Origin of the sequence: Mesonia profundi, assembly GCF_031085155.1 — a bacterium.
GTDB lineage: Bacteria > Bacteroidota > Bacteroidia > Flavobacteriales > Flavobacteriaceae > Mesonia > Mesonia profundi.
This window is the reverse complement of sequence record NZ_JAVHUL010000012.1, coordinates 1-57,671: the sequence shown is the minus strand read 5'-3', so window position 1 is coordinate 57,671 and position 57,671 is coordinate 1. Positions and strand designations below refer to the sequence as shown.

Below are 57,671 nucleotides of genomic sequence, written 5' to 3'. Positions count from 1 at the left end.
TCCGCTAGAAGCAGCATCTACCGCGATGGAGTAAAAATTGACTTCTTCGGTTATTTTTTGCTGCTGTTGGGCAGAGGTTTTGTTTTTATCTCTTTTGGGCGTGATAAAATCCGCGTAAGCGCCATTAAATGCTTTTTTTGCTTCTGCTTGGGTGGCAAAAGACTTGAATTGCGCACCTTGATAGCCTTGAATGGCAACTTTACAATCTGCCCATGACTTATAAATACCTTCTTTATGGCCTTTCCAGACCACGTAAAACTTTTTTTTCTTTTTACTCATGGGTAAGGAGTCCTTCAATGACTTTTACAAAATGCTCGTGTTCTAATGTATGGATTCTTTTTTGTAAAGAAGCGATGGTTTCATTTGCGTTAAGCGCAATCTTTTCTTGGGCTATGATTTCACCTTCGTCATATTTTTCATTCACATAATGAAAGCTGATGCCGGTTTCTTTTTCTTTATTCTCTAAAACCGCTTGGTGAACCTTGGCTCCGTACATTCCTTTTCCGCCATATTTAGGTAAAAGAGCAGGATGTAGGTTAATAATTTTATCGGGGAACTTTTCGATGATGTTGGAAGGCATCATCCATAAAAATCCGGCCAAAACAATAAGGTCTGGATCAATATCTTTTAATAAATTTAAGACTTCATTGGTTTGATAAAACGCATCTCTATCAAAATGTAAGGCATTTACTTCTAATTCGTGTGCCGTTTTTAAAACGGGTGCTTTTATGTTGTTGGAAAAAACATGAGTCACTTTTACTTGTTGGGAATTAGAGAAATACTCGATAATTCGCTTAGCATTAGAGCCTTGCCCAGAAGCAAAGATGACTATTTTCTTGATATGGGGGTTGTTATTTAATTCTAAAACCATAATTTTCACAAAATATTAAAAGGTAAAAATAGCTATTAGCGTAAAAATACGTAAATTGACACCACATTTTTGGCATTAAAACTTGTTTTAATATAAAGTTTTTTATTTTTGCCACTTAATTAAATTTAAAAATATAAGATTATGTCAGACATTGCATCAAGAGTAAAAGCAATTATCGTTGATAAATTAGGCGTTGACGAGAACGAAGTAGTAAACGAAGCTAGCTTTACTAACGATTTAGGTGCGGATTCATTAGATACCGTAGAATTAATTATGGAATTCGAAAAAGAATTTGATATCCAAATTCCAGACGACCAAGCAGAAAACATCGCTACTGTTGGTCAAGCTGTTTCTTACATCGAAGAAGCAAAAAAATAAGAAAGCTATAGTATGGAGTTGAAGCGAGTAGTAGTTACGGGTTTAGGTGCATTAACCCCAATTGGTAACAATATTGAAGAATATTGGGATGGGTTGGTTCATGGTAAGAGCGGGGGTGCCCCGATTACCTATTTTGATACTGAAAAATTTAAAACTAAGTTCGCTTGTGAAATAAAAAACTTCGACTTTGATGCGTATTTTGATCGTAAAGAGAAAAGAAGATTAGATAGGTTTGCTCAGTATGCTATGGTAGCATCAGATGAAGCTATCCAAGATTCTTCTATCGATTTAAATACCGTTAATAAACACCGTGTTGGTGTTATTTGGGGAGCCGGAATTGGTGGATTGGAAACCTTTCAAGAAGAGGTGAAAAATTTCGCTAATGGCGATGGAACTCCGCGTTTTAACCCATTTTTTATTCCGAAAATGATAGCCGATATTGCCCCTGGTAATATTTCTATCAAACACGGATTTATGGGGCCAAACTACACAACTGTTTCGGCATGTGCATCTTCCGCAAATGCGATGATAGATGCCTTGACCTATATCCGCTTAGGTTATAGTGACGTGATTGTAACAGGAGGTAGTGAAGCAGCGGTAACACAAGCAGGGATGGGTGGTTTTAATGCCATGCATGCCCTTTCTACTAGAAATGAAAATCCACAAACAGCTTCAAGGCCTTTTGACGCTACCAGGGATGGTTTTGTCTTAGGAGAAGGAGCGGGAGCTTTAGTTTTAGAAGAGTACGAGCACGCAAAAGCAAGAGGAGCAAAAATCTATGCGGAAGTAATAGGAGGCGGAATGTCTTCTGATGCTTACCATATGACTGCTCCACACCCAGAAGGAACAGGAGTTGTAGCCGTGATGGAAAACTGTTTACAAAATGCAGGTTTAAAACCTGAAGATGTAGACGCGATTAATACGCACGGTACTTCAACCCCCTTAGGAGATGTTGCAGAGTTAAAAGCAATCACCAAGGTTTTTGGAGAACACGCTAAAGACATCAATATCAATTCTACCAAGTCCATGACTGGTCATTTGCTGGGAGCTGCTGGCGCCATAGAAGCAATTGCTTCTATTTTGGCTATGAAGCACAGTTTGGTGCCACCAACCATCAATCATGAAACGGCAGATGAAAATATTGATTCTTCTCTTAACCTTACGCTTAACAAAGCACAAAAGAGAGAAGTGAATGTCGCCATGAGTAACACCTTTGGTTTTGGAGGGCATAATGCTTGCGTACTATTTAAAAAGTTAACTGAATAATTTCATTCTATGAGTGTTATTCGAAATATATGGGGTTCCCGTTCTGAAAAGGACGGGAATTTTTTTTCTGAAGTCCAAAAGATCATCGGCTTTAAGCCTAAATCTCTTGAGGTTTATCAGAGAGCATTTACCCATAGATCTCTTCATAAAAAAGATAAGGAAGGAAATCCAGTGAGCTATGAGCGGCTCGAATTCTTAGGGGATGCGATGTTAAGCGCCGTCATTGCTGCGCATTTATTTAACGAAGTTCCGCACGGAGACGAAGGTTACCTTACCAAAATGAGGTCTAAAATAGTAAGTAGAAAACACTTGAATCAACTGGGAGAAGACCTTAACCTAATTCAATTTGTGAAAACCAACATCCCTACCAGTCAATTTGGGGCTAATATTCACGGGAATCTTTTTGAAGCTATCGTAGGAGCCATCTACCTAGATAAGGGCTATAAAAAGTGTGAAAAATTTATCTATAATGAGGTAATTGATCCTTATGTAGATATTCATCTTCTAGAAGGAAGAGTCATCAGTTATAAAAGCTTGCTCATAGAATGGTGCCAAAAGAATAAAACAAAATTTCATTATGAAATTTATGAGGACACGGGAAAGGATGAGCAACGACATTTTGCGGTGAAACTTCACTTAGATGGTAAAGTGATTGCCAAAGCAAGGGCTACTTCTAAGAAAAAAGCAGAAGAAAAAGCCTCTAAACGCGCTTACTTTGCAAATCAAGACAAAATAAATACTCGAGAGTAAGTCATAATCTTGATGATTTCTTAACTTGTATCTCTCAAATTGTTGACGAAAATTCTTATCTTTATCTTTGCGTTTAAGATGAGTAAATTATGGCCAACAAATTAATGCTTGATAGCTTTATAGAGGAAGATTTTGACCTTATCGCTATTCATTGCTCTTTAGAAGCCTACCATTTATCTTTTTTACTGAATAAAAATTTAAATTTTAGACTGAAACGGGAATTGCTAGATGTAGACTTTGCCTATAAAAAGGGAACCGCATATTATCAGTTATTCAGCTATTGCGACGATTACCAGCAATGCACTTACTATTTAGTAGAGAATAAGCATTCGATTAAAGCTTCTAATCTATATAGCGAAGGTTCTTTGTTTAAATCAGAAGATACCTATTCTACCCAATTGATTCCAGAATACAAAAAGGTAGATTATTTTTTGAAAATTGAAAATGAAGGACTGCCCGCTAATACCAAAGAATTAATTGCTGAATTACAAAAAATCACCTCAATCATAACAGCCTATAAAGTAGATTTTGATACTTTAAAATCTGTAGAAAATTTAACTTTCAATTGATGAACAAAATAAAAAAAACAAAAATTGTAGCCACTTTAGGGCCAGCAACAACTTCTAAAGCGATTCTTAAATCTATGCTAGAAAAAGGCGTAAATATTTTTAGAATCAACTTCTCTCATGCCAATTATGAAGATGTTAGAGAGCGTATTAAAACCATTCGAGAATTGAATGAAAAGTACGGTTTTAACGCTGGGATTCTAGGTGATTTACAAGGACCAAAGCTCCGTGTAGGGATTATGAAGGAAGAAGTAGTGGTTCATAAAGACGATATAATTGTTTTTGCGACAGGAAAAGAATTTAAGGGTACAAAGAAGCGTGTTTATATGAACTATGACAGCTTTCCACAAGATGTGAAGCCTAAAGAAAGAATTCTTTTAGATGATGGGAAGTTGATTTTTGAAGTTGTGAGTACCAATCAAAAAGATGAAGTAGAAGCCAAGGTGATTCAAGGTGGACCTTTACGTTCTAGAAAGGGCGTTAACCTACCAAATACAGACATTTCACTTCCGGCTTTGACCGAAAAAGACGTGGAAGATGCCAAATTTGCCATCGAGCAACAAGTAGATTGGATGGCTTTATCTTTTGTAAGAAACGCAGAAGATTTACAAGTGCTTCAAAAAATTATCGATAAGCATAGTGATCATAAAATCCCAATCGTTGCTAAAATTGAAAAACCAGAAGGCGTTAAAAATATTGATAGAATTGTTGCCCATTGTGACGGTTTAATGGTGGCTCGTGGAGATTTAGGGGTAGAGGTTCCTGCACACGAAGTTCCCTTAATTCAAAAAGAATTGGTATTAAAAGCCAAGCAAGCAAGAATTCCGGTCATTATCGCCACTCAAATGATGGAAACCATGATCACTAGTCTTACTCCAACACGAGCAGAGGTGAACGATGTCGCCAACTCGGTGATGGATGGTGCCGATGCTGTGATGTTGAGTGGAGAAACCTCTGTAGGGAAATATCCCGTTCAGGTGATTGAGAAGATGGCTCAGATTATCGGAAGTGTGGAGAATTCAGACCTTATTAAGGTACCTCATCAACCACCGCATATTCGTACCAATCGTTACATCACCAAATCTGTTTGCTATCACGCGGCTACGATGGCGAATGAAATAGACGCAAAAGTGATTTGTACGCTTACGAATAGTGGGTACACCGCCTTTCAAATCTCGGCCTGGAGGCCTACAGCCAATATTTTGGCATTTACCTCTAATAAAAGAATCCTTACGCAATTGAGTTTGCTATGGGGAGTGAAAGCTTTTTATTACGATAAATTTGTAAGTACTGACGAAACGGTAGAAGACGTAAACAAAATTGCCAAAGACAAGAAATTTGTAAAAAAGAAGGATTTTGTCATTAATCTTGCCGCTATGCCTATAGGAAGTAAAGGAATGGTGAATACCTTAAGAGTTTCAGAAATAGAATAAAAATAATCCTAACTCACTAAGAAAATCGCTTTCGGTCCTTCTCATTTGGTTAGAAAGCGATTTTCTCTATTCGTTTTTATTTGGGCGTTCCCCACGTGAAAAACGTGGGTCGGGTCTGCCTGGCGGTAGACAGGCTTTCACTACTCGCTTTTTTAGCTTTTTACAAAATTAAAAAGAGCTCAAGCACACCGCTCTATCCCTAACACGCTAAGGTTAAAATCACATTATTTTTATTGTTTTTATCTTTTTGCTTCAGATTTAACTTAAAGTGGTTGCGTTCTAAGAGTGCCAATGACTTAGCATTTTCTTTATGGGTATACGCTTCTATTTTTTGTAAATTAAGTTCATGAAAAGCATAATCAATAAGTTTTTTCAAGGCTTCATCCATAATTCCCTTGCCTTGAACATTGGTCGCCAAATCATAACCTACTTCTGCCGTAGTACCGTCTTTAGAAAAGTGCCATAGACAAATACTACCCAGCATTTTAGGATCGTCTTTAAAGCAAATACTCCAATATAATATCTCCCGGTTCCGTATTCCTTTTTGAATTTTATAGATAAAAGCCAAGGCTTCTTTTTTATTTTTGGCAGAAGACCTAGAAACATATTGATTCATTAAAGCATCGCTTCTTAAATAAGAAATCTCTTCCCAATCACGGGTTTCGAGAGATCTTAGTTGAAGTCGGGGAGTAGATAAAGACGTGAAATTTTTCATAAAAGAAAGTTACGTAAAATTTAAAAATTAGTCGTGTCCGACTAAGATATAAGACCCAGCCTTTGCCAGCTGGCAGACGCTTCCCGCCAGAATGAATTCTTTCGGGCTGGTGCTATAAGATAATAGACGTAAGATTTAATGTGTAAAATACTAATTATCGGATTTTTAAAATTATCAATGTATAGTAAATTTTAAAATAAAACTCAGCATAAAAGCAAGTGGCTGCAACCCAAAAAATAGGGCTCTTTATTATTTGCTAGAATTGACTTCAACAGATTCGAAAATATTTTAATTGGGCACTACTGTTTAAAAATCAAATTTCATCTGAACATAAACTTCTTCGGGTTCTTCGGATTGTTTTTTTGTTCTATCCTCTGTATTCAGGTTGGAAAGGGAAATTCCTAGCAATCTCACCGAATTTTTCATTTTCTCTTGGTACAAGAGTTCTTTAGCGGTTTCTAAAATAAGCTCTTTGGAAGCGATATAATAACTCAGGGTTTTGCTACGTGTTTGTAGACTAAAGTCACTGTATTTTATCTTTAGGGTAATGGTTTTGCCCGCTACTTGGCTCTTTTTTAAACGTCTTTCAATTTCTTCGGCGATATGTTCTAGACGCTCTAGCATAAAGATTTCGGAAGAAATATTTTCTAAAAAGGTACGCTCGGCACCAAGCGATTTCCGAATCCGGTTGGGTTTCACTTCACTCAGGTGAATTCCACGAACGGTGTTGTAATAATACGGTCCGCTTTTTCCAAAATTTTCTTGTAAAAACGCTAAAGATTTTCCTTTTAAATCTGCTCCAGTAAAGATTCCTAAGCTGTACATTTTGGTAGCAGTTACTTTTCCTACCCCGTGAAATTTTCTAATTTCTAAGGCCTGTATAAAATCTTCCACCTCTTCGGGATGCACCGTTTTTTGTCCGTTAGGCTTGTTGTAATCACTGGCAATCTTCGCTACAAACTTATTGATAGATATTCCTGCGGAAGCGTTTAAACCCGTTTTCTCTTTAATCTTCTCCCTTATTTCTTTGGCGATGAGCGTAGCACTGGGGTTACCTTTCTTATTTTCGGTAACATCGAGGTAAGCTTCGTCTAGTGATAGAGGCTCTACCAAATCTGTATATTCAAAAAAAATCTTACGAATGCGCTGAGAGATTTCTCGGTATCTATCAAAATTTGTTTTAACAAAAATTAGCTGCGGACAAAGTTTATGAGCTAAAGCGCCGCTCATGGCACTTTTTACACCAAACTTTCGCGCTTCATAACTGGCAGCAGCTACAACGCCTCGTTTAGAACCTCCCCCAACGGCAATTGCTTTTCCGCGTAATTCGGGATCGTCCAATTGCTCTACAGAAGCATAAAATGCGTCCATATCTACGTGAATAATTTTGCGGAGTTTCATCTTTTATACCAATTTTACCTTAAAATAAGCTATATAATTGAATGCATTTTACCAACTACTTCGTTAAAAATACTCGGCATAGCTATGGCTATGACTGCGTTTTTTGCCTTGTACTTGAAAAAATACATTTTCAAATCCAATGGCTCATTTTAAAATAGAATTGGTATTACAAAGTTAAAACATGTTTTAAGATTTGTGTGATATCCTCTAATGTTTCCTTTATCTTTATGTGATGCAGAAGAAAAAAACAGCCCTAATTCTTGGTGCCACGGGATTAACAGGAAGTACCTTACTCCAAGAGCTTCTAGTAGATGATCGTTACGCAAAGGTTAAAGTCTTCACCAGAAGAAGCTTAGGTTTTACACACCCTAAATTGGTGGAATATAAAGTGGATTTATTTCGGTTAACCGAAGAAAAAGAAAACTTTACAGGAGATGAGGTCTTTTGTTGCATAGGAAGTACGAAAAAGAAAACTCCTAATGATGAAGTGTATGAGAAAGTAGATGTAGGGATTCCATCAGTCGCAGCAAAATTATCTAAAGAAAATGGTATCGACACCTTTATAGTTATTTCAGCACTTGGGGCAGATGCCAAGAGTCGGTTTTTCTACAATCAAATGAAAGGAAAGATGGAAGCTCATGTGCTTCAGCAAAAAATAGAACATACGTACATCTTACGTCCGTCGCTAATTTCCGGGAAACGGAAAGAAAAGAGAGTTTTCGAGTCGCTTTGGAACCAACTTATGAAAGTCGCTAATGGCTTAATGATGGGCCCTTTAAAAAAATTCAGGTCTATTTCGGCACAGAGTATTGTGAAAACTATGATTGTTTTAGCGAATTCACCCCAAAACGAACCCATTATAGAATCTGAAGAGATTCATAGAATATGGAATAAAACTTAATCTAAATAACTGAAGGCATTGGTTTTAGGTTTTAGACAAGCGACTTGTTAATTTTTTTGTAACTTAAAAATTCATTCTTACGCTTTTTTATGGCTCATCATTACGCTTCTAAAACTTATTTGTATTCTTTTTTTGTGCTGTTATTTTTGATCTTAGCTGGTTGTAAAAATGAAGCAACACTTGGAACCTCTTTGAACGAAAGTATCTTGAGTGAACCGCAAATAGAACACGACTTAGAAGAAATTAAAGCAGATGGGAAGCTTAGCGTGATAACGATTTATAACTCTACCGGTTACTTTATTTATCGTGGAAAACCTATGGGGTTTGAATATGAGTTGGTAGAACGCCTCGCAAAAAGTCTGGATTTAGAATTGGAGATAAAAGTCGCCAAAGATATAGATCAACTCTTTAATATGCTTAATCGTGGGGAAGGAGACTTAATCGCTTATGGTTTATCCATCACAGAGGCGCGAAAAAAAGTAATAGCCTTTACCAACCCGCTTTACCTTACGCATCAAGTTTTAGTACAACGAAAGCCTAGCAATTGGCGAAAATTACCAGGCTATAAAGTAAAACAGCAGTTAATTGAAGATCCTGTAGATTTAATTGGAAAAAAGGTGCACGTAAGAAAAAATTCCTCCTATTATGAGCGTCTTCATAACCTAGAAGAAGAGATTGGGGGAGATATTAATATAATCACCTTGCCAGGAGAAAAAACTACCGATGAAATCATTAAAATGGTCGTTGACGATAGTATAGACTTTACGATTTCTGATGATAATGTAGCTTCTATAAATCAGACGTATTATCCTATTTTAGATATAGAAACTCAGGTGAGTTTTTCGCAACGCATAGCTTGGGGGGTGCGAAGTAATTCTCCAAATCTCTTAAAGAAAGTAAATGATTGGGTAGAACGTAGTAAGAAACAAGATTTTTATTATGTGATTTACGATAAGTATTTCAAAAATAAAAAATCTTATAGTCGTAGAATTAAAAGTGAGTTTTACAGTAAAAACGATGGTAAAATAAGTGAGTACGATTCTATTATAAAAACCAATGCAGAGAGAATAGGGTGGGATTGGCGTTTGCTGAGTTCTTTGGTGTATCAAGAATCTCGTTTTAAACCTACAGAGAAATCATGGGCTGGGGCAGGAGGATTAATGCAAGTTATGCCAGCTACTGCCAAAGACTTGGGTATTGATGACATCCATAACCCAAGTGAAAATTTAAAAGCAGGAGTGCTTTATTTAGAGCAAATGCGGGATAAATTTAATAAAGTTACAGATAGTGTTCAGAAAATAAAGTTTACCATGGCTGCTTACAATTCTGGACTCGGGCACGTTCGTGATGCGCAACGTCTTACCAAAGCAGCGGGGGAAAATCATTTGGTTTGGGATGATCATGTAGAGGATTTTATGCTAAAGTTGAGTTCGCGAGAATTTTATACCAAACCCCAAGTGAAGTATGGTTTTGTACGTGGTAGAGAACCATTTCTATATGTAAAAGAAACCTTCTTACGTTACGATCATTATCGCGGACTTATACCTTTACACAGTCCGGAAACATCATTATAGCAAGATACTATGCAAGAAATAGAAAGAAAATTTTTACTAAAAAATAATTCCTTTAAAGAGGAAGCCTATGCTTCTTATAGTATTCAACAGGCTTATCTTAATTCGCATAAGGAAAGGACGACACGCATTCGCATTACGGGAGAGGAAGCTTTTATCACTGTAAAAGGGAAATCTTCTAAAAGTGGCTTGTCTAGGTTTGAGTGGGAGAAAAATATTCCTGTCGCTGAAGCGGAAGAATTACTGCAACTCTGCGAACCCGGAAAAATCGAGAAAACACGATATTTGATAAAAGTGGGCAAACATACTTTTGAAGTAGACGAATTTTATAAAGATAATGAAGGCTTAACTGTCGCCGAAGTAGAACTATCCTCAGAAACCGAACAGGTGAAATTACCCGATTGGCTTGGGGAAGAAGTCACTGGAGATAAAAGATACTATAATTCTTATTTGGTTCAAAACCCTTATAAAAGCTGGAAGGAATAAGCGATTTTAGATTGAATCAGATAAAAAAAGCTAAGGAATTGTAAATCACAATTCTTTAGCTTAAAAATTTTAAGGAGTCAGCAAGAAGTGACTTCTATAGAGTTATAATCTAAAAATACCGCCAAACATGATGCTAGGCTGAAAGTAGAAAAAATCTTGTGAAGCCTTGTCAGATCTAGAGTGTGTAGTTCTAATATTGGGCATATTGATATAACCTTCTTTAGCTTCTACCTGAACGAAAAAGTATTTAAAGAACGTGAAATTTATTCCTTGTTTTAAAGAAAGTCCAAATCCTGCTAAATGAAATTGATCGTAACGCTCCCGATCTAAAATGGTAGCATTGGTTTTTGGCACCAAAGCACCAATTCCAACTCCTTCGGTAATATTAATTTGAAAAATATCGGTATTCCATTCAAATCCTAATAGCTTTCCGAGATCATCGTAACGTGAAAATTCAAAATTTACGTAGTTAAGTCCGTCGGTATGTTCTAAATGTACAAAGTTGTCATCAATTTGAGTTGGCGTGTTGTCATATACCCCATTATATTCATCTCCTACAGGAGAAGAGACATCAATATAACCGCTCACATTAGCAGTTTGATAAGACATCACATATTTCATATGATCTATTCCTGCAGAGATATTGTAATGATCAGAAATAAAATACCCGATTCTAAAATTGGTCTGCGGAATAGTTACACGGTCTGGCTGAAGATAATTCTTAAACGAGATAGGCTTAGGTTTATCGTGCGCCTTAGCATCTTTTATGGTAAAATCGTAATCACTTCCTGTAAAATGAATATCAGATTTAGTATAGTAACCTCGGTTCCATCCCCAATATACAAAGATTTTACCTTTGTTGTGGGAGGTATATAAATCTGTTGCGCTCGTTGCAGTCTGAGCTTTTAATGATTTTCCGAAAAGCATTACACTTAAAACGAGTAAGCCTAATATTAACTTTTTCATTTGATAAAATATGGGTAAATAAAACCGCTCAGCACTTTTTTTAAGAGGTACAGAGCGGTTAAATGTACTTGTTATAATTTATTTCCAGCCTCCACCTAAAGCTTCATATAAATTCACCATAGAATTTAACTGGCTATATTTAGCACTAATTAGGTCTAAACGAGAATTTAGAGCATTTTCTCTAGCGGTTAACACCTCTAAGTAATTGGCTAAACCATTATTTAATAATTCTTCAGAATATTGAGTAGCTAAATCATAAGCTTCAAATTCTTTTTGCTTCACCTCTATCTTATCTGTAGATGATTCATAATTATATAATGCGTCTGAAACTTCTTTACTAGCAATTAAAAAGGCTTGTCTAAATTGTAGACGAGCTTGTTCTTGCTGTGATTGAGCAACTTCGTATTGCGTTCTAATTTGCCTTTTATTAAAAATAGGTTGCGTAAGACCTCCTATAATATTAGCAAATAAAGAATTGGTATCAAAAAGACTATCAAAACTTAAAGCTTGTAAACCTCCTGTTGCATTCAACGTAAGCGATGGATAAAAATTAGCACGGGCTACATTGGTTAGCTCAAAAGCGTTTCTTAAACTGTATTCTGCAGCCATTAAATCGGGTCTGTTTTTTAACAATTGGGCAGGAACTCCCGTTTTTAACTCGGTTTCAATTTCTTGGTTTTCTAAATCTGTTCTTGCAATAGCGGTAGCTTCTTTTCCTAATAAAATAGACATGGTATTTTCCAATAGCCTAATTTGATTATTGATATCTATTAAAATGGCTTTTGCAGTGTACAGTTGAGCTTCGGTTTGCTTTACGCCAACTTCGGTAATGTTCCCTGCGTCTTTTAAAGCTTTATTGGTTTCTAAGCTTTTTTCACGATTTTCAATAGTAATTTCCGTTACTTTTTTCTTTTCATCTAAAGAAAGTAATTGATAATACGTAGAAGCGATATTAGAAACCAATGCCGTTTTAACCGCTTGATGAGCCGCTACACTTTGTAGGTAGCCTGCTTCATAAGCTCTTTTATTACTTCTTATTTTTCCCCAAATATCAGCTTCCCAAGAAAGGTTGGCACTAAGCTCATATTGGTCTAACGAAGAATTAAGTCCTCCAAACTGACTGTTGGAAGATACTTCTTGATGAGTTAGACTCGCATTTCCGCTAAGGCTAGGAAAATAACCCGCTTTCCCTTGCTTAAGATAAGCCTCTGCAGCTATAATTTGCTGCAGGGCTACCCTAATATCAATATTATTTTGTAAACCTTCATCTATATGCTGTTGCAAAACAGCATCTGTAAACAAATCTTTCCAAGAAACATCAGCCATAGTGATGCTATCTTGTGGAAGTGAATCTGTTCTAAAGTTCTCGTCTTTTATGATCTCTGGTTGTTCATAATCTTTTGCTGCAAAACACGATACCAATAAAAATGGTAGCGCTCCTGCAAGTAAAAAGGTATATATTCTATTCTTTTTCATTATGCATTTGTTTCTTGTAGTTCATTAGATTCTTCTTCACTCTCTAAATTAGTTCTGCCAAAGAACTTTTCTTGTAACCATTGAAAGAAGATATATAAAATAGGAATAATAAAAACGCCTAAGATGGTTCCAATTAGCAAACCGCCAACAGCTCCTGTACCAATAGACCTATTCCCTTCTGCACCAGTACCTGTAGCAAAAACAAGCGGCATTAACCCAACAATAAATGCTAAAGAAGTCATTAAAATAGGTCTTAATCTTACTTTAGCACCATCAAACGCAGCTTCTACAATGCTCATTCCTTCTCGTCTACGTTGCATCGCAAACTCCACAATAAGAATGGCATTTTTGGCCAACAGCCCCACCAACATAATCAATGCAATTTGAAAATAAATGTTGGCTTGTAAGCCCATAAAATAAGTGACTAAATAAGCGCCCATTACACCCACTGGAAGTGAGAATAACACCGCAAATGGAATTAAAAAGCTTTCATATTGAGCAGACAGAATAAAGTACACAAAAAGAATACTTAATAAGAAAATATAAAAAGCTTGAGATCCTGCACTTACTTCCTCACGAGTCAACCCAGAATAACCAATACTAAAATCGCTAGATAGTTTTGAAGCTTCTTCTTGTAAAGCCGCAATAGCGTCCCCAGAAGAGAATCCTGGTGCAGATGCTCCACTAATACTAGCCGAATTAAATAAGTTAAAACGGGTTACAGATTGAGGTCCATAAACTCTTTTTAGATTAATATATTCTGTAATGGGAGACATTTCTCCTTGGTCATTACGTACGTACAAAGAATTTAGATCTTCTACCGTTGCTCTATCTTCTGGCAAACCTTGAATATAAACTCGGTATTGTTTACCATACCTAGAGAAATCGGCTGCAAAGATACTACCAATATAACCCTGAAGCGTTCCAAAAATGGTCGATACAGAAACGCCGCTATCCTTTGTTTTTGCAATATCTATATCCAATTCATATTGAGGATAGTTCGTATTAAAAGAACTTTGGGCATATAAAATTTCTGGACGTTGTGATAAGGTTCCCAATAATTGTTGAGCTTGATCGTCTAAGTTATCAAAACTACCTCCTGAACGATCCAAAAGTTTAAATTCAAAACCTGCAGAAACTCCAAATCCAGGAACACTGGGAGGTGTAAAGAAAATCATCTCTGCTCCAGGAATTTGTGCTCCTACTCCAAAGAGTTGACCTGTAATCGACTCTGATGAAAGTTCATCCGTTTCTCGTTCTCCCCAAGGTGCTAATCGTATAAAAGCAATAGCAAAGTTACTTCCTTGTCCACTAATTAAACTAAAACCATTTACTACAGTTACCCCAGTTACCCCATCAATTTGATTGGCTTTGGTTTTTAGTTGGTTCGTAATGGCCACGGTTCTATCTAAAGAAGCTCCGGGTGGCAACTCAACATTTGCAAATAATACCCCTCTGTCTTCATTAGGTACAAATCCTGTTGGTGTTTTTTCTACCCCAATATAAATTCCTGCTACGGCCAATACCAATATTAATGGAGTGATCCACTTATATTTAAATAAAAACGATAAACTATTTACGTAACGCGTTGTAGTCGCATCAAAAGCGACATTAAATTTATGATAGAATTTTTGTAACCAATTTTTATCATTATACTTCTTATCGTGATCAGGAGTTTTTAAGAATAAAGCACATAGCGCCGGACTTAAGGTCAAAGCGTTTACTGCAGAAATAACAATGGCTACAATAAGTGTAATACCAAATTGCTCATAAAATACTCCCGTAGGTCCTGTAATAAAGGTAACCGGAATAAATACAGCCGCCATCACTAAGGTAATCGAAATAATAGCTCCTGTAATTTCATCCATGGCTTTTCGAGTTGCTGTAAGAGCCGACTTGGAGCCTTCTTCTAGTTTGGCATGGACGGCCTCGACGACGACAATGGCATCATCTACCACAATACCAATAGCCAGTACAAGTGCAAATAAAGTTAAGAGGTTAATCGAATAACCAAATAAATTAAGAAAGAAGAACGTACCAATAATAGAAACCGGTACCGCAATCGCTGGTATTAAGGTAGAACGTACATCTTGTAAGAAGATAAACACTACAATAAATACTAAAATAAAAGCCTCAATTAGAGTAGTAATTACTTTACTGATGGAAGCTTCTAAAAACTCGTTAGAATCTAAGTTGATATAGACTTCCATTCCTTCTGGGAAATCTTTCTCAAACTCATCTAGATTTTTGTGTATTTCAGCAATAATTTCTTGAGCATTAGAACCCGGAGTTTGATAAACCGCCATGTTTACAGCAGGATGTCCATTAGTAGTGGCTTGCACACTATATCCCTGTGCATCCAATTCTATCTCTGCCACATCGCCCAAGGTTAAATACTGCCCATTTTCTAATGCTTTGATTACAATACCTTCATATTGCTCTTCGGTTTTAAATCTACCGCTATATCTAATCACATACTCAAAAGCTTCTGCATTATTTTGTCCAACACTACCTGCTGCTGCCTCTTGGCTTTGCTCATTTATAGCCGCGGTTATATCAGCAGGAATTAAGTTGTAGGCCGCCAACTTTTCAGGTTGCAACCAAATTCGCATCGCATAGTCTCGGCTACCAAAAACACTTACATCTCCAACACCATCAATACGTTTTAATTCAGGAAGCACGTTAATATTTAAATAGTTTTGAATATAAGTAGCATCGTATTCCTCATTCTTAGAAAGAACAGCAAGGAACATCAAAGCACTGGTTTGCTGCTTCTGAGTAATTACACCTCCTTGTACTACCTCACGAGGCAATAATGAGCTTGCTCTGGCTACCCTATTTTGAACATTTACCGAAGCAATATCTGCATCATAACCTTGCTCAAAGAAAACTTGAATTTGTGCTCTACCGCTATTACTCGCAGTAGAAGTAATGTAATCCATTCCTTCTACTCCGTTAATTTGTTCTTCTATAGGAATAATTACACTCTCCAACACCGTCTGTGCGTTAGCTCCAGGGAAGTTGGCATTCACCTGTACTGTAGGCGGTGCAATATCTGGATATTGGGAAACAGGAAGAGAAACAATTCCTAAGATTCCCAGAATAACGATAAGGACGGAAACCACCGTTGAAAGAACGGGTCTTTCTATAAATTTCTTTAACATATTTTCTGTTCTTTATTATTTGAATACAGTTTCAATAGGTTTCGCAACACTATCAAAAGGCATGGGTTGAGGTTTAATAGGGGTGTTGGTTCTTAATTGTCCAACGCCTTGAGCAACAAATGGCTCTCCTTCCTTAATTCCAGATTTAACCACAATAAAATTATCTACTCTAGCTTGTACTTCAATAGGTTGGTTGACCGCCAGCGTGTCTCCTTGTACTGTATATACGTAAACTCTACCTTGACGTTCAAAGCTGGATGATTCTGGAATTACTACAGCGTCTTCATAAGTTTCGGGAATAAGTACTCTACCACTATTTCCGTCACTCAATAATCGGTTGGGATTTGGAAATTGTGCTCTAAAACTAACCGCTCCCGTTTGTCTATTAATTTGTCCAGATACGGTTTCAATGATTCCATCTTCAGCATAAATAGTATTGTTAGCCAACCTTAATTTCACCTTAGGGAAATTTTTAATTTTGGCTTCAATATCTTTTCCTTCAGAATCGGTTAAAAAGTTGAGGTATTGTTTTTCATTCATGCTAAAAAAAGCATAAACATTGTCTGTTTGTGAAACGGTGGTTAGTACACTTGTAGGGCTAACCAATGCACCAGTCCTAAAATTAATAGACCCCACATATCCTTCTACAGAACTTTTAACGGTGGCATATCCAATATTAGCGGTGACACTGTTGTAACCTGCTTTAGCTTGCGCTAACTTTGCTTTGGCGGTTTCTAATTGAACAGCACTAATAATTTCTTTATCTACTAAAGGCTTTAGTTTATCAACCTCTACTTGAGCGGCATTTACATTAGCTTGAGCAGCAGCCGCATCCTGAGTTAAACTTTCTGTTTCAAGCTTAAATAAAACGGTACCTTTCTTTACTTTTTGTCCTGCGTCAACAAGTACTTCGGTGACATAACCAGATACTTTTGGTCTTACTTCACTATTAATCACCCCTTCAATACTTGCGGGATAAGAATCATAACCTGTAAGCGTTTTTTTAACGGCTTTGCTTACGGGAAATGGCTTGGGACCTTGGGCTTGCTGTTGGCCTTGGGCATCATCGCCACACGAGGTTAATACAATGACAGAAAGCATTAATATGCTAAGGATAATACTATTTTTCTTCATGATTTTATTTATTGCGTACGTTGTATTTCTAAAATTTTTTCAATTGTCTTCTTTAAATTATTTTGCTGATTGTTCAAGTATTCTTTATAAAGCAACCTAACCTGATGTTTGTGTTCTAATTCTTTTTCTGAAACCTTATTAAATTGATCGATTAAATCTATGATTTCGAGATCTGCTTTTACTTTGTTCAACGTGTCTTTTAGAGCAATTTCTAAATGATTTTTGCTCGCCCTAAAATAACGTTTCCTATCGCCAGGTTTGGTAAAATACTCAATGCTTCTAAGCTGCAAAAGCAAGTTAATGTTGGTAGAGATAGAACTTTTACTCGCACAGGTTATTTTGGTGACATCATCAAAGGTTAAATCTTCTGATGGAGATAAAATCAACAATCCCAAAATACGAGCTGCTAGTGGCGTGATCCCCATTTCTTTTTCAAAATGGATTCCAATACGCTCTACCAGTTTTTGCTTTTTTTCAGAACAAGATTGCATAATTACTTTGTTTTGGTTTGCAAAAGTACAGTTAGTTCGGTGTAATCCGAACTTAAAAAAACCTAAAAATTTGTTAAATAAACTAAGAGGATTCTACCTTACTTCAGACTAAGCTCTGCTCGAAAGGTTTAATCTTAAGTATGATTTATTTTGAATTGATCTCAATTTCTATGGGTTGAGAAAGACTATTCCCTTCTTGATCTACCACCGTTAGTGTATGTATTCCTGGTTCTGGAAGCGTAGATATTTCATGAAAAGTGGTCGTGCTGGTAAGGTAAGTTGCGTCTAAATACCAATACACAGTAGTTTCGGGGTTGCGATGCGCCAGCTTAAAAATAATGGGATTGGTTTCTTCTTTAAAGTTTTTTGGAAGTAAAATTACCTCTTTTTTCTTCGGAAAAATAAATTGCATCAAGTCCTCTCCGTCTTTCAAACATCCATTTTTATACGGAGGCAAACTCTGGTATTCAGGATGCTTAACCGCATAATAATATTCCATTATAGGGGGAAGCACAAACCAATTCTCACTCTGGATTTCTGCTAAAGGATAACAAGAAGAATTGACTTGAAACTGCTCTGATTGATCTAAAAAAACCGGTTGATGGTAGGGACAGACGGGAGTTCTTGTGCCGTTTTTAGGAATCCATTCTTGTTGAGTTTTGGGACAAAAAACACTTGCTAAATGTCCGCTTCTTTTACAAACCTCTGCTTCAACAAGTGCATCATAGGGAGTTTGAAAAGGTGCTGCTTTAGGTAATTTATCAAAAACTTCAAATAAAATGGGAGCTGCAGCTTGCAACCCAGTTAACCCCGGTCTTCCTTCTCCGCTGGCATTTCCTGCCCAAACTCCTACCGCATACTTAGAAGTGACCCCAACCGCCCAAGCATCTTTAAACCCATAACTGGTTCCTGTTTTCCAAGAAATAGGTTGGGAATCACTAAAGAAACTCCAATTTTCTTCTCCGTTAGGTCGATTCACTTCTTCTATGGTTTTTAACGTATGATAGACGGCGCCCGCTCCAAAGACTTCCGGAGAAAATTTTTGGGCTCCAAATTCGGGCTGCTTTCCTAATTCATAAATAGGGTTTACAAACTCATTTTTTCGGTATTCACTGGAAGAAGTATTGAAAAAATTTAGGGTAGAAGCCATTCCTGCATAAGCTTTGGTAATATCCCAAAGCGAACTTTCTGCACCTCCTAAAATGATGGGAAGTCCATAGTAATCTGCGGAATTTTCCATATTTTTCTGCTGAAGTTTTTCTAACTGATGGTAAAATTTATGCAATCCATATTTCCGAAGCATTCTAACTGCGGGAACATTTAATGATCTCGCTAAAGCAAGGCTAGCAGGAACGGCGCCGTTAAACTCTTTGTCAAAATTCTGCGGACTGTACCCGTTCACGGAAGTAGGCACATCGGCTACCAAAGTATTTGGGAGAATAGTGCCTTCATCCAGCATTGCGGCATATAAAAAAGGTTTTAAAATACTTCCTGTACTTCTGGAAGCCTGAATGAGGTCCACATAATGATCATGCGCTGCTGTTGTGGGGGAGTTCCCCACATAAGCTCTCACTTCGCGCGTTTCAATATCGAGCACTAAAATGCTAAGATTATGAATTTCATTTTGACGCAAAAGATCGTAATTTTCTTTAGCAATGGCATTCAATTGTCGCTGAAGCGGAAATTTAATCGTTGAGTTAAGCTGCGCCCCTGGATGATCCCTTCTCAATTTTTCGGTAAGGTGAGGTGCCATTTCGGGCAAGGCCAAAGGTTTGCTAGGAAGTTTTTCTGCAACCGCCAATTCATACGTGGTGGGGTCAATCACCGAATGATCTAAAAGCTTCTTTAATAATCGGTTGCGTTTTTGCTTTAAAATAAGCTCGTTTTTTCCAGGAAAAATAAGTGATGGCGCGTTGGGTAAGACCGCAAGCGCTGCCGATTGTCCCCAGCTAAGATCTTGAGAAGGAATTCCGAAATAACGCCAAGAAGCCGTTTCTAATCCTACCACATTTCCGCCGAAAGGCGCATAAGTAGCATATAAATTTAGAATTTCTTTTTTAGGCTCCCGAAGTTCCAATCTAGTGGCTTGAAAAATTTCAATCAGCTTTTCAAAATAAGTTCGTTTCTGATTTTTTCGCGACAACCGAATCACCTGCTGGGTAATGGTACTTCCGCCACGTCTTTCTTTGGTGGTGATATTTCCCCAAAGTGCTTTGGTAATAGAGATGGGATTAAAGCCGGGATGTGAATAAAAATACTCGTCTTCAAAATTTAAAATACATTGCTCAAATCGGTACGGGACACTGTCTTGTTCTGGAAAGCGCCACTGCCCGTCTTTAGCAATACGCGCGCCCAACATCATTCCCTCTCTACTTTTTAAGACGGTAGACGTAGGAGCGTTAAACAGATTTTTGGGCAAGCAAAAAATCCAAATCAACCCCACAATTAACACTACACCTAATTTGACGGGATGTTTTTTGAGGAATTGTAGAAAGGGGGTTTTACTTTTTTTCATGTGGAGTTTACTGCTAAACGATTTCACTTCGCCAAGCTCAATTTCACTTCGACAAGCTCAGTGTGACACCAGGATTGGCTTTTGCGTGAGAGGACATTTTTTAGAACTACTTCGCCAAGCTCAATGTGACAAAGAGCCTGTCGAAGGCAAAACTTTCTACTGAACCACTTTCACCCAGCTGCCTCGAGTTCTAGCAAAATAAGTCGCATCATACATGGCTTCGGCTTGAGTTCCTGGTAAATAGTAGGTTCCCAAATAAGAAGCGTTCAGTTTTACGGTAAAGACCTTGGTTTTCTTAGCGTCTACACTAAAGTAAAAATTCACTCGGTCATCCCGAATATCCTTATAATCGGCATCCCCATCGGCGCCACCTTCTAAGGCTGTAAAACTGGTGTTCACCACTTCCCATCCGCTAGGGAATATTTGTGACAAGGCCACATTATCGATGGCATCCATAGAAGTATTTGTAACCACCACTTTGGCTATAATTTGAGTTCCTTGTCTTAAGCTAGAAACATCGATTGCATTTTCTGCGCCATCTAAAAACTGAGTTTTTACAGTAAGATTGCTTTGTTCTGTCAACTCTTCGCCTAAAGGAAGCTTTCCGGTTTGGGAAATCGAAACATACAAAATATTGTCTTTTTGGTTCTCTATCTTCAGTGTGTTGGTTCCTTTTTTAATGCCTAGCTTTCTTTCGGCTAAAGCTTTTGTTGTTTTGATGCTGGAAGATTTTCCGTTAAGGCTATAACTAATCTCCACCGCTTTTCCTCCGTTTTTATTGGCCATTTTTGCTAAGGCTAGTAAGGCATAAGAGGTTTCTTGGGTACTGTACCAACGCTGCGAGGATAAGTTTTTCGCTAACGAAATCGCCAATTCTCGCTGCTGGTCATCGCCAAGAATCACCATAGTTTCTAAAGCCATAGCTTTATTTCTAAACGGAGATCCATACGTGTAATAATTATACTTTTTAGATTTAAAATCTATGTTTGCTGTGGCGGTAATTTGTTTCGCCACTTGGTCTTTTCCTGCCAATGCGTAGGCGGCAGCAAGTCTCCATTTGGCATCGTTGCTCATTTCACTAGATTCTCGCAATCGGTTCATCGCGGCTAACTCAGGTTGTCCTGCTAGAGCTAACGTATAAAGACGATACGCTTGCGTTAAACTCGAGTTATAACGGGTATAAGAATTTCGCCATTGTCTAGCCTGATTTTGTTGGTATTTCATCCAGTTACTTAAAAACGTAATGGGAAGGGCGTAGCCTTTTTTCTTTGCCTCTAGCATAAAATGGCCGGCATAATTGGTACTCCAATCGTCCACATCTGTATTTCCTGGCCAATAACCTAGGCCGCCATTGCTCGTTTGAAAAAGATTCATGCGGTTAATGGCTTGTTTTACATTTTCTTCTATTTCTTTTTTCTTAGAGAATGAAAGATCAAAAATATCAGTTATAAATAACTGCGGAAATGCACCCGAGGTCGTTTGCTCCAAACATCCATGGGGATAGCGAATAAGGTAATCCATGCGCTTGTTATAATCCATTGGCGGAAGCGTAGAAAATTCTATAGAAGCTGTATTGCTACCTTCCACTCCAAAAGTTTCCAGTTCTATTTCTTGAACTCCCTTATTTTCTAAGGTGTAGGTTCTGGAAGTTTGAGAAATAGGATTCGGATTTTCTACATCAATCTCAATAAGCGTTTTCGATTTTTCTCCGTTTCCGGAAGCATAAACTTGAAAGCTTTGAGGTTGGTTTGCAGCATTCACTTCAAACTCAAAATTTACAATTTGTTCGCCTACTTCCGTAAAGGAAATATTTTTAGAGGTATTCCCAATAGGGGTAAAAGCTTCACTCTCCTTAATGCTCACCGATACGTTTTTCACCTTTTTCTCCATGGCAAAAACGGTTACGGGAAGCGTCACTTTTTCTCCTGGAGATAATTTTCTAGGCAAAGAAGCTATCACCATTAGAGGCTTTCTTACGGGAACTGTCTTTTCGGCATTTCCATAGGCCGCTTTTTGATGATCGCCTGCAATGAGCATCGCTCTCACCGAGCCTACATAATTAGGCATGTATAAACTATGCGTTTTGGTTTGTCCTGCTTTTAAATGAAATGGCCCTAAATAAGTGACCACCGGTTTAAAACGGTCGGCTTTTTTATTTTTAGCTCCTGCAGCGGCATCACCACCACCAATTTCATAAATATGATCTACGCTGCCCGAAAAAGCACCAATCACATCGTCAAAAATATCGTAGGTTTTTACGCCTAATGCTTCCCGAGCGTAAAAAGCACCGTGAATATTTGGAGTTATAAATCTAGTGAGGTCCAATAAACCTTCATCGACCACCGCTAACGTATAGGTCATTTCTTTCCCGTTCTCTTCAGAAACTTTTAGGCTATAATCCTGCTCAGGTTTTAACACCTCGGGCATATTAATCTCTGGATGTAATTTGGTATCTGGATTTTCTACCATCAACGGAATAATTCCGTAAAGCCGAATGGGTAAATCGTTTTTGGTTTGTTCGTGAGGCTGTAATAACGAAATGTTTACAAATACATTAGGTGCCATTTCTTTGGTAAGCGGAATAGAAACTTGCGTCTCGCCTTTTTGGGTTTCTACCCATTGCTTAGAAAGTACTTCGGTTCCATTTTCAATACTGATTAAAGCGTTTCCTTTGCTCCCCGAAGGAAAGGTAATCACGGCATCTTCGCCTACTTTATATTGATCCTTATCTGAAGAGAACACAAGCATTTTGGCGCTTTCTGCATCTCCGTTGGTAGGTCTTCTGGACCAATTTCGGTAAAAGTAAACCGTTTTTCCTGTGGCGTGGCCAGAGGCTTTATCAATAACTCTCACCAAGTAACGTCCACTTTGTCGCTCGGGAATATTCACCGTAAATTGTCCTTTTCCTTTGTTGTTGGTGGTCACTTTAACTTCTTTTACGGGAGTGTAAGTGCTGGTATTATCGTAGCGAGAAAGATTATCTCTACCACGGCTCCACCACCAACGCCATTCAATTTCAAAAACTTTTACTTCCAGTTCGCGATTGCCAGCAATTTCTCCTTGCGCATTAAGGCTTATCACATCAAATTCGGTATCCTCATCGGTATAATAAGCACCATATTTATGAGGATCTGGCGCAAGAAGGCCTGCAAAATAGTCGTAAGGAGCTAGATTTTTAGAAAACACATCGATAGAAAAGTCTCCTCCGCCTTCAAACACTTTAGTAAGAAAAGTAGCTTTAAGCATTCCCGGAGCTTTTTTGTTGAGGTCTATTTTTTTACTGAAATTGGTTTCGCCATCTGCAGAAAGTTTTGTTTCTAATAGCGGCATTTCAATCTTATCAAAACTTCTTACAGGATCGGTGAACTCGTATTGCGGAAATTTTTCAAAAGCATTGCCCATAGAAGTCAGGGTAACTTCCATTTGGGTCTTAAGATTTCTGGCAGGAGAACCGTGTAGCCAAGTAGAACTTAATTTTCCCGAAATAGGTTTGCTGGCATCTAATATTTTATCGTCAAAATCTAATTTAATTTTAAGTCGATTAGGCTTTACCGTCGCTACGCGAAGTGTTTTGGTAAAGTGAGCACCACCCACATAAATGTTGGCGTTCCAGTTTCCGGTAGGGGAGGTGGTTTGGGTGATGATGGGGAAATAAAAGAAACCGTTTTTAGCTTGTTGGGGATCTGTTTCTTCACTCAACACTTCTTGCAGAACTAATTTCCCGCGGGCATCAGTTACTTGAAGTTTCACAGGATGATTTTTAGGCAGCGGATTGGCTTTATCATTCAGCGCAAAAGTTAAATGAATCGTATCTCCAGGACGGTGAACGCCTCTTTCGGTATACATCAATCCTTTTAATCCTTTTTCTAGGATTTTTCCTGATACATCAAACTTACTTAAGGAAAGCGCATTTCCATCTTCCAATTTTGCGTACGCATAATTTTCTCCTTTATGGGCGATGGCAAAAGCTGCTTTTTTAGCGTTATCATTTAGCGCAAAACCTTTTTGATTGGTGGTTATAGAAGAAATGAGTTGCTGCTGGTAGTTGTAAAGATCTACGGTAACGCCTTTTTCTGGTTGAGCGGTAATTAAATTGGTGGTTGCAAAATGATAGGAGCGATTGTTGCTTTCTTTAACGATAAGTCCTAAATCTGATCCTAACACATTGGTGCTTACAAAACGATCATCGTTAAAATAAGAAAGACTGCAAGGATTGTCGCGTTCTTCCCAATTGTAGGGCGTATTTCGCCAATCATAAATCTCATTGTCCCAATATTGTTCTTCGCGTTCTTCTTCGGAAGAAGCGCTGTTATCATATTCGTATACTTCTTCGTCGCCAGCCTTACTGATTTCATTTCCGCAATTAAACGTACTATACTCTTTTTTAAAGCTCAACTGAATCTGATACATTGCTCCTGGATCTGCCTTAATAAAATCTGAAATATTGATGGCGTGCGCTTTCCAAGAACTCGATTCAAATTCATTTTTGGAAGTAAGCGAAATCGTTTTTTTGGCTACTCTTCTTCCTACGCGGCGAATGTTATACGAGTTTTGATCGTTTAAATTACCAAACTGCAGGTGTTGAAGCATATTGTCTTGAAAAATCTTAATCACGCGCACATCTACGGCCGAGAGGTTGACGCTTTCAAAATAGATGGGCGTTGAAGCCGAACTGGGTAAGATAACACCTTTAGAAATTAAGCGTACCGCGGGTTTTAGTTGCTCAAAAGAAATGGTTTCAGCGAAATCTCTTTTTAAAGGAAAGCCATAGGTGTTTTTAATTCCTTTAAATACATTAACGTTGACTTGTCCCGTAATCCGCTCTGAAGGGTATACGGTTAACACGTTGCCATCTACTTCAAAACGTAAATTGTTTTGATCTTTGATGCTCACCAAACCTTTAAAATTTTGATTTTCGTTAAGCGGATCTGAAAAATTGATAGAAAGTGAGCTTTGTTCTGCCAAAGAGGTTTTAAAATCGATGATGGTAAAGTTATTTTGGCCGGGAATAGCAAAGCTGTTTTCCCCTTTATTTTCGGCTTTGATAGCTTTCCCATCCCAAGAAATTTCGATTTGAGAATCGTCTATTTCTCGCTGAATGCTGTCGATAGTAAAACTAAAATAATTAGCATCTTTCGCTTCTTCCTGCCATTTAATAGATAGATTTTTTCCGTTTTGAGAAGCTTCAACTAGTTGCTTTGCCTTTTGAAGTTGGATGACATCTGAAGCCTCTAAAGTTCCCGTTACATACTGCCATTCTTTAGAATAGGATTGCAGATTGCCTAAATTTACTTTAAAATTAGGTTGCAGAGTTTTAAAGCTAAAGCTGAATTCTTTATACTCTTTATCTAAGTCATCGTAGAGCTCGTCTAGCTTTAAGGTCACTTGATACTCGGTATCGGGTTCTAAGTGGGTTTCGGGTTTAAAGACTAGAGAGGTGTTGTTTTCTATAAATAATTTCCCTTTGATGCTGGGAGATATCGTTAGGTATTTGGCTGGAATTTCTTGCGTAAGCTCATATTGCTCCAAAGGCTGAGCAAGATTAATTCTAATAGGCTCTGCAATAGAAACTCGTCCTTGCGTATGAAATGAAATGTATTCTTTGAATTTGAATAGATTATCGGTTTCAGGCGGAGTTTTATCTTTACAAGCACTAGAAACTAAAAATAGACTTATGAATAGAAGGCGGAAGAAGATTTTCATAGAGGGAAATTTATGTTGCCAAAGTTAAAAGAAATCGTGGCGGTAAGCAAGGCTATTATTTCTTCGCAAAAATAACGCTTATAGATGTATTTCTTGCATAAAAGTCTTAGCTAATTGTTTTGTAAAAAAGCTAAGACTTCATTTTTATAAGACCTGCTAATAGGAATCGCTTTATGATTAATTTCTATCAACTCGTGGGTGTAGGCTTCAATATGTTGAATATTCACTAAAAAAGAACGGTGGGTTCTTAAAAATGGAGGCTGAGGTAATTTTTCTTCATAGGTAGAAAGCGAATCTCTTGTCACCCAAACTTTATCTAGGGTATGAAATTTTAGATAATCGCCGGTGCTTTCCACGTGAGTAACTTCGGCTAAATTAATTTTCACCATTTTTCTGTCGGCTCTAATATAGATGGAAGAAACCTCCTTGAGAGTAAGGTTTTCTGAAGCGTTTTTCTCTACGACCACATCCATATATTTTTGAATGGCCTTTAAAAAGCGTTCAAAAGAAATAGGTTTTAAAAGATAATCTAAAGCTTGAACTTCAAAACCCTCCAAAGCATATTCTCGGTAAGCGGTAGTGAAAATTACTTGCGTTTTTTGATCTAAAGCTTTGGCTAGTGATAATCCCGAGAGCTCTGGCATATTAATGTCTAGAAAAATAAGATCTACTTCTTCTTGTTGTAATTCCTGAAAGGCTTCCATTCCATTTTTACAGGTTCCTACCAAGTCTAACGCATCTATTTTTTGCAGGTAATTGCAAATGATCTCTCTTGCCATAGGTTCATCATCTACCACTAAACAGCGAATCTTTTTGCTCATTTCTAGGACTAATTTATAAATGCTTCGTTTCTCACTTCCTCATTAAGAAGGTTATCACTTTAAAAATTTTAACCGGGCATTACTATTTTTAAATCTACTATAAACCGATTTTCTTCTTGCTTTATTTCTAAAACATGTTTCTCTGGGTAAAGCAAATTTAGGCGTTCTTGAATATTTTTAATGCCTATGCCTTCGGTATTTACAACCGAATCATCACAAGTGTTTTCTATATAAAAATGTAGTTTTTTGGCATTTTCTTTAATAAATATCTTTACGATTAATTGTCCGTTGATAATTTTTCCATGCTTAAAACTATTTTCTACAAAAGGTAAAAATAACATCGGACTCAGTTGTCGGTTGGGGTTTTCTATTTGCTTATCTAAGTTAACCTCCAAGGTATCTTGAAAACGCAATTTTTCCAAAGCAATATAATCTTCCACATGCTTCAGTTCTTCTTCTAAACTTACCTTTTCTTTTTGAGTTTGGTACAGAATATAGTCCAGTAAGTTAGACAATTTTAAAACCATTTCTGGCGCTTCATCTCTTTTAGAAAGAGTAAATCCGTAAATCGTATTTAATGAATTAAACAAAAAATGAGGATGAATTTGCATTTTCAGTGTTTCTAATTGCTGCTTTTTAAAGGCTAGCTCGGTTGTGAGGAATTTTCGTTCTAGCTGTTCTTTCTCTGCGGAAGAAGAATAGAGGTATTGAATAACCTGTAGGACGATTACCAGGAGAACCACCATTAAAATGCCCAATAAAATAAAAGGTAAACTTTTGGTGATGGGTGTTATTTCTCCTGTTTGGAAATCTTGTAAGAAAATGAGCGCATATAAAATAGATTGAATACTGACGTATGACGCAATAATAAATGCGTAAACGGTGTATAGGCTAAACCACACATATTTCTTTTGAATCAAATACCTAGGAATCAAATAATGCGAAAAGATGTACGCCGTAATCATGGTTACTGGCATCAGAAATAGGGTAAAGCGGTTGATGTATGTTGTATTTGTGCTCCCATAGCCTAGAAAATAAGTGAAGAAAAAATAAATACCAACCCAAAAAACAAGGTGCACGAGTGCTTCTACTATTCTATAAGGGATGTTTTTTTTTGGTTTCATACGCTACGCAATTTCAGTATTTTAAGCGAAAAACCGACTATAATGCGATGAATAACCGCTATTTTTAGCTCGATAACCTAAAAAACACCTGATGTGGGAAATCTGCTCTAAACAAGTTAAAAACAAGAAAAAACTGGTTATTAGTCGATAAAAAATAAAACAAAGGGATTTAGCTTTTAGTTTTGAATTGTGTTTAACTTTAAAACTGAACTTATGAAAAGCTTAATGATTAATGCCATGCAACAAAGAATCTTTCTTTCCATCTCAGACCGCTTTCAAGAAGGTGGACCTGTATTTATGTACACCACTTTATTAATTTTACTGGCCATAGGGGCTCTTTTTATTTTTGAATTGATCAAGGGGAAAAACCTTAGTAAAAGCATAAGCTTGCTGAGTTCACTGAGTCTTTTTGCTTTAGTTTGGGGATTCTTTGGACAATTACTTGGTCTTATTCAAGTATTTGATACGATTGAAAGTTTAGACAACATAGCTCCTGCAATTATTGCCGGAGGAATCAAAATTACCGTCTTATCTCCTTTGTTCGGGATGTTTACATTCTTAATAGGAAGAGTTTTTATTATGGTGCTTACGATCTTGAAGAAAGAGAAAGATTAAGTGGTGCTGCGCAATGCCATATCTCGGCTCTCACCCAATACAAGCTCTTCCCATTAAAAAAAGGGGTTCTAGCCAGATCGCGTTCGCAAGCTTTATCTTTTCAAGGTAAAATGTCCGGTGTAGCGTTTCCCATTTTTGCGTTCCATCAAAAACCAATAGTCATTGCTCGGCATGGCCTTGCCGTGATAAGTGCCATCCCAACCTCGGCTGCGTGGGTTAATTTTTGTCAGTAATTTGCCAAAGCGGTCGAAGATATATATATTCAATTCTGGTTCTCTATGAGAATTGAAAATTTGCCAGGTATCGTTTATTCCATCGTGGTTTGGAGTCAAGAACTTCGGATAGTAAAGCAGATAAACCGCCTGAGTTGCAATGCCACAACCATTTTTGTCTTTCACATAAACGGTATAATCTTTAGAATACTCCAGGTTAAAAAATTGATTGCTTTCTTGGTATTGGACATCATCCAGAGAATAGAGATAATCGCCTTCCCCATTTACTTCTACTGTTATAGAATTATTTTGTGCCGTCCAATCTTGGATTTCTATGGTAATGATTTCCGCTTTTCCAGAAACAGAAACATGAACCGTTTTGGAAGTTTCACAAATGAAATCGTCATAGTTAGTTGTTGCCGTCACCTCATAATCCCCAGTTTCGGAAACCATTATGGTCTGGCTGGTTTCACCTGTGGACCACACATAAGAATCATAACCAGGATCTGCTGTTAATTCTATGGGCGTGTCATTACATATAAAAGCCGAACTTGGCAAAGTCAACTCTGGGTTTTCTCTGACAATAAGGTGAAGGGTGGTTTCTGCAAAACACGCTGGATGTTGTGGGTTTTTGATGAGAACAATCAAGGTTTGGCTTTCGGAAACAAACGGATTAGGCAATGACGATAAGGTATCGCCATCGGCATTCAGGTAAGAAAGACTAAATCCGGTTTGTCCATTTAAGATTTCGTTTTCTAAATTAGACGTGTCAAATTCTGCGCTGCCATCTCCTAAACCGCAAGCTTGCAAAGTAATATCAGGAGACGCTATGGGAGATTCGAAGACTTCCAACTCAAAAGACGTTTGTTTCATGCAATTGGTGTTTTCACTATTTTCAATGCTGACGTAAATCGTTTGTGGCGAAGTCGTGTTTTCATAATTTCCGGGAGAACCGATTTCATCTGATAAAGCGGCATCTGTATAGTAATGAAAGATAAAACTGGTTGGGGATTGCCCATCGAGCAGATTTTCTTCTTCCCCCGTCAGATCAAATTCTGCAAAAAAGTCATTTTGTGTGGAAATGGAAGGATCGCTACAAGTCGTCAACCTTGGCGGATTGGGATTGACAATCGGAGTTTCAAAAACTTCAATAGAAAATGACGAACTGGCTTCACAATCTGTATTCAGGCTGTTTTTTACTTTTACAAATATTGTTTGTGTGGTGAAAGCAGTATCGTTTTGAAAATTTACAGGAGTGACAATCGGGATACCGCTATCAAAATTTTCTTGTGAGCTGTAATATTCAACGCTAAAAATGTTTGGGTCTTGACCATTTAAAATAACAGGAGTTTGGGTGGTCAAATCAAAGTTGTAGAAGCCGTCATTATCGTCGTCGCAGGCTAACATGTCATCCACAGGATTGGCTTCGGGCTGTTCATAAATTGTTGCCGAATTTGAATAGCTTGTCGTATTGCCGTTGATGGTAATTTCAACCACAACGTTATAAATCCCTGGTGCGGAAAATACATGGGTTGGATTTTCTTCTGCTGAAGTATTATTGACTCCAGAAGCAGGGTCGTCAAAATTCCAATTGATGCTTTCAACATCGCTTAGTTCATCAGCTAAGGAGAACGAAGTGGCCTGGCCAAAACAGGTATTTATGTAAGTAAATGTATTAATTTCAAAAAAGGATTGCACAAAATTAGGCAAGCCAATACCGGAAAACCGCCCTTGCAAATCGACCGCATTCTCTTGAAAATCGCAATCTATCCCGACATTGTTTGGAGAATTAATAACATTTAAATGAGTCCCCGAGTTGATATAGATTTTTCCATTGGACGCTAGTTGCATCCCCAAGCTAACGAAATAGGGAATTTCCTGCTTTGAGTTTATGATATCCTGGGCCGTACCGGCTTCAAGATTATATTGTAATATAGCTAATGAAACCACCCCAAAATAAAGCACCTTACTGTTGGGCGAAAACTCAAAGCCATAAGACATCTCATCATTATCCTCATTAGAAATATCCCACAAGATTATTGCATTGGACACTATTCCCGTGTTGGCATCAAAATCGAATAACAGCTGTTGTCTTAGGTTTGCGAGTGCAATTTTTTTCCCATTGGGCGAAAACTTCATATAACCTCCACCATAATTGTTATCTGAGCCAGTAAATATAGGGCCTACGGTGCTGGTTACTGGCGTGGTTGCGATTCCTTGAGCAGTGACTTCAAAGGCATAGAATTTATTATTTTCCATGGCATGTGTCATTACCCAAAAGCTATTTGTATTGACATTTTTTACAGCAGTCAGTTTTTCAGAAATTGGTGTTTGCAACATGACATTTTTAAACGAAGTAATCCCTCCCAAACCTCCGTCCAAATCCATATCGACTTCAGAATACTGCAAACCATCGGGGCCGCCCACATCATCTGCTGTAAAAATGTAATACATAGAATTACTTCCGGGTTTTGGCACAATCACAGCTGCCTGCGTTGTTGACGCATCACCATTTAACCCCGTGCCATTAAGCATCACTTCGTTGTTTTTATTATACACTGTTGAGCCGTCGGTATAAAACAACAGCTCACCCGTATCTGGTGTGGAAATAGCTGCACAGCCTTCTTGGGTACTTAAGGCTCCATTTAATAAGACTTCTGGTTCACCTTCATTAAAATGGACTCCAGCTTCCTGCCCGAAAAACCAATAATCGCCTTCGTGCTGGCCAAAAGCAATAGTCGTAAAGAAAAATGCTAAAAAAACAATTGAAACTCTCATTATGAACTAAAGATATAAAGTTCTAGTCTTATTTATGTGGGAAATACAGAAAATCTCTTTTATGATAAATGACTAAATGACTAAATGACGTAAGACATAAGATGAAATTTATAAAAAAGAATGATAGCAATATTTTTCAATATCTCAAATCAGTACTGTCCTAATTAAATTTAGAATAGAATTTATATTTAAAGATTCTGATATAGTTTTTTCTTTTTTGCATTGCCCAAAAAAGAAACAAAAAAGTCTAGGCTGACGAAACTTTATCTAAATTTATCACTCAATCCCTAAATTTTAGGAACTCGCCAATAAACTTTAGATTAACCTAAAAAAAAGTTGTTGGGCTCAAACAGCCTAAAATTTTACGGAATTTTCATCTCAAATTTCACGATAAATTTTCGATATGCCAAAAACAACATACCGTTAAAAATAATCCCTTTCAATATAAAAAGCCTTTGGCACGCAACTATAATAAGACTTTACACGGCATTACTAATATTGTTTAAAACGCTATTCACCTCAAATAGTAAAAAAATATTACGTCTTTCAGTCCTAAGTCGGTTATCCTTTAAATTAAAAAATAAAATTCTAGACCCAACCTTCGTGGTAGAAGCAAAAAAGGAAGGAGCTTTTTTTTAGTTTGTCGAAAAAAATTGGGATATGGCTTCGATATAATTTTCGATCGAGAATCACTCAGCCACCGGATATAGGTTCATTTCAATTCTAAGAGAATTATTCTTTTTGATACATTTTAATGTCTAATTCATCGTTTAAATAACTGGCTCTAAACATTCCCGGAGTATTAAATTCCATCGCAATATTACCCAAATGATCGATGGCGATAATGCCACCTTCGCCACCTAGTTGAGGTTGTTTCTTATAGATTACTTTTTTTACAGCTTCTTGTATGCTGAGTCCTTTATATTCCATTAAGGCAGAAATATCATAAGCTACGACACCACGAATGTAATATTCTCCCCAACCTGTCCCCGAAACAGCGCAAGTCGCATTGTTGGCGTAAGTTCCCGCGCCAATAATAGGAGAATCACCAATGCGTCCCCACTTTTTATTGGTCATCCCTCCGGTAGAAGTCCCGGCGGCAAGGTTTCCGTTTTTGTCTAAAGCCACACAACCTACGGTGCCAAATTTGCTTCCGTTGAGGTCTGGATTATAGAAAGACGCCTGTTTGTTGTTTTCTTTTTGTTTGATGCGACGAACATTTTGAAGTTGCTTTTTAGTAATAAAATAAGAAGGGTCTACTAAAGTGAGCTTTCTGGTTTTCGCAAAAGCTTCGGCGCCTTTTCCAGATAAAAATACATGCTCTGAGTTTTCCATTACTTCATAGGCCAAATTAATAGGATTTTTGACGGTAGAAACACCGCTAACTCCGCCAGCATTTAAGGTTTTTCCATCCATAATGGAAGCGTCCAGTTCGGGTTGTTCTTCGTGGGTGAGTACAGCGCCTTTCCCCGAATTAAACAAAGGAGAATCTTCCAAGATATTGATACTTTGTTTTACGGCTTCTACGGCAGAACCTCCGTTTTTTAAGATGTCGTTGCCTTTAGAAATAGCTTCGGAAAGTTTTTCATGGTATACTTTTTCTAAGCTGTCGCTAAGGTTTTCTTTGATGATTTTTCCTGCGCCACCGTGGATGACAATGCCAAAAGGGGCGTTTGGTTTTTTTTGAATTGTATCTAGCGTAGTTTGCTTTTGAGTAGGATCAACAGAAGATTTATTGGTTTGCTGGCAACTGATGCTTAAGCATAAGACACCCCAGAGAAGTAGAATATTTTTCATAGTGTTAAAAATTAGGAATTAGCCGTGTCCAACTAAGAGATAAGACCTGCCCGTATCGAAACAATACGTTCGGGCGGGCCGCTGCGCTGAAAGACATAAGATATGAGAAATGATTGTTAACAACCTGATAATTACAATAAATCAGTAAAAATTTTTATTAATCTTTAAATTATCAATGATAAAGTCACTAGCAAGCAGTAATTAACCTAAAAACCTCAGAATGCCTATTATGTCTGAATCCGCAGAACTCTGTAAAATTTTAAACGGACACTAATAATTGAAAATAAAAGATACTCATTTTTTGCGACAGCGATAGTAGTGAAAATCCCGGATTGTGCCTTAGCACAAACGGAATTGTAACGAATAGCGCGGTTTTGCCCCTTTTTTAGGGCAAAAGTTGCCCAAAGTAGCAGAATGATGACAAAGGTTTAAAAAGCTTTTAGTAAATTTATAAAATTCAAAAAAACAAAACTATGGCGATTCAAAAACCTTTTAATTTAACGAAGTGGGTTGAAGAAAATAGAGACTCTTTAAAACCTCCCGTGGGCAATAAGAATTTATACAAAGATGCGGGGGATTATATTGTGATGATCGTAGCGGGACCCAATGCTAGGAAGGATTATCATTACAATGAAACCGAAGAATTGTTCTATCAGTTGGAAGGGAATATTGAGGTGCACATTCAAGAAGATGGTGAAAAGAAAACCATGAAATTAGGGCCTGGAGATATGTATTTACATCCTGGTAAAGTGCCGCATTCTCCTGCGCGAGGAGAAAATTCTATAGGTTTGGTGGTAGAAAGAAAACGAAAAGATTTATCTGGCGAGGATGGTTTGCTGTGGTTTTGCGATAATTGCAACCATAAATTGTACGAGGTGTATTTCCCGTTAAATGACATTGAAGTCGATTTTTTGAAACATTTTAAACATTTCTATGCTAGTAAAGAATTGCGTACCTGCGATAATTGCGGAACGGTGATGGATGTGGATAAACGATTTGTGGCGGAGTAGTACCCATATCCGAATTCATTATTGAAAAACACTAGTGTCCAATAAAAATATTACAGATTTCTGTTATTACAAGTATAATAAGGTTTTTAAACTTTTTAAGGATGTTACAGCTTGCTATGATGTTGCGCATTGAAATTTAAAAAATAAATACCTATTCTTAATTTAATTAATTTGGTTATTAAGCTATTATGAATCAAGTCTTTTATCTTACGTCTTTCAGCGAAGCGATCTTGTATCTTAGTCGGACACAACTAATTTAAAATTATGCTTAGATTTTATTCGCTTTAGCCTTTATAAACCTGCATTTAGGAAATTAACAGGAACTTAAAATTATTTACAAGGTATTTAGAAGATAATTTTTTATTTTCGGCATTGGTTGAAAATCCGCTACCAATTAGAGGATTAAATCAGCTTTTTTACCAATAATTTAAAATATATCAATTACATGAGTCAAATTGCAAAAGAATTTGGAATCGATAAGGCCTTAAAAGAATTAGGCTTAAAGGATATAAACAACGGTACTTCTACTGGAAAAGACTTTTTTAGTAATGGTGAAATCATCGAATCTTATTCTCCCGTAGACGGAGCTTTAATAGGAAAGGTGAAAGCGACCACTAAGGAAGATTTTGAAAAAGTGATTTCTACCGCATCTGAAGGTTTTAAAGAATGGAGAACACTTCCTGCACCACAGCGTGGAGAAGTAGTGAGAAAATTTAATGATGAACTGCGTCGTTTAAAAGAACCATTAGGAAAATTGGTTTCTTACGAAATGGGGAAATCGTATCAAGAAGGATTGGGAGAAGTACAGGAAATGATAGACATCTGTGATTTTGCAGTAGGTCTATCTCGCCAGTTGCACGGGTTAACCATGCATTCTGAGCGCCCTGGTCATAGAATGTACGAACAATACCACCCATTGGGCGTAGTAGGCGTAATTTCTGCGTTTAACTTCCCAGTAGCGGTTTGGTCTTGGAACACGGCCTTAGCTTGGGTTTGTGGAGATGCTTGTATCTGGAAAGGATCTGAGAAGACTCCGCTTACTTCTGTAGCGTGTCAAAATATTGCAGCGCGTGTATTTTCTGAAAACGGAGTTCCAGAAGGAATTTCTTGTTTAATTACAGGAGACCATACGGTTGGAGAGATGATGACTAAAGATGAGCGTGTGCCATTAATTTCAGCTACAGGTTCTACCCGAATGGGGAAAATCGTAGCGAAGGAAGTAGCAGGACGTCTAGGAAAAACTTTACTGGAGCTTGGTGGAAACAATGCGATTATTGTAACGCCAGATGCGAACATTAAAAATACGGTAATTGGAGCTGTATTTGGAGCGGTTGGTACTTGCGGGCAGCGTTGTACGTCTACGCGTCGCTTAATTGTACACGAAGATATCTATGATAAAGTAAAAGATGCCGTGGTTAAAGCTTACGGACAGTTGCGTATTGGGAATCCATTGGATGAAAACAATCACGTAGGGCCGTTAATCGATAAAGATTCTGTAAAGAATTACCTAAATGCCTTGAAAAAAGTAGAGGAAGAAGGCGGTAAAGTTTTAGTTGAAGGTGGTGTTTTAGAAGGCGAAGGTTACGAAAGCGGATGCTACGTAAAACCTGCTATCGCGGAAGCGGAAAACCATTTTGAAATTGTACAACACGAAACTTTTGCTCCTGTATTATATATCATGAAGTATAAAGGAGATGTAACCGATGCGTTGAAATTGCAAAACGGAGTTCGTCAAGGACTTTCTTCGGCAATTATGACCAACAATCTGCGTGAAGCAGAGCGTTTTCTTTCTGTAGAAGGATCTGACTGCGGAATCTCTAACGTAAATATTGGTACTTCTGGTGCTGAGATTGGTGGAGCTTTTGGTGGTGAAAAAGATACCGGAGGCGGAAGAGAATCTGGTTCTGATGCTTGGAAAGTGTATATGCGTCGTCAAACCAACACGATTAATTATACCACGGAACTTCCTTTAGCACAAGGAATCAAATTTGATTTATAGAAAACGAAATGTCAGGTCGAGCGGAGTCGAGACCTAGTTGAAGAACTAAAATTTCTCGATTACCACCTGCTTAGAAAACTTAGGAAATCAAGATTTCTTGTTTTCTAAAGTATCCCACTCGAAGTGAAAATTTCGTATAACATAGAAAACCCCCTCGCTTTTTTAAAGTGAGGGGGTTTTTGTTTATACCAATTTAAATGTTATCTGTTTAATTAGTATTAAGCATTCAAACAACATTTCTTGTATTTTTTGCCGCTTCCACAAGGACAAGGGTCGTTTCTTCTCGGCTCTTTTGGTTTTATTGAAGGCTCGCTGTCTTGATTGTTTAAGATTAACCTCTGGAAAGCTTCTTCGTCAAAGCTAACATCATCATCATCATCAAAATCATCATCCTCAAGAAAGTCTTCTTCTTCTTCAAAATCTATATCTTCAAATTCTTTTTCAAGGTAGCTTTCATAACCTACTTTCCATAAGTGGTATTTTTCAAAAAAATTGGATTTATGGAATTCTTTTTTCAAATAATTTAATTCTGTTTCCTGAATATTTTTCTCTATTTCTTCTAGATCACCACAGACATCTTCAGCCACTAAGTTGAGTTTATAAAGCTTTGTAATCTCTGGAAGCAATTCTTTAAAACCAGCCGAAACCACATCTGAAATAATTAAACCGTAGGTAAGTTCATTTGTATAATCTTCATCTTCTTGTTTCTCGATAAAAAAGTCAAGGATATGTTTATAATCACTTAAAAATTGTTGGCGAAGTGCTGGTTTCTCTCTTAAGAGGTAAATAAATCCTTCAGAAACATAGGATTTGGAAAAAGTATATAAATTAGGAAGTTTTAAGAATTCAAAAAATTGTTTATAATGTTCTTCTCCGAAAGTAAACACTATAGAATTGACAATATCATTAATAAAATCGCCAAACCAAGTTTCATAAATTTCCTCGTCTTGCTGAAGAACCTCTAGAATTGTAGGAATTGCCTCTGTAGCTTTAAGTTCACAAATTATAAATAGGGCGTGAATAGGGAACATGGTAAACTCTTCATTTTCGGGATCATTTAAAAAATACTCGAAACGTAAAATACTGTCATTCAGCACCTTTTGAAGATCTTTTATTAGCGGCTCCCGTTCTAACGCAAGAATTTTTTGCAATTTATTTTCTGGGAAATCGTAATCTTCCTCATAAAGCCACTGCATTTGTAGCGGGAAATTAAATTTTGGAGCTTCAAGTGTTTGTAAATGGGAATGTCTATCTGCCCCTGTCTTATAAGGTTCGGGTGGTATTTCATGATCTATATCCTGCTCTAATTCTAATTCAGTTTTATAGTCTTCAATCCTCCATTCTAAATCTAGAACCTTGGGGTTATCCTTATCTAATTCTTGAATCATTTCTAAACGAATTTCGGCTTGCTCCAAATCGCCTGTATATAAGTAATAGAGTCCGCTTATTTGATAGAAAGAAATAAATTCGGCAATATGAAAAGTATCTCGGTTAGGATATAAGTCTTGCAATTCCATTTCCTCTCCCAAAACTTCAGGAATCTTGTCATATTCTTGTGAAGTAAGATATTCTGCAGCAAGATTTACTTTTCCGAAGAAATAATCGGGATGTTCTTTATGCAATCGCTTGTTGAGTTGGATCGCTTTTTCCATTTCCCCGCGTTGTTTATAAACTACAGTTAAAAAGTTTTTAAAAATGGGAACTTGTGGATATTTGGTAATCAATTTTTGTAGTTTTTGAATCATATACTTCCTGCCCTTTTCCACATCGGGATGTATATCTTCAATAATTTCCTGAATAAACGGAGTTACACAATTCTGCTTGTTTAAAATTTCGGGATCATTGGTTATTTTATAATTTCTTTGCTCGTATCTAGAATCTTCCATCTTCTTTAATTTTTAATAATGACAACTTCACTATCGGGATACCATCCTTTAAGCGATGAATTGTAAAATTAACGCATGGAAATCTAAATCTTATTGAAAGTTTTAAAAAATGGAGAGGGTTTTATTTTTTATTGGTGGAGCTTTTGGTGGAGGAAAAGATACCGGAGGCGGAAGAGAATCTGGTAGTGATGCTTGGAAAGTGTATATGCGTCGTCAAACCAACACGATTAATTATACCACGGAACTTCCTTTAGCACAAGGAATTAAATTTGATTTGTAGAAAATCAAATGTCAGGTCGAGCGGAGTCGAGACCTAGTTGAAGAACTAAAACTTCTCGATTACCACCTGCTTAGAAAACTTAGGAAATCAAGATTTCTTGTTTTCTAAAGCATCCCACTCGAAGTGACAATTTCGTATAACATAGAAAACCCCCTCGCTTTTTTAAAGTGAGGGGGTTTTTGTTATCTTCATCTTTCAAAGAAAAAACTGTGGAAGATCAATTTTTAACGTGTCAACCAGCGCCAGCACTAGCTCCCTATATTGCATATTATTACGTGCACCAGTCTTTTTCTTCCCACTTTCACAAGACGTTTACCTATTATCCTCACTTTAAACATGCGCTTACCGCTTACCAACAGAGCTCGCATTGTTTACTTGATGAGGTGACAGCAAAAGTTCTACCGGATGTTGATGCTTCTCCCATAGTCTATTCTAAACTTCAAACAAGAATAGGTACGGTGCATTTACATGGGGTTTTTCAAAAAGTAGGCATTGTTTTTCAACCTTTGGGAATACATCATTTTATTCACGGAAATTATACCGACCTATTTCCTAATCATGTGAATTATGTAAGTTGCTTCGGAAGAAATTTTGAGAAAGTTCTTGATCTCGTTTTTACTGCGGAAGAGATTGAGGAAAAATCAACTTTATTGAACAGCTACTTTCTTGAGCGTCAAACGGAGTTTCCAGAAGTGAGACTGAAAAAAGCTTTGCAGCGTATCATTGAAAGCGAAGGAATGATTGCGGTGCAAGATCTTGCTGAAGAGTTGGAAGTGAGTAGAAAAACGCTTTTACGCTTGTTTCAGAAACATTTGGATTGTTCGGTTGAAGGGTATAAAAAATTGATTAAATTTAGATTGGCACTAAAAAAAATACAAGAGCAAAAAGACGTTAATCTCACGCAGATTTCTTCGGAAAACTATTTTGATCAATCCGATTTTATCAAGCAATTTAAGAAACTAACGCAGCTTCCGCCGAAAAAATTCTTGGCTGCTGTTACCAAAATGGGGTCAGAAGATACAATTTGGAATTTTAAAGACTAAACTGGTACAATGTCCCAATTCTACAATTTTGTGAATTCTTTTGAAGTTAGTTTTGTAAAAAAACAAATAGAACCAACAATAAAAAATAAGTTTTTTATTGTTGGTAGCATTCTAAAAATTTATAAATGGCAGACTTAGTAATCAGAAGAAAAAAAGAATTCACATTTGGTTTAATTGGTGTAAATATTTATTTAGATAATAAAAAAATTGGACGTATTGATAGGGGAGAAATAAAAAAATGGAATATTGAAGAAGGAAAGCACACCTTGTTCGCTAAAGGCGGATTAGTTCTCAAAAGCCAGAAAATAACGTTTGAAGCAAAACACAATGAGGTATTTGTTATTGAAATTGAAAGTTTTGGCAATGGATATGTAAAGTCGTTTTTACAGATTAAAAAGTTAGAAATCATAAATAAATAGTTATAAAAACAGCTATTATTTCAACTAAACTATGAAAAAATCCATGTTCATTTTATTACTGGCTTTTGCGGCAAATTGTTACGCCCAAGATTACGATAAGAAATTTTACGTAGCAGACAGTTTGGTTTATGCTAAAACCGATACGATTGCCAATGCCCGAAAAGGCTATGAGATGTATCGGGAATTGTATGTGGAGGTTCCAGAAAAAGTGAGTTTTTGGCATCTATATGATATGGCCTACGCCGCCAATAAATTTAAGGATCCCGAAACAGGATTTTATTGGCTCAATAAAATCCTAGAAGAGAAATATAAGGAGCAGAATTTAAGAATGATTTTTAAGTACGCTAAAAGCGATTTTTATCACCTACAAGAATCTCCGAAATGGGAAGCTTTTCAAGAAAAAGTGGAGCGTAAAATTGAAACCTATCAGAACAAACTAAAAGCACAACAACAAAAGTGGATGCAACAAGGCTTAGGTGGTGCCACTTATTCAGCGCTGAACGACGGGAAAGAGTTGTATCAAGCGATTCGGGATTTTGAAGACTATCCAAGCATTCCTTCAGAGGTTTTTGGGTTTATAAAAGTGAACGATACTTTGGACAACAATTTCTTTGTCCGTCTTTCCAAATCGTATAACCCAAAGCAACCTAACAAATTGCTATTCTTTTTAAACGGAGCCGTGCGTCACCAACAAATTCCGGCTTATCCCAACACTTCATTAGAGGAAGGTTGGCAACGTTTTTACAAGCACTATGCAGAAGAAAACAATGTGATTATGGTGTATCCCAATTCGAATAAAGAATTTAACTGGATGCTGGGAGATCAAGGTTTTGCCATGGTCACCGATATTTTAAAAACACTCAAGCAGTTTATTAATATAGATGATGATGCGGTTTTTGCGACCGGTCATTCTAACGGAGCTACAGGTTCTTTTAATCTTTTGGTTAAAAATCCCAGTGCTTTTGCAGGATTCTACGGAATGAATACTCAGCCTAAAGTTTATACGGGCGGAACTTTTCTCAAAAACATGAACCAACGCTCGTTTTATAATATTTCAACCGATGAGGATTATTATTTTCCACCCAAAGCCAACGATAGCTTGGTGAAATTAGCTAGGAAGCTAGGTTTAAATTATAATGACCATCGCTATAATGGCTTTCCTCATTGGTTTCCTCAGTTTCCAGCATCTGAAGAACCTATCAAAGACAGCTTTGAAGATTTGAAATCACAGCAAAGAAACTCGTTTCCAAATGAATTATACTGGGAAACGGATGATGTAAAAAATGGCAAGATAGATTGGTTAGAGATAAAGCAGCTCGACACCATGCAACCCAAAAAGCAGTGGCATCAAGAAGTAAATTTCACCATCTACGAGAAGAAATATTATGATGATCAGGATTCGTTACGCACTAAAAAAGTGAATGAGAAAGCTTTTGATTTTCCACGAAAATCTGCTGCGGTAAAAGCCAATTATAAAGACAATGTCTTTCGCATAAAAACTTCCCGGGTAAGGGAACTCAGCGTTTTTATTTCTCCCGAAATGGTAACTATGAAGCAAGCCATTTCTATTTATGTGAATGGAGAACTCCGTTACCAAAAGAAACCGACTTACGACCGAGATTTTATTTTAAAGAATTTCAAGAAAACCTACGATCGCAAAGCGGTTTGGGTGGAGGAAGTGAAGTTGAGGTTATAGTTTATATTGGTTTAAAAAAATCGCGATTTTCAATTAAAAACCCAACTGGTTAAAGTTGGGTTTTTGTGTGTTTTCATTATTAAAATAAAATTTAACTCGGATTCAATATTGTTTATTAAGCGTCATAAATTCTGGAAATATTTGCTCTGCTAAGCCTGTTTGACAAGATTGTGTTTTTTCTCCTCTAAGCGAAAAACCCAAGTTCATTTGTAAGCCGTTATTTATAACTGCTATACCTAATATAGCCATTTTGACCACAAATATAATTTTCTCCCATGTAATATAGATGATAGGTTTCTCCATTTTCATTTAGATAATCTCCCTCAATTACTAACAAATCATCATCAGGTAAGTTGGTAGTATCTATAATGATATTTCCGTTATTATCTGTTATTTTATATTTAATTATAAGTTCATCTACACTAATGCCTAAAAAGCTTTTATTAATTTTAGATATAACGAACTCATAGCTTTTGTTATTATAATTTCCAGTCCAGACGCCAATATATGTATCAAATAAGTTATTTTTATTAAGTTTCGCTATTATTTGACTTTTTTCTGCTATTATTAAAACTTACTTTAATTATTGCTTGGTTAAAATCATTTTTTGATTTATAGGAAATATCTGAGGGGCTTGTTCCGTCTGAGAACAACGTCTTTCAGAATCTGGAATCATTATTAAATTCATTTGCGTACCAGCATTGAATGTTGCCATAAATAAATTTCCAGCATGAGTACATTCATAACCAACATAATTGACTTGATAGGTTTCCTCGTTAGAAAGAAAATAGTTACCATTAAGTGTTAATGTATCATCATTAGAAAAGTTTAAAGTATTAATTAATATATTATTTTGTGCATCTGTTATTTTGTACTTTATTGATAGTTTATCAATTTTTAAAGGTCGAATAGACGAAATATAAGTATATCTTTCTATTTGTATTTCATAAGCTTTATTGTCGTAATTGCCAATCCATGTACCCTCAAAAGAAGTTAACTTATCATTGACATCTTTAAAATAACTATTGTCGTAAATTTCAATTTCGTTTTCTAAGTAGTTAATATGTTTTTCAACAGGAATGATATTTTCGATTATTATTATTCCATTAGTTTTTTGAGCTCTACAATTATAGCTTAAAACGATTATTGTTATGGCTAGTATTATTTTCATTATTTTCATTTTTAACAGTTTTGAGTTTTAACTTATTCATAGATACTTTAGAATTTTAATCACAGCCTAAATCAGAGATAGGAGCATTACCTAAAAGAACATCCTTTACGTCATTCCAATTTGGCCTGTATTTACTTTGAGGAGCAACATTGGCTATACCATAATTAACATCATCATTGCAAAGGTTTTATCCATAGATTACTTAAATAATTATAAAAACTAGCACTATTTTTCTGCCAACCACTTTTTATTAGCAAAAACTAGAATTATAGCTAAGGAAGAATAGATTATAAAATCTTCTATTAATCCATAGTTAAATCGCTCTCCTGTCAGAAAGTATGTTCTTTCTAATGGAAATTCAAATTCATGAATTATTAGGACAAACAAGAAAATCAAGATACTTAAGAATGATATAATAATCCAACTTTTTAATTTTCTAAACCATTTTGTTCTGGAGAGAGAGTAAAATGCTATAACTGCAAGTATATATACCCAAAAGCTATAAACAAATTGCCAAATAAATGTATATTTTGCTGCTTTAAATTCTCCCCGAATATAAGCTCTGGGTTTAATCGGGATTATATTGGTAAACTCGATAAATGCTTGAATCGCGTGCTTACATAAAAATAGTATTAATGCAATTCCAAGAACTTTTAAGATGATTCGAACGTACTTCGTAGTTTAAAAATAGTTATTATCTATTGCTTGGTTAATAACATCTGACTATTGGTAGGGAATTCTTGCTCTGCAAAGCCATTGGGGCAATCATCTTCATTATACGGGGACTCTCCTAAGTATAAATACAATTTCATTTGTGTATTGTCATTAAAAGTTTTAATAAATAGAGTACCTGACTGTCCACAATCGTATTCATACCCAGCATAATCTAATTGATATGCTCCTGAAGGATTTACATATTGTCCCATGGCTACATAATCGTTATCATCTGGTAATGGTAGCGTATTTAATAAAATAGTTCCATTTGCATCCGTGATTTTATAGCGTAAGTGCAACTGATCATAAGTGAGCGAAGTTCTAATTTGAGATTGATAAACAACCTCTTCGACTACAATTTCATAGTTTTTATTATCATAACTTCCAAGCCATGTACCTGTAAATTTATTTAATACATTATTTATGTCTTTAATATAGGTTCCGTCTGGTATTTCGTTTTGGTAATCAAAAAAGTCTTCTACAGGTATAATGTTTTGTGCTTTGCAGCTTAAAGCTGCGAAAACAAACAAACAGATTAAGAGTGTGTTTTTCATAATGTATGATTATAAGTTTATTTTTCAGCAAGTTTCGCTATCAACATTCTCGTTATTATTAATTCTATCTTTGTAGAACTCTCAAAGCTAGCATCGGCTTTAAATCTGGCTCATTCTAAATTATTTTGTTTGAGTTATTGCTAAGAAACTTTTATGTAGTCTTTAAAATACAAAAACCCAAATCTAATGAGTTGGTTTTTTGTATTTTAATTATTAAAGTAAAATCTAACTTGGATTCATTATTGTTTATTAAGAGTCATAAATTCTGGAAATATTTGCTCTGCTGGGCCTGTTTGGCAAGACTGCGTCATTTCTCCCTCTACAGACAAACCAAAGTTTAACTGTGTTCCGTTATTTACAACTGCCATAGTAATATAACCATTTTGACCACATTTATAATTTTCCCCAATATAATATAAGTGATATGTTTCTCCATTCTCATCTAGATAATCTCCCTCAATTACTAACAAATCATCATCGGGTAAATTTGTTGTATTAACCAGAATATTTCCGTTATTATCTGTTATTTTATATTTAATTATAAGTTCATCTACAGTAATGCCTAAAAAGCTTTTATTAATTTTAGATATAACGAACTCATAGCTTTTGTTATTATAGTTTCCAGTCCAGACTCCAATATATTTATCAAATAAGTTATTAATATCTTTATAGTAAGTATTATCTGGAACCTCTATTTCATTATTCCGATTTATAATTTGCTGTTCAACAGGAATGATGTTTTGTGGTGATGGTAATGTTTGTGCTTTACAGCTTACAACTGCAATTATCAAAAAAAGTAGCATTAATCTCATATTTAAAGATATAAAAAAAATCCGCGTAAAGCGGATTTTATATAATCATAAACAACCTAAGTCCTAAAACCTATACCCCACACTAAAACCTCCGTGAAATTCAATCGCAGAGAAGCGATCTTTTACTTCGTCGCTAAAGTTACGCGCAATAGAAACATAAGGGCCTAAAACAAATTTGTCGCCAAAATTCCATTTATATCCTGCTCCTAATCCAACCATAAAGGCATTCATATCGGTGGTGGTGCTTACTTTAGTTCCTTCAATTTCTATGTCTTGTTCAAAATCTCCAAAACGGTATTTTATAAACGGATTAGCATAAATACCAGATCCCGCATTTTCTTGTCCAAAGTAATAATTATAGCCTAATTTAATACTGTTGGTTTTAAACTTTCTAGAGCCTTTTTCACTGTGGTAATTGATGCGGTCGTTGATTAAAAACTCAACGTCTACCGATTGGTTAAAACCTATAAAGCGTTCGTAACCCACTTCTACCGATGCGATCGCAATGGTATTAGCGATGTTCAATTTTGCTTCGTTTTGAGGAAAGCTTTCTTGTTGCGCTTTAACACTTATTCCGACAAGGAAAAGAAAAGCAAGACTAGCTATTTTTTTCATAATGATTCAATTTTTGTGCAAATATAGGTTAATTTCTTCCTTTTTCATTAGGATATAATTTCCATACAGGATCGCTTTGAAAAACCTCTTTACTGCTTACCTCTAACATGGATAATTTTCCTTTAAAGGCGGCGCCCGTATCTACATTCCACACATTGGCCGCGCGTACGGGGTTTTCTTTATTAATTCGGGTTACCGGCGTGTGTCCTATAAAAATTTCATCAAATAAAGACAAGCGTTTGGGATAACGAAAATCATCTTTGGGGATGCTTTTATCTAAGCATAAAGCGGTTTCCCATAAAGTCCTGTCCCAATAAAGCATATAAGGATCATATTCATATTCGGGGCCGTGGAGGTTGGAGAAGCCGGCGTGAAGAAACAGTCTGTTTTCATCATCAATGTAGTAATTCACCATTTCATTAAAAAAGCTAAGATGCTGCTCTATCGTTTCTTGGGGTAAATTTCTATAGGCGTCTATACTCGATTGCCCGCCGTGCGCCAACCACTTTTCCTTAGTTTCGTGAGTTTGGAGCCATTGGTGCAGCAAATCGTCGTGATTGCCACGTATAAAAATGCAGCTGTTTTGTTTGCTTAATTCGATGAGGTAAGAAATCACTTTAGCCGAATCGCTCCATCCATCTACATAATCGCCCAAAAAAATAAGTTGATCATTAGGGGTTATTTTTGCCCTTTCCAATACTTGTTTTAAAGCCTTTAGACCGCCGTGTATATCGCCAATGGCAAAAATTCTATTCATTTAATTGTATTTTACTTTTCTTAAGATTCTAATATTTTCTTTGTAACGCACGTAAGCTTCTGGGTAGTTTTCTTTGAGCAGCTCTTTAGATTTTTCTAATTCCTCAATTGCTTCCGGGAAACCGTTAAAATAGCAAAGTAAATAGTTGGCAGGAAGTTTTAAAAGATCTTCTTTCTCTATTTCGCTTAAGCGGATTTGTTTCTGCATCTTATGAATAAGGCTGCTATTGCTGTTCATAATATGGTATAAAGTAGATTTTGAAAATAGAGGCGGCTCGAACAGCATTTTGTTTTCAATCTCATAGCTTATATTGTTGTGAAACTTAATCGTCACTTCCTCTAGAGGATAGTACCTATAAGACTTGTAAAGACCTAAATGTACATATTCTAAAATTTTAAAATAATCATCACCAATCTCAATACTGACTTCATCCAAATCTGAATAAAATAATTTTACCTGCTCGTTAATCAGCTGAATATTGACCCTAGAATAAAACGTCCCTCTTTCATTCACTTTCTTTTTCCCAGCCCAGCACACCACAAAATACTCTTTAAATACGTGATAGGTGGGATCATAATCTTTGCTGCGTTGCATAAAATCAAAAACACCATCTAAAGTATATTTAATCGTGTTTTGGGAGTGACTTTCTATTGCTGCTACTTTTTCTACGTTGCTATGGTCTACTTTTACTTCAAAATTTTGAGGCATACTAATACTGCCTTTCCGATAAAAAACCATGCCGCCATAATACTTCCAAATGTTCTTTTTTAGAGAACAAACGCGTTCTTTATTGGGACTTATGCTAATTAATCCCACCACTTTCCCATCGGGTAAATGCGGAAATAAAATATTAGCGTAATTGACTCTTGGCGGATGAGTTAAATACGCGTTTACCAAATTTTGTATTTTGCTATCGTCATAAAAATCGACTCCAATGATGAGGTTTTTTTGATCTTCAACGCCAATAACAATATAACTATTGTTGTAAGGATTGCTGTTAGATAGGGCGCAAATGTGCTTTAATAGCTTGGCTTTCCCTTCTTTATCACCCAAATTCACTTGTAGCTTTTTATCATAAAAACTATTCTCGTCACTGTGGGCGAGTAAGTTTTTAATTAATAAGCGTTTATTGATCATGGGAGTCGGTTTTAGCTTTTGTCGACAATTGTCGAAGAAGCTTGCGCCGTACACATCACGGTAAGATCGGCTATGTTCACATGATGAGGACGCATGACGACAAAGCAAATGATTTCGGCAATGTCTTTTGCTTGCAAGGCTTTAAAACCTTGGTATACTTTGTTAGCCCTTTCTTCATCGTCCTTAAATCGTACTTTGCTAAATTCGGTTTCTACCAATCCTGGATTAATAGCACCCACTTTTACACCAGATCCGTTAAGGTCTATACGCATTCCTTGGTTAATGGCATCTACGGCATGCTTACTGGCGCAATAGATATTTCCTTTAGGATACACTTCCTTTCCTGCAGTAGAACCAATATTTATAATATGACCTCCCTCTCTTTCTAGCATGCCAGGAATAATTTGTTTGCTCACATACAAGAGCCCTTTTACATTAATATCAATCATAGCATCCCAATCCTCAAGATTTCCTTCTTGAAAAGTATCCAATCCGTGCGCATTTCCCGCATTGTTAATCAAGACATCTATCTCCTGAAATTCTTCTGGTAAAGAATGAATTGCTTTTTTCACTTCGTTCTTATCTCTAACATCAAATACGAGTTGATGCGTAGGGGTATGTTTTAAGAATTCTTGTAATTCAGTTAGTTTTGTTTCTCTTCTTCCGCAGAGCACCAATTGAAAACCTTCTTTAGCTAAGGCGATGGCCGTTGCTTTTCCAATTCCGCTGGAAGCACCTGTAATAAAAGCTGTTTTTCTCATAGTAAATTTCTTGGTTAGAATTCGCTTTAAAAATTATTCTTATTTAAGGGGATGAACAAATCTTTACGGAAGATATAAATTTTAGTGCAACTAAGGAAGTGATTGGTCTAATAAACGAAATTGAATATACTTTGGTATATTAAATCTAATTTCTATTATCTAAAAGCATAACGGTCTATTATCTTAGCTGGACACGACTAATTTTAAAACAACCTCCTTTTTTTGCAACATCTACCAAATTACAGAGTCCATTATAAGGGTGACCTAAAATGCAAAACAATTTTTCAGGTTTTAACCAATTGTTAACAAGAAATCAACAATATTTTTTTCACTTTGCATCGTTATAAAGTTCGCAAAGAAATAAAATTAAACTAAGAATGGATCAGCAGCAAAACTCATCGGTAGACATCGCAGAATTAAATGAAAAAATACAACGGGAAAGTGCTTTTGTAGATGTATTAACCCAAGAGATGAACAAGGTTATTGTTGGCCAAAAACATATGGTTGAACGTCTCTTAATTGGGTTGTTAGGTCAAGGGCATATTTTGTTAGAAGGAGTGCCGGGATTGGCAAAAACTTTAGCCATTAATACGCTCTCTAAAGCGGTTAAGGGAAGCTTTAGCAGAATTCAGTTTACGCCAGATTTACTTCCGGCAGATGTGGTGGGTACCATGATTTATAACATTAAACTTTCTGATTTCAGTATCAAAAAAGGGCCCATTTTCGCCAATTTTGTACTGGCAGATGAGATTAACCGTGCACCGGCAAAAGTACAGTCTGCTTTACTAGAAGCGATGCAAGAAAAGCAAGTTACTATTGGCGATACCACCTTTATATTAGACAAGCCATTTTTAGTAATGGCTACACAAAACCCGGTAGAGCAAGAAGGAACTTATCCTTTACCCGAAGCTCAAGTCGATCGTTTTATGCTAAAAACGGTGATCGATTATCCCACGCTCGAAGATGAACAATTGGTGGTTCGCGCTAATTTAAAAGGAAGTTTTGAGCAAGTGAATCCTGTAGTTTCTCTAGATCAAATCCGCAGCGCACAACAAGCCGCGAGAGATGTGTATATGGATGAGAAAATTGAAAAATACATTCTAGATATTGTTTTTGCTACGCGTTACCCAGAGCGGTACAATTTAGAATCCCTAAAACCGCTTATTTCGTTTGGAGCCTCTCCTCGTGGGAGTATCAACCTAGCAACGGCAGCAAAATGTTATGCGTTTATAAAGCGAAGAGGTTATGTGATTCCCGAAGATGTACGAGCGATAGTGATGGACGTTCTTCGCCATAGAGTAGGAATTACCTACGAAGCGGAAGCAGAAAATATTACTTCGGAAGATATTGTGGGTAAAATTATCAACGAGATTGAAGTACCATAAAAAGCGATCGAATTGAATACGGTGCAATGCATCATCAAATAAGAAAGCATATCATGGATACCAAAGAATTACTAAAAAAAGTACGGAAGATAGAAATCAAAACACGACGGTTGAGTAACCACGTGTTTGGAGGGGAATACCATTCTACCTTTAAAGGTCGCGGAATGACCTTTAGTGAAGTGCGTCAATATCAATTTGGCGACGATGTACGGGCCATAGACTGGAATGTGACCGCGCGTTACAACGAGCCTTTCGTAAAAATTTTTGAGGAGGAACGCGAACTTACCATGATGTTGATGGTAGATATTTCTGGCTCCGAGTTTTTTGGTACCCAGAGCAGTTTTAAGAAAGATATTGTCACAGAGATTTCGGCGACCTTGGCTTTTTCGGCGACACAGAATAACGATAAAATAGGCTTACTCCTTTTTTCAGACCAAATAGAACTCTATATCCCTCCCAAAAAAGGAAGGATGCACGTGCTAAGAATTATTCGGGAGTTGTTAGAGTTTCAGCCCAAAAGCACCAAAACCGATGTTACTGCAGCCTTAAAATATGTGCGAAATATGATGAAAAAGAAAGCCATCATTTTTATTCTTTCTGATTTTATGGATGATGACTATCAACGTACGCTCAAAATTTTAGCCAACAAACACGATGTTACAGGAATACGCGTCTATGATCAGCGCGAAGAAGAAATGCCCAATTTGGGGATGGTACAAATGCAAGATGCCGAAACGGGAGAATTCCTTTTGGTGAATACAGGCTCTTCAGGGGTAAGAAAAAATTATGCTAAACATTACCAAGAGCGAGTAGATTATTTTAAAACAAGCTTTAATTTAAGCGGCGCAGGAACCTTAAGTACGCGAGTAGATGAAGGTTATGTAAAAAAATTACTCGGTTATTTTAAACGAAGAGGATAAGAATATGAACAGGAGGGGGACACATAAAGCTTTACAAAATGTAGGAAGAAAATCGGTGTTGATTTTTTTCATCTGCTTGATGGCGATGGCTCCAAAAATTTTGGCGCAAGAAGTTTCTTCGGGGATTGACAGTACTTCCATTCAAATAGGTGCGCAAATCAAATATAAGATTCAGGTAGAAACCGATACGACCAACTTGGTGGTTTTTCCCGAAGGTCAAACTTTTATGCCGCTAGAGAATGTAGGAGCTTCAGCGATAGATACCACCATCAATAAAAATAAATTCAAGCTCCTAAGAGAATATGCTTTAACGCAATTTGATTCGGGTACGTATACCATTCCGCGGCAGCGTATTCTAATAAATGATCAAACGTTTTATACCGATTCTTTACTCGTTGAGGTAAGAAATGTGGCGGTAGATACCACAACACAAAAATTATATCCTGTAAAACCATCGATTAAAGTAGATAGGCCATTTTCTATAGCCGTATGGTTCTGGTGGTTATTGGCGACTTTGGTTATTATTGGTGCTTTGGTGTTCTTTTTATGGAAGAGGAATAAGAAGAAAACAGCGGCGCAACAAAAAGTGCCTCCTTTTGAAAAGGCGATGCTCAGTTTGAAAACCCTCGATGAAAGCCATCAATTGGAAAGCGGACAAATAAAATCGTATTATTCTTCCCTAACGGAAGCCATACGTCGCTATATTGATGAAAAAATTGACGATAGAGCTTTAGAAAGTACTACCAACGAATTAATTGCGCGTTTAAATTCCTTAACGGAAGAAGAGAAATTACGCATTAGCAAAGAGGATATTTCTAAACTGGAAGAGGTATTAACACGAGCCGACCTCATTAAATTTGCTGGTGCTTCTATGGATAGAATCACCGCAAAATCTGACCGACAAACGGTAGAAGAAAATATTTTCGCTTTTAAAGAAGCCATTCCAGAACCTACAGAAGAGGAATTGCTGAAAGACCAAGCCTATCGCGAAGCCGTGGCCAAACGGAGAAAACGAAAAACCATTATCATTAGCATTATAGCTGGGATTGGAATCTTGGTGGTAAGTGCCGTTGGGTTTATAGGTTTAAAAGGTTGGGATTATGTGCAAGAAAATATTTTGGGCAGCCCTTCTAAAGAATTATTGCGGGGAGAATGGATCCAGAGTGAATATGGGAATCCGCCGGTATCGCTTATTACGCCAAAAGTTTTGGTGCGTAATATGCAGCAAGACACCTTGCCACAGGCGCAAAATGGTGCCAATATTGAGAGTTTTTCTTACGGTGGTATTTTGGGCGAATATTACATTAACTTGAGCTTGGTGAACTTCCCAGAAAAGCAAGAATTTGATTTAGACAAGTCTATAGATGCGGTTTACACCGATTTTGAAAATAAAGGAGCCATTAATATTTTGATAAAAAATGAAGAGTTTACCACGGTAAATGGTGCAGAAGGAGTCAAGATTTTTGGAAGCTTTAAAATTAAGAATCCCTTGTTGGAAAACCGCAGTATTCAAAAATCATATACCATTCTTAATTTTGGTTACAATGGCGCTTTTGAGCAGTTGATGTTGGTGTATGAAAAGGATAACGCTGCCGCGGAAGAGATTACGAATAGAATTATTAATTCTATAGAATTAAAGATAACAGAAGAATAATGTTTAACCTTAATCACGTCACATTTGAGCATCCACAATGGTTTTGGCTTTTTTTGCTACTTCCAGTGCTTATGCTGTGGTATTTTTGGAAACGCAACCAGCAAACGCCAGAAGTTAAAATATCGAGTCTTAAAGGTTTTAAAGTCAATCAGGGGATTTTACCAAAATTAAGACCTTTATTATTTGTACTTCGCTTATTGGCATTGGCTTTATTAATTACGGCGATGGCTAGACCAAGAACCGTAGATGTTTCTACCAAAACCAATTCTACGCAAGGAATAGATATTATGATTGCGATAGATGTTTCGGCGAGTATGTTGGCGCAAGATTTAAAACCTAATCGTATAGAAGCACTTAAAAAAGTGGCTTCAGAGTTTGTGAAAGAACGGCCCAATGATCGTATTGGAGTGGTTGAATATGCTGGAGAAAGTTATACCAAAACGCCTATTACGAGTGATAAAAGAATTGTGTTAGAAGCCTTGCAAAGCATCGAATTTAGCAATTTGTTAGAAGGCGGAACGGCGATTGGAATGGGATTGGCAACATCGGTGAACCGATTAAAAGACAGCAAAGCGAAAAGCAAAGTGATTATTTTATTAACTGACGGAGTAAACAACTCGGGTTTTATAGATCCTAAAATCGCTACTGAATTGGCGATGGAATACGATATAAAAACCTACACTATTGGAATAGGAACTAACGGAATGGCGCTGGGACCTATCGCGATGGATAGGAATGGCCGCATAAAATATGGAAGCGTAAAAGTGGAAATAGACGAAGAGCTCATGAAAGAAATCGCTCAAAAAACAGGCGGAAAATATTTTAGAGCTACAGATAATGATAAGCTAGAAGCGATTTACGACGAAATCAATAAACTCGAAACCACCGAAGTGGAAGAGTTTAAGTATTATAATTATGATGAAAAGTACAGACCTTTACTTTTATTAGCGGGGGTTTTATTATTAATAGAGTTTGTTTTAAAGAGAACTATTTTTAGAAGTTTTGTGTAAATGTTAGTATTGGAAGAGAAAATATATTTTTGGTTACTAGCGGTGATTCCGGTGGTGTTGCTCTTGTACGCAGCACAAGTAATCTGGAAGCGAAAAACACAAAAAAAGTTTTCAGAACGTTCTTTTTTAGATCAGTTAAGCCCTAATAGATCGGTCTTTAAACCTTTATTAAAGGTGATTTTATTATCCCTTGCGCTCGCTTGTTTTGTGATTGCATTGGTTAACCCGAAAATAGGCTCTAAGACAGAAACCCTTAAACGCGAAGGCGTAGACGTGGTTTTTGCAGTAGATGTGTCTAAAAGTATGCTTGCTGAGGATATTGCGCCCAATAGATTGGAGAAATCTAAACAGCTGGTGACTCAAATTATTAATAATTTGGCTAGTGACCGCATTGGGATTATTGCCTATGCAGGATCTGCTTTTCCGCAGTTGCCCATCACCACCGATTATGGATCTGCAAAGTTATTTTTGCAATCTATGAATACAGATATGGTTTCGAGTCAGGGTACGGCCATTGGAGAAGCCATTAAATTGGCAGAAACCTATTATGACGATGAGTCTCAAACGAGTCGGGTGTTGTTTATTTTGAGTGATGGGGAAGATCACGGAGGCGAAATAGAAGAGGTAGTGGAGAATGCCAAAGAGAAAGGAATTAGAATTTTCACTATCGGTTTAGGTACCGAAAAAGGAGGGACAATTCCCATAAAAAGGAATGGCGTGACTCAAAGCTATAAGAAAGATAACAACGGAGAGACGGTCATCACCAGAATGGATCCTTCTACCTTAGAACTGATTGCCAAAAACGGCGATGGAATTTATATGAACGGCGCCAATACCCAAGAAGTCTTGGATAAAGTGACCGAAGCACTGGATTCCTTAGAAAAAACAGAATTTGAAACCAAACAATTTGCTGCTTACAAAGATCAATTTCAGTGGTTTATCGCTTTTGGCATACTTTTTATTGTATTAGATGTGTTCCTATTAGAGCGAAAAACAGCTTGGGTGACTCAACTTAATTTGTTTAATGAAAAGAAAGATAACCATGCAGATTAAGCACTATCATATCAAATGTATACAGCGGGTAATAATGATGCTTGTCATTTTGCTTTTCAGCGGAATTGTTTCTGCTCAAGAAAATACTAAAAAAGCTCAAAAGCAAGCAAGAGGTTATTCCGCGCAAGCGCAAGAATCTTTAGCCGAAAATGATTTTGCACAAGCCGAAGCTAACTATAGAAAAGCCATTTCTAAAGATCCCGATAATGCGGAAGCCAAGTATAATTTGGGAAATCTTTATTATTCAAAAGATAAAGAAATGGAGTCGGCACCCCGATTAAAGCAAGCGGGAGACGCCTCCAAAAGCAAAGCTTTAAAACACAAAGCTTTTCACAATGAGGGAAATGCTTATATGAAGCAAAAAAATTATGAACCCGCTGTGGAAGCCTTTAAAAATGCACTTCGCAACAATCCTCAAGACGATCAAACGCGTTATAATTTAGCCTTGGCAAAAAAAATGTTGGAAAAGGAACAACAGGAGCAAAATCAAGATCAGGATAAAGACAAGGATCAAAATCAAGACGAGCAAGATCAGCAAAATAAAGACCAAAAAGAGGACGGAGAGAATAAGAAGGAGGAAGGAGAGAATAAGGAGAAGGGCGATGAGGGCGATCAAAAAGACAAGCAAGATAAAAGCGATAAAGAGGAAGAGAAAGACGGCGACGAAAAGAAAGAAGAGCAGCCTAAAGATCCTTCTGAAGAGAAAGGAGAGGACTCTAAAGAGCAACAACCACAACAAGCAGAAGGAAAACTTTCTCCGCAGCAAATTAAAAATTTGCTAGAAGCGATGGAAAATCAAGAGAAAGAAATTCAGGATAAAATCAATGCTAAGAAAGCAAAAGGGAAGAAAGTAAGAACAGAAAAAGATTGGTAATGAAAAGTAAATTTATAGTTGCTGTTATCAGTTTTTTTCTTTGCCAAGTAGTATTGGCACAAGTAAAATTTGAAGCAGAAGTTAGTCGTGAAACCATTGGCGTTAACGAACGCGTGCGCATCGATTTTAAAATGAATCAAGATGGCGATAATTTTAATCCGCCAGATTTTAGAGGTTTTAAAGTTGTTGGCGGTCCTTACCAATCTATTAGCAACAGTTGGATTAATGGGAAACGAACCTATCAAAAATCTTATGGTTATTACTTGCAACCCAACGGAAGAGGAGATTTTACCATTGGACAAGCCGAAATTTTAATCGCTGGAACTACTTATAAAACCACGCCCATAGAGATTAAAGTCGTTGCTGCGGTAAATAAGCCTACAGACGGGACTAATGCAGAGATTGTAGCTTCGCAAAATATTCATTTGGTAACGAAGATTTCTAATGAAAATCCTTATTTAAATGAGGGTATAAGCGTAGAATACATTTTATATGTAAGTCCGAATATTAACGTGAGTCAGTGGCGTCCTGTTGATAGTCCTAAATTCCCCGATTTTTGGAGTGAAAACATAGATGTTTCTCGCTTAGACGTAAAAGATGGTACGTATCAAGGAGAACCCTATCGATACGTAAGTTTAAGGAAAACGATTTTATATCCGCAGAAAACAGGAGAGCTTAGCTTAGAACCTCTAACCTTATCGGTTTCGGTAGAAGTACCTTCAGATCGTAGAGATATTTTTGGAAGAAGGTTGTTTGAGACCGTTCAACAAAGAGTTTCTGCAAGTGCCAAGACCATTAAGGTAAAACCGCTTCCTCAGCAAGGGAAACCAGCTGGTTTTACCGGTGCGGTGGGTAGTTTTAACTTTAGTGTGACTACCAATAAGCAGAGTTTGGATGCTTCAGAATCTTTAGAGGCTAAAGTAAAAGTTTCCGGTAACGGGAATTTAATGCTTTTTCAATTGCCGAAATTGACTCTGCCCGCTTCATTAGAGGTTTACGAGCCAGAACATAATCAAGATACGAGAACCGGTCATAACGGCGTGGTTGGAAGCATCACCGATACTTATACTATTGTTCCGCAGCAAAAAGGGAAATACCCTATAGAGCCGGTGAGTTTTTCTTATTTTGATGTGAAAAGTGGGTCTTACAAAGTCTTGTCTTCTAAAGAACTTATGATTGATGTAGAAAATGGACCAATGGCTAGCATTCCTAGTAATTCGGGTAGTGCGAGCTCCAATAAACAAGAAGTGATTTCTACAGGGAGTCAGTTTAGGTATCTAAAATTACAGCCTAATTTAAAGCCGATGGGAGAAGAGCGTTTCTTTAAAAGTCTATGGTTTTGGCTACTGATTCTTTTGCCTTTGTTAGCGATTCCGTTAAGTATTATTTTCGGAAAAAAGAGAAAAGAACGTTTGAATGATGTGGCAGGAAAACAAGTAAAGAAAGCCGATAAACTAGCTAGAAAATACCTTTCTGAAGCGAAGAAAAATATTGGTGATCCTAATGCTTTTTATTTGGCTTTAGAAAAATCTTTACATAACTTTTTAAGAGCCAAACTATCCATACAAACCAGTGAGATGAGTAAAGATAGGATTAGAACTATTTTGACAGAGAAACAGATCGATTCGGGTACGACAGATGATTTTATTCAATTGCTGAAAAATTGTGAGATGGCTAGGTATAGTTTGTCTTCACAAGCCGCGATGGAACAAGATTACGGACAAGCTGCCCAAGTATTGTCCTTAATAGATAAAGACCTTTAAGCTATGAAAAAGATATTATTCCTTTGCGTATTAAGCTTTTCTATGAGTGTTTTGGGGCAAGATTATTCTGCTGTTTTTGAAAAAGCCACTCAAGATTACGCCAGCGGAAATTATGAGGCGGCGATAGCGAAATACGAACAGATTCTGGATGGAGAGCAAGAGTCGGTGGCTTTGTATTATAATTTGGGAAATGCCCATTATAAATTAGATCACATTGCACCTAGTATTTTCTACTATGAAAAAGCCTTGCAATTGAGTCCGCAAAATCAAGATGTACAAAACAATTTGGCTTTTGCTGAGCAGATGACCATCGATGCGATTGAAGAAGCAAGTCCTACAGGAATTGATAAACTTAAAGCAAATACGATAGGAACGTTTGGCAGCGAAACTTGGGCAAAAATGGCGATTGCCGGCGTGTTTATCTTTGTAGTCTTCTTTATTTGGTATTACTTTTCTATAGGAACTGGACTGAAGCGTTTGCTTTTTTCCGTTTCTATTATAGGAATGCTTCTGTTTATATTTTCATTTAGCTTTGCGTTTATTCAGCAGCAAGATACTTCTCAAGAGCGCTACGGAATCATTTTTTCTGAAGAAGCTTCCATCAAAGCAGAACCCAATCCTAAAGCATCTGAAGCTTTCTTATTGCATGAAGGTACCAAAGTGAAATTGCTGGATGGCTTTAATGGTTTCTATAAATTAGAGATTGGTGATGGGAGACAAGGCTGGCTAAAGCAAGAGCATGTGAAGGCGTTGTAGTAAGGAGAGTTGAAAGTTAAAAGTGAAAAATTCAGTATTCAGTATTCAGTGATGAGAGGTGAATTAAAAGTGATAAACTTAAAGTGAAATTTTTTTAATCTCCAATCAAAAATCTCCAATCTCCAATCGTTAATCAAAAAAGATTCCTCCTTTTTCAGTATTCAGTATTCAGTAATGAGTAGTTAGTATGGTGTGCTTCCCTAAATAGAGTTGACCGTTTTGGTTAATATACTAATTTATTTTTATCATAATTCTATCGGACAATTAT

The 57,671-nt window shown here is 36.8% G+C and carries 47 protein-coding genes (1 of these 47 running past the window's edge); 23 read left to right on the top strand and 24 right to left on the bottom strand.

The features are described from left to right. A protein-coding gene (locus RBU60_RS06300) for a ribonuclease H family protein (protein ID WP_308863897.1) crosses the window boundary here: on the bottom strand, positions 1-279 show its 5' portion. It extends 363 nt beyond the left edge of the window; 279 of the gene's 642 nt are visible here — the first part of the coding sequence; it begins with the start codon at positions 277-279; the stop codon falls past the left edge of the window. Beyond that, positions 272-871, bottom strand: coding sequence for a phosphoribosylglycinamide formyltransferase (purN, locus tag RBU60_RS06295; protein ID WP_308863895.1), 600 nt, complete (start codon positions 869-871; stop codon positions 272-274). Before purN ends, RBU60_RS06300 begins: the two co-directional genes overlap by 8 nt. Positions 872-1,012: 141 nt before the next feature. On the opposite strand from purN, the gene RBU60_RS06290 reads away from it, so the two are divergent. From RBU60_RS06290 to pyk, 5 genes are all read left to right on the top strand, one after another. Continuing rightward, a complete protein-coding gene (locus RBU60_RS06290; protein WP_121906110.1) occupies positions 1,013-1,249 on the top strand; it encodes an acyl carrier protein in 237 nt (78 codons plus the stop codon). 12 nt (positions 1,250-1,261) lie between these two features. Then, a complete protein-coding gene (gene fabF / locus RBU60_RS06285) occupies positions 1,262-2,515 on the top strand; it encodes a beta-ketoacyl-ACP synthase II (RefSeq protein WP_308863893.1) in 1,254 nt (417 codons plus the stop codon). Between the two features lie 9 nt (positions 2,516-2,524). Further along, positions 2,525-3,265, top strand: a complete 741-nt coding sequence (gene rnc / locus RBU60_RS06280) for a ribonuclease III (RefSeq protein WP_308863892.1) — start codon at positions 2,525-2,527, stop codon at positions 3,263-3,265. A gap of 89 nt (positions 3,266-3,354) precedes the next feature. After that, a complete protein-coding gene (locus RBU60_RS06275) occupies positions 3,355-3,834 on the top strand; it encodes an IPExxxVDY family protein (protein ID WP_308863891.1) in 480 nt (159 codons plus the stop codon). Then, entirely contained in the window at positions 3,834-5,264 is a 1,431-nt protein-coding gene (pyk, locus tag RBU60_RS06270) for a pyruvate kinase (protein ID WP_308863890.1), read from the top strand. Before RBU60_RS06275 ends, pyk begins: the two co-directional genes overlap by 1 nt. Before the next feature lie 199 nt (positions 5,265-5,463). Here pyk and RBU60_RS06265 read toward each other — a convergent pair whose 3' ends face one another. Next, complete coding sequence (locus tag RBU60_RS06265) at positions 5,464-5,979, bottom strand: GNAT family N-acetyltransferase (RefSeq protein WP_308863889.1); 516 nt, start codon at positions 5,977-5,979, stop codon at positions 5,464-5,466. Between the two features lie 306 nt (positions 5,980-6,285). Then, positions 6,286-7,380, bottom strand: coding sequence for a DNA polymerase IV (dinB, locus tag RBU60_RS06260; protein ID WP_308863888.1), 1,095 nt, complete (start codon positions 7,378-7,380; stop codon positions 6,286-6,288). A 232-nt stretch (positions 7,381-7,612) separates the two neighbouring features. On the opposite strand from dinB, the gene RBU60_RS06255 reads away from it, so the two are divergent. From RBU60_RS06255 to RBU60_RS06245, 3 genes are all read left to right on the top strand, one after another. Beyond that, the gene (locus RBU60_RS06255) at positions 7,613-8,281 is read left to right on the top strand and encodes an NAD(P)H-binding protein (protein ID WP_308863887.1); all 669 of its coding nucleotides are present in this window, start codon (positions 7,613-7,615) and stop codon (positions 8,279-8,281) included. An 89-nt stretch (positions 8,282-8,370) separates the two neighbouring features. Continuing rightward, a complete protein-coding gene (locus RBU60_RS06250) occupies positions 8,371-9,855 on the top strand; it encodes an MltF family protein (protein WP_308863886.1) in 1,485 nt (494 codons plus the stop codon). Positions 9,856-9,864: 9 nt separating this feature from the next. Next, complete coding sequence (locus RBU60_RS06245) at positions 9,865-10,338, top strand: CYTH domain-containing protein (protein ID WP_308863885.1); 474 nt, start codon at positions 9,865-9,867, stop codon at positions 10,336-10,338. A gap of 102 nt (positions 10,339-10,440) precedes the next feature. On the opposite strand, the gene RBU60_RS06240 is transcribed toward RBU60_RS06245, so the two are convergent. The 9 genes from RBU60_RS06240 to RBU60_RS06200 form a co-directional block, all read right to left on the bottom strand. Continuing rightward, positions 10,441-11,304, bottom strand: coding sequence for a hypothetical protein (locus tag RBU60_RS06240; RefSeq protein WP_308863884.1), 864 nt, complete (start codon positions 11,302-11,304; stop codon positions 10,441-10,443). A gap of 78 nt (positions 11,305-11,382) precedes the next feature. Continuing rightward, complete coding sequence (locus tag RBU60_RS06235; RefSeq protein WP_308863883.1) at positions 11,383-12,780, bottom strand: efflux transporter outer membrane subunit; 1,398 nt, start codon at positions 12,778-12,780, stop codon at positions 11,383-11,385. Further along, entirely contained in the window at positions 12,780-15,944 is a 3,165-nt protein-coding gene (locus RBU60_RS06230) for an efflux RND transporter permease subunit (protein ID WP_308863882.1), read from the bottom strand. Before RBU60_RS06230 ends, RBU60_RS06235 begins: the two co-directional genes overlap by 1 nt. Positions 15,945-15,959: 15 nt before the next feature. Further along, positions 15,960-17,078: an efflux RND transporter periplasmic adaptor subunit gene (locus tag RBU60_RS06225; protein WP_308863880.1), complete on the bottom strand. Its 1,119-nt coding sequence runs from the start codon at positions 17,076-17,078 to the stop codon at positions 15,960-15,962. 8 nt (positions 17,079-17,086) lie between these two features. After that, the gene (locus RBU60_RS06220; protein ID WP_308863878.1) at positions 17,087-17,569 is read right to left on the bottom strand and encodes a GbsR/MarR family transcriptional regulator; all 483 of its coding nucleotides are present in this window, start codon (positions 17,567-17,569) and stop codon (positions 17,087-17,089) included. Positions 17,570-17,714: 145 nt separating this feature from the next. Then, the gene (pbpC, locus tag RBU60_RS06215; protein WP_308863877.1) at positions 17,715-20,084 is read right to left on the bottom strand and encodes a penicillin-binding protein 1C; all 2,370 of its coding nucleotides are present in this window, start codon (positions 20,082-20,084) and stop codon (positions 17,715-17,717) included. Between the two features lie 156 nt (positions 20,085-20,240). Beyond that, positions 20,241-25,787 (bottom strand): alpha-2-macroglobulin family protein, encoded by a 5,547-nt coding sequence (locus tag RBU60_RS06210; protein WP_308863876.1) that lies wholly within the window; start codon positions 25,785-25,787, stop codon positions 20,241-20,243. Positions 25,788-25,897: 110 nt separating this feature from the next. Beyond that, a complete protein-coding gene (locus RBU60_RS06205) occupies positions 25,898-26,608 on the bottom strand; it encodes a LytR/AlgR family response regulator transcription factor (protein WP_308863875.1) in 711 nt (236 codons plus the stop codon). A 68-nt stretch (positions 26,609-26,676) separates the two neighbouring features. Then, on the bottom strand, positions 26,677-27,732 hold the full coding sequence (locus tag RBU60_RS06200) for a sensor histidine kinase (RefSeq protein ID WP_308863874.1): 1,056 nt from the start codon (positions 27,730-27,732) through the stop codon (positions 26,677-26,679). A 213-nt stretch (positions 27,733-27,945) separates the two neighbouring features. Here RBU60_RS06200 and RBU60_RS06195 point away from each other — a divergent pair, with 213 nt between their 5' ends. Then, a complete protein-coding gene (locus tag RBU60_RS06195) occupies positions 27,946-28,347 on the top strand; it encodes a MotA/TolQ/ExbB proton channel family protein (RefSeq protein ID WP_308863873.1) in 402 nt (133 codons plus the stop codon). Positions 28,348-28,439: 92 nt separating this feature from the next. Here the strand turns inward: RBU60_RS06195 and RBU60_RS06190 are convergent, their stop codons facing one another. Both RBU60_RS06190 and RBU60_RS06185 read right to left on the bottom strand, forming a co-directional pair. Continuing rightward, positions 28,440-31,337, bottom strand: a complete 2,898-nt coding sequence (locus RBU60_RS06190; RefSeq protein ID WP_308863872.1) for a T9SS type B sorting domain-containing protein — start codon at positions 31,335-31,337, stop codon at positions 28,440-28,442. A gap of 732 nt (positions 31,338-32,069) precedes the next feature. Continuing rightward, entirely contained in the window at positions 32,070-33,134 is a 1,065-nt protein-coding gene (locus RBU60_RS06185; RefSeq protein ID WP_308863871.1) for an isoaspartyl peptidase/L-asparaginase family protein, read from the bottom strand. 473 nt (positions 33,135-33,607) lie between these two features. Between RBU60_RS06185 and RBU60_RS06180 the strand changes: the two genes are divergently transcribed. Together RBU60_RS06180 and amaB are read left to right on the top strand one after the other, a co-directional pair. After that, positions 33,608-34,144, top strand: coding sequence for a 3-hydroxyanthranilate 3,4-dioxygenase (locus RBU60_RS06180; RefSeq protein ID WP_308863870.1), 537 nt, complete (start codon positions 33,608-33,610; stop codon positions 34,142-34,144). Positions 34,145-34,589: 445 nt separating this feature from the next. Then, positions 34,590-36,143, top strand: coding sequence for an L-piperidine-6-carboxylate dehydrogenase (gene amaB / locus RBU60_RS06175; RefSeq protein ID WP_308863869.1), 1,554 nt, complete (start codon positions 34,590-34,592; stop codon positions 36,141-36,143). A 218-nt stretch (positions 36,144-36,361) separates the two neighbouring features. Here amaB and RBU60_RS06170 read toward each other — a convergent pair whose 3' ends face one another. Continuing rightward, positions 36,362-38,029 carry a DUF1186 domain-containing protein gene (locus RBU60_RS06170; protein ID WP_308863868.1) on the bottom strand — a complete coding sequence of 556 codons (1,668 nt, stop codon included), beginning with the start codon at positions 38,027-38,029 and terminating at the stop codon, positions 36,362-36,364. 109 nt (positions 38,030-38,138) lie between these two features. On the opposite strand from RBU60_RS06170, the gene RBU60_RS06165 reads away from it, so the two are divergent. The 4 genes from RBU60_RS06165 (at position 38,139) to RBU60_RS06150 (ending at position 41,467) form a co-directional block, all read left to right on the top strand. Continuing rightward, entirely contained in the window at positions 38,139-38,309 is a 171-nt protein-coding gene (locus RBU60_RS06165) for a hypothetical protein (protein ID WP_308863867.1), read from the top strand. Positions 38,310-38,518: 209 nt separating this feature from the next. Then, entirely contained in the window at positions 38,519-39,352 is an 834-nt protein-coding gene (locus RBU60_RS06160) for a helix-turn-helix domain-containing protein (protein WP_308863865.1), read from the top strand. Positions 39,353-39,477: 125 nt separating this feature from the next. Further along, complete coding sequence (locus RBU60_RS06155) at positions 39,478-39,771, top strand: hypothetical protein (protein WP_308863864.1); 294 nt, start codon at positions 39,478-39,480, stop codon at positions 39,769-39,771. Positions 39,772-39,814: 43 nt separating this feature from the next. Further along, complete coding sequence (locus RBU60_RS06150) at positions 39,815-41,467, top strand: hypothetical protein (RefSeq protein WP_308863862.1); 1,653 nt, start codon at positions 39,815-39,817, stop codon at positions 41,465-41,467. A 102-nt stretch (positions 41,468-41,569) separates the two neighbouring features. Here the strand turns inward: RBU60_RS06150 and RBU60_RS06145 are convergent, their stop codons facing one another. The 8 genes from RBU60_RS06145 to RBU60_RS06110 form a co-directional block, all read right to left on the bottom strand. Next, complete coding sequence (locus RBU60_RS06145) at positions 41,570-41,770, bottom strand: hypothetical protein (RefSeq protein ID WP_308863860.1); 201 nt, start codon at positions 41,768-41,770, stop codon at positions 41,570-41,572. Positions 41,771-42,050: 280 nt separating this feature from the next. Continuing rightward, on the bottom strand, positions 42,051-42,638 hold the full coding sequence (locus RBU60_RS06140; protein WP_308863859.1) for a hypothetical protein: 588 nt from the start codon (positions 42,636-42,638) through the stop codon (positions 42,051-42,053). Between the two features lie 698 nt (positions 42,639-43,336). Beyond that, on the bottom strand, positions 43,337-43,906 hold the full coding sequence (locus RBU60_RS06135; protein WP_308863858.1) for a DUF6705 family protein: 570 nt from the start codon (positions 43,904-43,906) through the stop codon (positions 43,337-43,339). A gap of 239 nt (positions 43,907-44,145) precedes the next feature. Next, positions 44,146-44,718 carry a DUF6705 family protein gene (locus RBU60_RS06130; RefSeq protein WP_308863856.1) on the bottom strand — a complete coding sequence of 191 codons (573 nt, stop codon included), beginning with the start codon at positions 44,716-44,718 and terminating at the stop codon, positions 44,146-44,148. A gap of 63 nt (positions 44,719-44,781) precedes the next feature. Continuing rightward, on the bottom strand, positions 44,782-45,333 hold the full coding sequence (locus tag RBU60_RS06125) for an autotransporter outer membrane beta-barrel domain-containing protein (RefSeq protein WP_308863854.1): 552 nt from the start codon (positions 45,331-45,333) through the stop codon (positions 44,782-44,784). 28 nt (positions 45,334-45,361) lie between these two features. Continuing rightward, on the bottom strand, positions 45,362-46,090 hold the full coding sequence (locus tag RBU60_RS06120; RefSeq protein ID WP_308863853.1) for a metallophosphoesterase family protein: 729 nt from the start codon (positions 46,088-46,090) through the stop codon (positions 45,362-45,364). After that, the gene (locus RBU60_RS06115) at positions 46,091-47,227 is read right to left on the bottom strand and encodes an ATP-binding protein (protein WP_308863851.1); all 1,137 of its coding nucleotides are present in this window, start codon (positions 47,225-47,227) and stop codon (positions 46,091-46,093) included. A gap of 11 nt (positions 47,228-47,238) precedes the next feature. Then, a complete protein-coding gene (locus tag RBU60_RS06110) occupies positions 47,239-47,988 on the bottom strand; it encodes an SDR family NAD(P)-dependent oxidoreductase (protein WP_308863849.1) in 750 nt (249 codons plus the stop codon). A 377-nt stretch (positions 47,989-48,365) separates the two neighbouring features. On the opposite strand from RBU60_RS06110, the gene RBU60_RS06105 reads away from it, so the two are divergent. The 8 genes from RBU60_RS06105 to RBU60_RS06070 are packed head-to-tail and all read left to right on the top strand — an operon-like array spanning position 48,366 to position 57,403. After that, positions 48,366-49,373, top strand: a complete 1,008-nt coding sequence (locus RBU60_RS06105) for an AAA family ATPase (RefSeq protein WP_308863848.1) — start codon at positions 48,366-48,368, stop codon at positions 49,371-49,373. Positions 49,374-49,426: 53 nt separating this feature from the next. Further along, positions 49,427-50,293: a DUF58 domain-containing protein gene (locus RBU60_RS06100; protein ID WP_308863914.1), complete on the top strand. Its 867-nt coding sequence runs from the start codon at positions 49,427-49,429 to the stop codon at positions 50,291-50,293. A 4-nt stretch (positions 50,294-50,297) separates the two neighbouring features. Continuing rightward, positions 50,298-51,947, top strand: a complete 1,650-nt coding sequence (locus RBU60_RS06095; RefSeq protein ID WP_308863847.1) for a DUF4381 domain-containing protein — start codon at positions 50,298-50,300, stop codon at positions 51,945-51,947. Next, positions 51,947-52,957 (top strand): vWA domain-containing protein, encoded by a 1,011-nt coding sequence (locus RBU60_RS06090; RefSeq protein ID WP_308863846.1) that lies wholly within the window; start codon positions 51,947-51,949, stop codon positions 52,955-52,957. Before RBU60_RS06095 ends, RBU60_RS06090 begins: the two co-directional genes overlap by 1 nt. Next, entirely contained in the window at positions 52,958-54,010 is a 1,053-nt protein-coding gene (locus RBU60_RS06085; protein ID WP_308863844.1) for a vWA domain-containing protein, read from the top strand. Continuing rightward, positions 53,982-54,884 (top strand): tetratricopeptide repeat protein, encoded by a 903-nt coding sequence (locus tag RBU60_RS06080; protein ID WP_308863843.1) that lies wholly within the window; start codon positions 53,982-53,984, stop codon positions 54,882-54,884. Before RBU60_RS06085 ends, RBU60_RS06080 begins: the two co-directional genes overlap by 29 nt. Continuing rightward, a complete protein-coding gene (locus RBU60_RS06075; protein WP_308863842.1) occupies positions 54,884-56,647 on the top strand; it encodes a BatD family protein in 1,764 nt (587 codons plus the stop codon). The genes RBU60_RS06080 and RBU60_RS06075 overlap by 1 nt, the downstream gene beginning before the upstream one ends. A 3-nt stretch (positions 56,648-56,650) precedes the next feature. Continuing rightward, positions 56,651-57,403 (top strand): tetratricopeptide repeat protein, encoded by a 753-nt coding sequence (locus RBU60_RS06070; RefSeq protein ID WP_308863841.1) that lies wholly within the window; start codon positions 56,651-56,653, stop codon positions 57,401-57,403. Positions 57,404-57,671 lie beyond the last annotated feature (268 nt).

What these genes read in the sequence shown, in the direction of transcription:
- purN (WP_308863895.1), bottom strand. Translation starts at nt 871, where the DNA reads ATGGTTTTAGAATTAAATAACAACCCCCATATCAAGAAAATAGTCATC.
- RBU60_RS06290 (WP_121906110.1), top strand. Translation starts at nt 1,013, where the DNA reads ATGTCAGACATTGCATCAAGAGTAAAAGCAATTATCGTTGATAAATTA.
- fabF (WP_308863893.1), top strand. Translation starts at nt 1,262, where the DNA reads ATGGAGTTGAAGCGAGTAGTAGTTACGGGTTTAGGTGCATTAACCCCA.
- rnc (WP_308863892.1), top strand. Translation starts at nt 2,525, where the DNA reads ATGAGTGTTATTCGAAATATATGGGGTTCCCGTTCTGAAAAGGACGGG.
- RBU60_RS06275 (WP_308863891.1), top strand. Translation starts at nt 3,355, where the DNA reads ATGGCCAACAAATTAATGCTTGATAGCTTTATAGAGGAAGATTTTGAC.
- pyk (WP_308863890.1), top strand. Translation starts at nt 3,834, where the DNA reads ATGAACAAAATAAAAAAAACAAAAATTGTAGCCACTTTAGGGCCAGCA.
- RBU60_RS06265 (WP_308863889.1), bottom strand. Translation starts at nt 5,979, where the DNA reads ATGAAAAATTTCACGTCTTTATCTACTCCCCGACTTCAACTAAGATCT.
- dinB (WP_308863888.1), bottom strand. Translation starts at nt 7,380, where the DNA reads ATGAAACTCCGCAAAATTATTCACGTAGATATGGACGCATTTTATGCT.
- RBU60_RS06255 (WP_308863887.1), top strand. Translation starts at nt 7,613, where the DNA reads ATGCAGAAGAAAAAAACAGCCCTAATTCTTGGTGCCACGGGATTAACA.
- RBU60_RS06250 (WP_308863886.1), top strand. Translation starts at nt 8,371, where the DNA reads ATGGCTCATCATTACGCTTCTAAAACTTATTTGTATTCTTTTTTTGTG.
- RBU60_RS06245 (WP_308863885.1), top strand. Translation starts at nt 9,865, where the DNA reads ATGCAAGAAATAGAAAGAAAATTTTTACTAAAAAATAATTCCTTTAAA.
- RBU60_RS06240 (WP_308863884.1), bottom strand. Translation starts at nt 11,304, where the DNA reads ATGAAAAAGTTAATATTAGGCTTACTCGTTTTAAGTGTAATGCTTTTC.
- RBU60_RS06235 (WP_308863883.1), bottom strand. Translation starts at nt 12,780, where the DNA reads ATGAAAAAGAATAGAATATATACCTTTTTACTTGCAGGAGCGCTACCA.
- RBU60_RS06230 (WP_308863882.1), bottom strand. Translation starts at nt 15,944, where the DNA reads ATGTTAAAGAAATTTATAGAAAGACCCGTTCTTTCAACGGTGGTTTCC.
- RBU60_RS06225 (WP_308863880.1), bottom strand. Translation starts at nt 17,078, where the DNA reads ATGAAGAAAAATAGTATTATCCTTAGCATATTAATGCTTTCTGTCATT.
- RBU60_RS06220 (WP_308863878.1), bottom strand. Translation starts at nt 17,569, where the DNA reads ATGCAATCTTGTTCTGAAAAAAAGCAAAAACTGGTAGAGCGTATTGGA.
- pbpC (WP_308863877.1), bottom strand. Translation starts at nt 20,084, where the DNA reads ATGAAAAAAAGTAAAACCCCCTTTCTACAATTCCTCAAAAAACATCCC.
- RBU60_RS06210 (WP_308863876.1), bottom strand. Translation starts at nt 25,787, where the DNA reads ATGAAAATCTTCTTCCGCCTTCTATTCATAAGTCTATTTTTAGTTTCT.
- RBU60_RS06205 (WP_308863875.1), bottom strand. Translation starts at nt 26,608, where the DNA reads ATGAGCAAAAAGATTCGCTGTTTAGTGGTAGATGATGAACCTATGGCA.
- RBU60_RS06200 (WP_308863874.1), bottom strand. Translation starts at nt 27,732, where the DNA reads ATGAAACCAAAAAAAAACATCCCTTATAGAATAGTAGAAGCACTCGTG.
- RBU60_RS06195 (WP_308863873.1), top strand. Translation starts at nt 27,946, where the DNA reads ATGAAAAGCTTAATGATTAATGCCATGCAACAAAGAATCTTTCTTTCC.
- RBU60_RS06190 (WP_308863872.1), bottom strand. Translation starts at nt 31,337, where the DNA reads ATGAGAGTTTCAATTGTTTTTTTAGCATTTTTCTTTACGACTATTGCT.
- RBU60_RS06185 (WP_308863871.1), bottom strand. Translation starts at nt 33,134, where the DNA reads ATGAAAAATATTCTACTTCTCTGGGGTGTCTTATGCTTAAGCATCAGT.
- RBU60_RS06180 (WP_308863870.1), top strand. Translation starts at nt 33,608, where the DNA reads ATGGCGATTCAAAAACCTTTTAATTTAACGAAGTGGGTTGAAGAAAAT.
- amaB (WP_308863869.1), top strand. Translation starts at nt 34,590, where the DNA reads ATGAGTCAAATTGCAAAAGAATTTGGAATCGATAAGGCCTTAAAAGAA.
- RBU60_RS06170 (WP_308863868.1), bottom strand. Translation starts at nt 38,029, where the DNA reads ATGGAAGATTCTAGATACGAGCAAAGAAATTATAAAATAACCAATGAT.
- RBU60_RS06165 (WP_308863867.1), top strand. Translation starts at nt 38,139, where the DNA reads ATGGAGAGGGTTTTATTTTTTATTGGTGGAGCTTTTGGTGGAGGAAAA.
- RBU60_RS06155 (WP_308863864.1), top strand. Translation starts at nt 39,478, where the DNA reads ATGGCAGACTTAGTAATCAGAAGAAAAAAAGAATTCACATTTGGTTTA.
- RBU60_RS06150 (WP_308863862.1), top strand. Translation starts at nt 39,815, where the DNA reads ATGTTCATTTTATTACTGGCTTTTGCGGCAAATTGTTACGCCCAAGAT.
- RBU60_RS06145 (WP_308863860.1), bottom strand. Translation starts at nt 41,770, where the DNA reads ATGGAGAAACCTATCATCTATATTACATGGGAGAAAATTATATTTGTG.
- RBU60_RS06140 (WP_308863859.1), bottom strand. Translation starts at nt 42,638, where the DNA reads ATGAAAATAATACTAGCCATAACAATAATCGTTTTAAGCTATAATTGT.
- RBU60_RS06135 (WP_308863858.1), bottom strand. Translation starts at nt 43,906, where the DNA reads ATGAAAAACACACTCTTAATCTGTTTGTTTGTTTTCGCAGCTTTAAGC.
- RBU60_RS06130 (WP_308863856.1), bottom strand. Translation starts at nt 44,718, where the DNA reads ATGAGATTAATGCTACTTTTTTTGATAATTGCAGTTGTAAGCTGTAAA.
- RBU60_RS06125 (WP_308863854.1), bottom strand. Translation starts at nt 45,333, where the DNA reads ATGAAAAAAATAGCTAGTCTTGCTTTTCTTTTCCTTGTCGGAATAAGT.
- RBU60_RS06120 (WP_308863853.1), bottom strand. Translation starts at nt 46,090, where the DNA reads ATGAATAGAATTTTTGCCATTGGCGATATACACGGCGGTCTAAAGGCT.
- RBU60_RS06115 (WP_308863851.1), bottom strand. Translation starts at nt 47,227, where the DNA reads ATGATCAATAAACGCTTATTAATTAAAAACTTACTCGCCCACAGTGAC.
- RBU60_RS06110 (WP_308863849.1), bottom strand. Translation starts at nt 47,988, where the DNA reads ATGAGAAAAACAGCTTTTATTACAGGTGCTTCCAGCGGAATTGGAAAA.
- RBU60_RS06105 (WP_308863848.1), top strand. Translation starts at nt 48,366, where the DNA reads ATGGATCAGCAGCAAAACTCATCGGTAGACATCGCAGAATTAAATGAA.
- RBU60_RS06100 (WP_308863914.1), top strand. Translation starts at nt 49,427, where the DNA reads ATGGATACCAAAGAATTACTAAAAAAAGTACGGAAGATAGAAATCAAA.
- RBU60_RS06095 (WP_308863847.1), top strand. Translation starts at nt 50,298, where the DNA reads ATGAACAGGAGGGGGACACATAAAGCTTTACAAAATGTAGGAAGAAAA.
- RBU60_RS06090 (WP_308863846.1), top strand. Translation starts at nt 51,947, where the DNA reads ATGTTTAACCTTAATCACGTCACATTTGAGCATCCACAATGGTTTTGG.
- RBU60_RS06085 (WP_308863844.1), top strand. Translation starts at nt 52,958, where the DNA reads ATGTTAGTATTGGAAGAGAAAATATATTTTTGGTTACTAGCGGTGATT.
- RBU60_RS06080 (WP_308863843.1), top strand. Translation starts at nt 53,982, where the DNA reads ATGAAAAGAAAGATAACCATGCAGATTAAGCACTATCATATCAAATGT.
- RBU60_RS06075 (WP_308863842.1), top strand. Translation starts at nt 54,884, where the DNA reads ATGAAAAGTAAATTTATAGTTGCTGTTATCAGTTTTTTTCTTTGCCAA.
- RBU60_RS06070 (WP_308863841.1), top strand. Translation starts at nt 56,651, where the DNA reads ATGAAAAAGATATTATTCCTTTGCGTATTAAGCTTTTCTATGAGTGTT.